Below are 42,779 nucleotides of genomic sequence, written 5' to 3'. Positions count from 1 at the left end.
GCCCCGCGAATTTGGATGATGCAGTCTGCCCGGTTGGGCTCGCTCGCACCTTCGCAAGGACTTGACCGTAGCAACGACGGCCAGGACCACACGGTTTTGCCGTACGCGCGGCCCGCCATTTGGCCGCAGTTTTCCCGGGCCCCGTCGACGAAGCCGGAAACTTACAGACGAGACGAAGCCTGGCAGCGCCGTCGTCCGCACGAAGCCTCGGGCTCACAGGGACAACCCGCCCTGCCCGCGCCTCTCGTGCCGACGCTGCCGCGTCCACCGCAAGCCCGGCTCGCGACAGTGACGACCACATCGTCGCCCCTCTTGGGTGAGCCGGGATGGACGACACATACGCCGAAACCGAATTTCGGTAAAGTGGAATATTTTTAGCGACGTAGATTGACAGCGGGCGACACAGGCACGATCGCGTAGCCCGGATGGAGCGCCAGCGTAATCCGGGACCGTGCTAGATGCCGGGCGAGCGGCCCCGGATTGCGCTTTGCTCCATCCGGCTACGGCCACGATCGGCCGCTCAGGCGGACATCGCTCGCTTGCGTCCGGCCGGATCGACCAGGCGCACGATCTCACAGATGGCAACGAGGCCGGCGAGCCAGACGGCGCTGGTCAGTCCAATGCGCGTCACGATCGCGGCGGTGAAGGCGCCCTCGCCGCCGAGGAACGGCGTCGTGGCGAGCAGCGCGAGCTCGTAAATCCCGTAGGCGGCGACGAGCGTGATCGCCAGCATCAGTGGCGTGCGGCCCTGCGGCAGCAGGCCGAGTACCGTCGACGAGGCCGCGGTCGCCAGAAGCGCAGCCGCGCCGATCAGGAAGCCCCAGGCAATCGTGTTGGCGTCAACGGGATAATGCAGCACGCCGAAACCGATGGTCTGGTTGACGAGCCAGGCGCCGGTGACGACGAGCAGCGCCGGACGCTGCGGCAGCATCGCCGCGGCAACGACGGCGAAGGCCGCGAACGGCGTGGCGCAGGCAAACGCAAAACTTGCGAGCGCGCATGACGCCGTCAGCAGCGCAAAGCAGAATATCGGCGCAAGGCGCGGCGCGACCGGGTGAAGCCGGAAGCGATCGCCACCAGACGGCAGGATGCTGAGAGCCATGGTTGAATCTCCTTCTTTCGAATTCTAGTCCATTTAGGGGCGCGTGACGAAAATCAGAACGTTGCGCCGGCCTTGAGCAGATAGGTGCGGCCGGGCAGCGGATAGGCGCTGAAGCGGCCGTCCGTGAAGGTGCTCGCGATGGCGTAGTCGTAGTAGAGCGCATTCAGCACATTGTTGACGCTGAGGGACCAGAAGTAGCGCTCAACCTGGCCGCTGAGCTTGAGATCGATCGTGCCGTTGGCGGGAATCGGCTTTTGGGTGCCCGCCTGGTCGTTGTCCATGCGTCGCTCGCTCCAGAAGCGCGCGGTGGCATCGAGCACCACGTAATTCTGCCAGATGTTCCAGGTGATGCCCGCACTCGCCGTGTAGCGCGACACCAGCGGCACGTCGTTGCCGGCCCAGATGCCTTCGCGGAAGACCGCGCGGGTATAGGCCACGCCGGAGCGCAGCAGCAGGGCATCGTTGACGCGATAGGACAGGCTGGTCTCCGAGCCGTAGCGGCGGGTCGGATCGAGATTGGTGTTGTAGAACAGGACCGGATTGAAATGGACCTCGTTGGTGAGATCCATCAGATAGAGACTGCTCTGCAGCTGCAACCCGCCGCCCTTGATGCGAACACCGCCCTCAATATCCCAAGAGGTCTGGGTCTTGAGCTGGAACGTTTGCGGGATCGCAGCGAAGGTAAAGGGATCGAAGGAAGGCCCCGAGGACAGGCGCTCGTCGACATCAGGCGTGCGGAACGCGCGCGCAATGCGGCCGAACAGCGAGACCTGGTCGTTGAGGCGATGCTCGGCCCCGAGATGCAGCGCATATTGGGTCTCGTTGCTCGTCAGCGGCAGCGCGCCGATGTCGGCGTTGAAGGGAGCTGCCGGGTCGAAATTGTCGCGTGCCGCAAGTCTGACGTTCTGCACCCGCGCGCCGTAGGAGATGTCGGTCGCGGGCGCGATTCCCAATGTGTGCTGGACATAACCCGCAATCGTCTGCTGCCTGAGGTCGTAATTGTGCCAGGGGGAGAGCCCCTGCCCCGGGCCGCGGTTCTGCTCAAAGCTCGCATCGTAATAGTCGATGCCGGTCAGGAGCTGCGACGGCATGCCGAGGAGCAGGCTCTTCACGCTGAGCCGCGGCGTGATCGACCAATTCGTCAGATGGGAACCGACATAGGTCGACGTGAAGAACGCCGGAACCGGCGTCGGGGTGGAAAAGAACGCACTCTGCTGCTTCTTGTCGCGCACGCCGCCGTCGACAATGAGATCGACGCCGTTGACCAGGGTCTTGGTGAAGCCCGCGGTCGCGCCAAAACCCTGCTGGTTGGCGTGGTTGAACGGCGTGCTGGTCCCTCGCCGGTTGGCCCTGAGCTCGTCGAGGCCGATGGAGGGATCGACGGTGCGGCCGCCCGGCAGTCGCAGCTCCTGATTGTCGCCGGTGACGGTGAGAAAAGCACTCAGGCCCGGCGTCGTGTAATTGAGATTGCCGACGCCGTTCTGCTGCGAATTGCGATTGTTATCGCGGTAGCCATCGGTCCTGACCGTATTGCCGTAGAACGAGGTCGACCACGGACCGGAATTGAGCGAGGTCAAGACATTGCCAAGCCTGGTGTTGAACGAGCCGAAGCCGGCCTCGATGCGCGCGGTTACGGGCGGTCCGCCGGCGCCATTTTTGGTAACGATGTTGATCACACCGCCGACCGCGTTGTCGCCGTAGAGCACCGCCCCGGAATTGCCCCGCGTGACCTCGATGCGTTCGATCGAATTGAGCGGGATGGTGGAGAGGTCCACCTGCGCCATGTCGACGTCGTTCAACCGTCGTCCGTTGACCAGCACCAGCGTGTTGGCGGTGGCAAAGGCGCCGAAGCCACGCAGGTCCACGCTGGTCTTGGCGCCGATCTGGCCGCCATAGAGCGTCGTGATCTGGGCCCCCGGCGTCTGCGTCGCGATGATCTCGGCAAGCGTCTGCGATGGCGAATGCGCGATATCCGCGGCCGTGATGACGGTCGTGGCGGCCCCGACGATGCCGCCGTTGCCGGCGGCAGCCTTACCGCCGGAGCCGGATGAGCCGGCGCCATTGCCTGCCGGCGCGACATTCGTCCTCGCCCGCTGCCGAGTCGCCTCGCCGTCACCGGTCGCCCTCGCCCGCGTGCGGTTGTGATCGTCGGGCTGCGTCACTTCGATCGGCGGCAATTGCTCGGCAAGCGCGTGCTGGGCGAAGGCGGAGGACAGATCGAGCGAATGGAAGGAAACGGATGCGAGCAGGCCGGCGGCAAGGCGCCTGGCGGCAGAGACGAGACGGGACACAATTGTAACCTCGGTATGACGTCAGTGGCACGTCACAGCGAACGAGGTTTCACGGCAGAGCGATGGATTGCTCCGGTGAAGCTAATGTCTGTACTCCCCGACCGACATCTTCGCGTGTGACCACGGCTGACGGCAGGTCTCCTGGCTCGCGGGTCGTGACCTTGCGTCGCCTTCCCAGGACCGAGTTTCCCAGTGGCATGAGACGAAAGATTCACCGCTTACAGTTGCGGGGGCAGCCGTGGCGTTGAGACAGATCCCTGCGTTGGGACAATCCCGCACCACATTCCCTTTTGATCTCCCTGAGGAGAACCGTCGCCGATCATTTACGAGCCGTTGGCCCCGGGAGTCAATCGACCGGTGGATGCCGGGCGCTCAGGTCCGCCCTCGCACACGTTGCGCCTGGGCCCAGGCGACAGCGACGTCGTGCGGCGGAACATCGACGCGCTTGATCGGGGTCAATTCGCCGGAGGCCGAGACGATGGCGGTCTCCTCGCGACGACAGCGCGTGCAGACAAAGCGGACCTCGTGCGGGGACGCCGACCAGCTCGACCGCTTCACATTGGCCGCCATCGGCCAGGCATCACAATGCGAGCACGACACCAGAAATCGACCGGGATCGAGCATACCCATTTCCATCGGACTCCGCGTCCTGCCCACCTGCTTCAATGATTAACCCAAGTGAATCGTTCCGGTGCCCCAGCACCGCCGCTGGGTGCGCCGGAGAAAGCGGTGGTCTCAGCGCGCGCCCTTGAGGGTGCAGGAGGTGGTGCAGGTGACCGTGGTGCCGCGATCGCACGATTTGCACGCACTGACGCACTGGTTCATGTCGCGGGGATTGTAGCTGTAGTTCCGCATCGGGCAGGTCGGCGTCGAGCCGGTGATATCCTGCTCCTGGTCGCAGGCCGCCGTCATGAGCGCGACTATGATCACGGCAACGAGGCGCATGTGATTGCCCTGTCAAGCATGGCAAATGACACTCGCGAGGTGCGCTGCATTGCAGCGAACCCCGGCCTTTCCACCACGAGCGATCGCTCGCGACGTCAAGGATGCGCGCCAAACCTTAAGAACGGATTGCAGCCCGCGTCAGGCCGCAGCCTTGGTCGCGATCGCCTGCCGCATGTCCACCGCCAGCTGACGGTACTGTTCCGAGAGTTTCAGATAGAACTCGCGCTTGGTGCTGTCGGTGGCGAGCTTGGCGATCAGCTCGCATTCGGCGGTGAGCGTCTCGAACCGTTCCAGCCTGTCCTGAAGTTCCGTCATCGGCGTGTCCCCGTCAAACGCCTCAAGGACATCCAACCTAAGCCCGGGAAATAGGTCACGGCGAACATCGTTATCGAGTAGAAACGTTTTTTCCGGACAGCGCGGGCCGGCCCAACAAAACGGCTATTTCTGCTCCAGCCGCCAGGCGCCGTCCCACCCCTGCTCCGGCGGCTTCGCCTCGAATTGCGCGATGCGGCCGAGCATCGTGCGCGAGGGGCCGTCGCCGGGGACGGCTTCGAGCGCGGCGTTGAAGGCGGCGCGCGCCTCGTCGAAGCGGCGGGCCCGATAGGCCGCGAGCGCTTCGGCATAATGCGTGCGCAGGCTGTCCTGCGCGGCGGTGAGCGCGCCCACCCGCGCCATCACCTCGAAGATCGGCTGCGGCGCGCTCTGGCCGGCGACCGCCAGACGATCGATCTCGCGCAGCTCGAGCCGCGCTCCGATCGCATCAGCAGTTGCCTGCGAGATCAGGATGCGGGTGCCGTAGACCTTGTTGACGGCCTCCAGCCGCGACGCCAGGTTCACGGCATCGCCCATCACGGTGAAGCTCATCATCAGCTCGGAGCCGATGCTGCCGGTCAGGACCTCGCCGGTGGCGATGCCGATCCGCAGGTCACACGGCGCCGGCATGGCGCGGATGCCGAGCAGGTCGGGCAGCTGCTTCTGCAGCGCGGGCACCTGGTCGACCATCTCGGTTGCGGCGATACCGGCCAGGAGCGCCTGCTCGTCCTCCTCGATGAAGGGCGGGCCCCAATAGGACATGATGGCGTCGCCGATATATTTGTCGATGATGCCGCGATTGCTCCTGATCGGTCCGGACATCACCGTGAAATAGTGGTTCATCACCCTGACGAGGCCGCGCGGGGTCATGCCCTCGCTCATCGAGGTGAAGCCGCTCATGTCGCAGAACATGATGGTCATGACCCGGCGCTCGCCGTCGATCGCGACCTCGGGCCGGTCGATCAGCCCCTGCACCACCTTGGGATCGATGTAGCGGCCAAAGGTCTCGCGGATGCGCTCGTTGTGCCTGAGCTGCTCGGTCATGCGGTTGAAGGCCGCGGCTAGCTCGCCGATCTCGTCCTGCGTGGACACGGTGATGGTCTTGTCGAAGCGGCCGGCCTCGACCTCGCGGGTGCCGGCGAGCAGCAGCCGCACCGGGCGCGTGATGCCGCTGGACACCAGGAGCGCAAAGGCAAAGCCGACGATCGCCGCGAGCAACGTCACGATGCCCGAGACGATGATCGCCTGGTGCTGATGGCCGATCACCTGCGACGTGCTGGCGAAGACCTGCTTGAGCATGTCGGCCCGGATCGCATCGATCTTCTGGTTGAACTGGTCGCGCAGCGCGTCGATATGCTCGAGGGTGCCGCGCGCTTCCGCCATCTGCTGTGCGTCGATCTGGTTGAGGAGCCTCGCGTGGCTCTCCTTCTGATCGCGGCGCAGCTCGCCGACGGCGGTCTCGATACGGGTCTCGATCCGGGCCAGCGCGGCATTGTCGGACGGCGTGCGAGGGTCGTCTATGATCGCGTTGATCAGCTTGCGCGCGCGCTCGGCCTCCTCCTCGATCTTGCGGTCGGCGTCCTCGAACTCGCGAAGGCGCGCCGCATAGGCCTCCTCGTCCGAGGACGCCTGCATCTTCATCATGATCATCCGCCGCAGCGCCACCGATCGCTCCAGCGAGCGGATGTTGGCGCGCGCGAGATCGCCATAGGCCGGGATGTAGCGGTTGGTGAGCTCGTCGAGCAGGACGCCGACCTGGCTCGACATCACCATCGACAGGATCGAGGTGACCAGCATCAGGACGATCAATCCGAGGGCGATACCGACGATCTTGCGCCTGATCGACTGGTTGAAAATCGGCATAGCTGCAGGGACAAAGGCCAAAGGGACGGAGCAAGGGAACTCCATACACCGGATCTGGCTGCGGGAACACGCGCAATCTGGTTCCTCCTGGCGCCCTGAACCAAGCCTGACCGTCGCAGGCCCGGATCGTTAACAAAGGTTAAAGAAGCTGACCTTTGCTCCCCAGCCGAAGTTCCCTGGTCACATCCGTATTTTGCCGCATTGTTGCGACAGCGTGAGGAATGCGAAACGATGCCGTGGCATCGTTCTCGATGTCGTTGATTCTCAAGCCGCATGTCGTCGCGGACCTTGGTTTGTAGTGGTTTCGCAGGGGGACCATGGGATGAACCAGTGCCTACGCTCGCTCGCGTGTCTCGTTGCCGTGGCCGCAATGGCCCTCCTTCCGACCGAGCTGGCGGCCAAGAGCAGCCACAAATCGTCCGCGCCGAAGAAGTCGCATGAGGCGAAAGCCGGCAAGCAGCGTCATGCCGCGGTGAAATCGCGCCATGGCAAGCATGCCGAGGCCAAGCGCAAGTCGAAGAAGACCGGCGACGATCCGCCCGAGAAGCCGGCCGCCCCGCCGCTCACCGGGGACCTCGCCGCGCTGAAGGATGCGATCGACCTCGCGCGCAAGGGCAAGACGGATGATGCGAGCGCGGCGCGCGACCGCATCGCTGATCCCGCCGGACAGAAGCTCGCCGACTGGTTCATGCTGCGCCATTCCGAGAGCACCGCCAATTTCAAGCGTTATGCCGCCTTCCTCGCCGCCAATCCGGGTTGGCCGAGCAGCGCCCTGCTTCGCCGCCGCGCCGAGGCGCGGCTGTGGCAGGAGAAGGCCGACGCGGCCACCGTGCACAAATTCACCATGGACCGCCCGACCAGCGCCAAGGGCAAGTTCGCCCTCGCCCGCGTGCTGCTCGCTGAAGGCGACGCCGACAGGGCCGCGCGGCTCGTGCGCGAGGCCTGGCGCACCGACGAATTGTCCGAGCGGAGCGAGGAGGATTCCTACGAGGCGTTCCGCGATCTGCTCAACTCCGAGGATCATCGCGCCCGCATGGACAAGCGGCTCGGCGCCAAGGACTATGCGGCTGCGCGGCGCGCCGCGAAACGGCTCGGCGAGGATGAGCTCGCGATCGTCAAGGCCTGCGCCGCCGTCACCGGCAAGGCCAGCAAGGCCAAGGATTATCTCGAGGACGTACCGACTGAAGCGCGCCGCGATCTCGGCTATGTGCTGTGCTGCGCCCAATGGCACCTCCAGAAGGATCGCATCGACGACGCCGCCGAGGTGATCCTGGCCGCCGCGCCCGACACTATGGCCGCGCAGGACACCGACGCCTGGTGGCGCGAGCGTCGCATGCTCGCGCGCAAGCTGCTCGACCAGGGCAAGTTCAAAACGGCGTATGACGTGGTGCGTACCGCCGCGGTGCCCGAGAAGGAAGTCTACCGCGTCGACTATCATTTCATGTGCGGCTGGATCGCTCTGCGCTTCCTGAATGATCCCCAGGCGGCCATGGTGCACTTCGCCGCCATCGATGCAGGCTCGGCCAATCCGATCGCGCTGTCGCGTGCCCATTACTGGCGCGGCCGTGCCGCCGAGGCGATGGGTGCTGTGGCCGATGCTCGCATGAGCTACCGGGCGGCCGCGCGCTATCCGACCGCCTATTACGGCCAGCTTGCGCGCGCAAAGCTCGGCCTCGATCGCATCGAGCTGCGACCGCCCTCGCCCGTGCTGGCCGCGCTCGACACTCCGCCCGCAGACGAGCGCGTGCGCGCTGCCGACATGCTCTACGGCATCGGCGAGCGCGACACGGTGTTCTATTACGCCGAGGATTTCGCCAAGGAGAGCACCGACGTCGCGGCCCTCGAGGGGCTCGGCGAACTCGCCGGACAGCGCCGCGATGCGCGCGTGATGCTGGAGGTCGGCAAGTCGGCGCTGGCGCGCGGGCTCGCGCTCGACCATTACGCTTTTCCGACCATCGGCATCCCCGAGCACCAGCAGGTCGCGCCCGCGATCGAGACCAGCGTGATCTATTCGGTGGCGCGCACCGAAAGCTCGTTCGACCAGCGCGACAAGTCGCCGGCCAATGCGGTCGGGCTGATGCAGGTGACACCTGAAGCCGGCCGCGACACCGCCAAGCGCTTCGGCCTGACCTACGACTGGGACAAGATGGTCTCAGATCCCGTCTACAACACGCAAATGGGCGCGGCCGAGCTCAGCGCGCTCCTGTCGGAATATCGCGGCAACCAGATCATGACGTTTGCCGGCTACAATGCCGGCCGCGGCCGCGTGCGCGAATGGGTGCAGGCCCGCGGCGACCCCAGGGATCCCAAGGTCGATCCGGTCGACTGGGTCGAGCGCATCCCGCTGTCGGAGACGCGCAACTACGTCCAGCGCGTGATGGAGAACGTGCTGGTGTACCGCGCACGGTTCGAGGGTAGCAGCATGGTCGCCGGCAAGTCCGACCAGCGCGTCACGACGCAGGAAGTGAGCGCGGCACCAACGGGATCGGCCGCAGCCCCCTCACCCTAGCCTCGCCGCCGCCGGGGCTGGACGCGGCGCGGGCTGGACGCGGGACTGCGGCCGACTTTTCTGCGCGGCCGTCATCGAGCTAGCCGTCACCTCCTTCCGTGGTCAGAAGGTCGTACTCGCGCAGATACGCCTCGGCCAATGCGCGCGACAGCGCGCCGATCTGAATCATCCAGCTCCAGCTCGAGATCGCCGCCAGCGCCGCGATCGTCTCGAGCGAGCTGCCGGGCCACAGCATGTCCATGGCCGTTTGCTGACGGTAGCAACCGTAGTCGCAATACCGCTCCTGCTTGGACACATGACGGACGTAACTCGCACCCAGCGGCCGGGCGCATGCGCGGCAGACGCCGCCGTGGCAGGGATGTTCCTGATTGACGAGCATGAATCTCAATGCCGTGTCCTCTCCTGCCGAATGCGTTCTGCGGCCCGACTACTCAAGATGCCGCGCGCGTGCGTCCCTCGATCAACGGCGCGGACTCGTGATGAAGTGCGTAGCAGTCGTAGCCGCAGTAGCGCAGCAGCGTCCTGGCGTCGCGCAGATAGCCACCATCGATCTCCTCGCAGCACCAAAGGCACGACGTCTTGCGGAACGGGGTTCTGCCGTTCACCAATATGAATCTCACGTGGCACCTCCCAGCGCGAAACAGTAGACCAGGTCGACCAGAGAGGCGGACGGCGGTCGCGCGCAGATATGGTTGCGGCCGTCGGGATTGTCTCTGTTGCGCTCGACCTTCTGCGACGGGATCAGGATGTATTTGCCGTCTTCCCGGCGCCGCGCGTAGATCCTGCCGTCGACGTAGCGAATCTCGGTCGGGTAGCAATCGGCATTGTTGCAGCAGCTCAGAACCGGATTGTCCGGCATGTGCCAGCTCGAATAGAACTTCTCGTGCAGCAGTTGATCCTGAGGCGGATGGTGACGATGTGAACCATCCGGTCCGGCTTCGTCGGCCTCCACGCCCGTCACCAGCGAAAGTGGCAGCGCGATCGCCAACAGGAGCTTGCAGGTACGGTTCAACGCAGCCTCCCGACGAAGAAATTGCCTGAGGTGGCAGAAGCGGCGGCTGGTCCTCAGGCCGCCTGATATCGGAACAACCAGCGACGGTCGCGCTCACGGCGCGCCCTGAACCGGTCGAGGCATTTCCTCGAGCAGACCGGCGTCCGCCAGGAATAGTATCGGATCAGGCCAAACTTCGCCGCGCAGACAGCACAGCCTTTGGACTCGGGACGGCGCTCGGAGTAGTCGGGGCTATCGCACATCATCCTCTCCTCTTGACCTCTTAGGGGTCCCGGCTTCCTTGTGCGCAAGCACGGGTCGCCACGGTCGTCACGGAAAATGCGGCTTCTCAATCGTGACTGCCAATTCATCCGGCAAGTCAGGGGCGGATGCAGAGCCTGGCTCTTTTGGGGCAACACCCCCGGAGCCTTTCAGCAATTTGTGCTCCGCAATCGTCTCCTCTCGATTGGCTGCCAAACTAGGCCGGCTGCAACGCATCGCTCAATTGTACGGAGGTAAATGCGCGCTAGAACTAGGGTTGTGCGAGCTATACATAGGTTTGGCCGTAGTTTTGCGGACCTCTGCCCGCCCGCGCAACGAGACGGAGCAACGCGCGCAAGCTGCACGGCAACCGGGAGCTTTGCCCGGAATCCGACTTTGGTCGGGGGCAATTGCCCCTGTTCTGGCAAAGTGCTCTACTCGCCTTGACGCTGGCGCGCCGGGACGCTTGCGATGATGCCTGGCCAGATCACGAAAATCGGGACTTCGGCCGCACAATTCCTGCTCGGCGGCCTTGCGGCGCTTCGATCATTCGGCAACGGCGAGAAGGACCGGTCCGCGGTAGCTGAGGCCTCGCGGCAGAACGCCGATCTGCGTGACGCCATGAAGCAATGGCGCGAGGTGTTCGAGCACAACCCGGTCATGTACTTCATGGTCGATCCGGCCGGAACGGTGCTCAACGTGAATACGTTTGGCGCCGCACAACTGGGCTACACGACGGCCGAGCTGATCGGCCAATCCGTGCTGAACGTCTTCTTCGAGGAAGACCACGACTTCGTTCGTCAATGCGTCGCTTTGTGCCTCACGACCGTGGACCAGTCGCATACCTGGGAGATTCGCAAGTTCCGGAAGGACGGATCGGTGCTCTGGGTCCGCGAGAACGCCAAGGCGATGTTGCGCGGCGACGGCACGCCGATCCTGCTGGTCGCCTGCGAGAACATCACCCAGCGCAAGGAGACCGAGGATGCGCTGCGACAGAGCGAGGCCTACCTCGCCCAGGCCCAGGAATTGAGCCACACCGGCAGCTTCGGCTTGAACCTCGCCACCGGCGAGGCGGTCTGGTCGAGGGAGACTTTCCGCATCTTCCAATGCGACCCTGCGACGAAGCCGACCCTGAACTTCGCCTTTCAGCGCATCCATCCGGAAGATCGCGACACAGTCCGCAGCACCCTTGATCGGGCCTACCGGCTGGCGGAGGATTTCGACCACGAATACCGCCTGCTGATGCCCGACGGATCGATCAAATATCTCCATTCCGTGGCGCGCGCCGTGCGGCACCCATCCGGGCGCATCGAGTTCGTCGGAGCGGTGACCGATGTCACGATTGCGAAGGAAGCGGAACAGAGGCTGCGTCGCAGCGAAGCCTATTTGGCCGAAGCCCAACGCCTCAGCCATACGAGCAGCTGGGCTTGGGACGTTCATCGTCAGGAGTTCGCCTACCGCTCGACTGAACTGTACCGACTGTTCGGGTTTGAGCCGGACCAGACCGATGTCCCGGCCCGGGCTTTTCAGCAACGTATCCTGCCGGAGGACTTTCGGCGGATTGTCGAGGTGGAACGTGAAGCTGTCAGGCAAAAGCAGCCCTTCCAGATCGACTTCCGGATTGTGCGCCCCGACGGCTCGATCAGACGCGTCCACAGCGAGGGACATCCCGTGATCGGCCGCGACGGCGAGGTGATGGAAATCATCGGCACGCACGTGGACGTCACCGAGCAGTTCGCGGCGAAAGATGCGCTGCATAAGGCGTTCGACGAGCTCAAGACATCCGAACAGCGATTCCGCGACTATGCCGAAACCGCATCCGACTGGTTCTGGGAGACCGGGCCGGATCACCGCATCACCAGGATATCGGAGCATGCCGAAACCTCCAGCGCGGCGCCGAAGGGCCTGATCGGCCTGACCCGCTGGGACATTCCGCCCGACGCCGAGTTCGAGCCGGAGAAATGGGAGCAGCATCGCGCGGCGCTCGATGCCCACGTTGCGTTCCGCGATCTGATCTACCGCAGCAGGGATGGCAACGGATCTCCAATCTACGTTCGGACCAGCGGCAAGCCTTTCCATGATGCGGCAGGCAATTTTCTCGGCTATCGCGGCGTCAGCAGCGACGTCACGGCGGCAATCCGCGTCGAGCAGGCGGAAGAGGCGCTGCGCAAGGCGCAAGGCGAGCTCGCCCACGTCACCCGCGTCACGACGCTCGGCGAACTGACCACCTCGATTGCCCACGAAATCACCCAGCCCATTGCCGCGGTGATCTCCAATGCGGACGCTTGCATCGCTTGGCTTGACCGCGACCCTGCCGACCTGAAGGCCGCGCGCCGTTCCGCAGAATGGATTGTCGAGGACGCCAACCGGGCAAGCGAGGTGATCCGCCGGATCAGAGCGCTTGCGAAGAAGACCGAGATCGAAATGGCTCCACTCGACATCAACCAGGTCGTCAGGGAGGCAGTGGCGCTGGTTCGGCGCGAGCTCGCGATCCATGCGGTGTCGGTGCGAATGGAGTTGGCGTCCGATCTGCCCAGCATTTGCGGCGACCGGATCCAGCTGCAGCAGGTGCTGATCAACCTGGTGGTGAACGGCATCGAAGCCATGCATGCCAATGTCGACCGCCCGCGCGAGCTGGCGATCCGCTCGAGCCGGACGGACGACGATCGCCTGCTCCTCACCGTGACGGACCGCGGTGTCGGCCTTGGCAACGACGTCAAGGAACGCATCTTCAACCCCTTCTTCACGACGAAATCGGGCGGTCTGGGAATGGGACTCTCGATCTGCCGATCGATCATCGAGGCTCATGCGGGCCGGCTTTCGGCCATTCAAAATGAAGGGAGTGGTGCAACATTCCAGATCGCCCTGCCCTTGCCACACAAGGACACGTCGTGACTGATCATGCCAAGCAGGCCCAGGCGAGCGCCGGTGATCCGATCGTCCTGATCGTCGATGATGATCCGTCGATGCGCCGTGCGCTCACCAATCTCTTTCAATCGGTCGGTCTCAAGGTCGAAGCCTTCAGTTCGGCGGCGGAGATCATGGAAGCCAAACCGCCTGCTGTCCCCAGTTGCCTCGTGCTCGACATCCGCCTGCCAGGCTTGAGTGGCCTCGACCTCCAGGCGGACCTCGCCAAAGCCAATATTCACACGCCCATTATCTTCATCACCGGTCACGGCGATATTCCCATGACCGTAAGAGCCATGAAGAGCGGTGCCGTCGATTTTCTGACCAAGCCGGTGCGCGACCAGGACATGCTGGATGCGGTGCAGGCTGCGATCGAACGCGATCGCAAGCGGCGCGATGCCGAGCAGTCGATCTCGGGCGTGCGATCCCGTTACGAGGGGCTGACGGCGCGCGAACGCGATGTGCTCGCCCTGGTTGCGTCCGGCCTGATGAACAAGCAGGTCGCCGCCGAGCTGGGATTGGCCGAAATCACCGTGAAGATCTATCGCGGCCAGATCATGCGGAAAATGGCAGCGAAGTCGTTGGCGGACCTCGTCAGAATGACCGACGCGCTCGGAATCCCGCGCAACAGGGGTCATCTGCAAACCTAAGTATGCTTTCCAATCTCGCTCCGGTGGCCCACCTTCCCCCAAGCGGCTGAATCGCGGCCGGCGGCTCCCCGTGCAGGAGCGATCATATTGTCAGCGTCTTCGATCATTTCCGTCATTGATGATGATCCCTCCGTTCGTCTTGCGACGAACAACCTCCTGACGTCGCGCGGGTATACGGTCCACACCTTTGGTTCGGCTCACGAATTTCTCCAATCCCCCGAACTTGAGACGACCTGCTGCGTGATCACGGACGTGCAGATGTCGGTCATGAGCGGCGTCGAGCTGTTGACGCATATGCGCGGTCTCGGGCACGTCACGCCTTTCATCTTCATGACGGCTTTTCCGGACGAGTCCGTACGCGACCGCGCACTCAGGGCCGGCGCGACCTGCTTTCTCGCCAAGCCGTTTTCAACGCCGGCCCTGATGCAGTGCCTGGAGACCGCACTGTCGGAGCCCGGTGACGCCACGATGTGATGCGGCGGCGCCGGATTCCCACGGCCAGGACAGGCCCGCGGCCATGCGACGTGCTCAATCCACCTTGATGTTCGCCGCCTTGATCATCGGCCACCATTTGGCGATCTCGGCCTTCTGGCGGGTGCCGAGCGCTTCCGGCGTGAGCTGATCCTTGGGCGTCATCTCCAGCCCCTGGCTTTCGAGCTGCTTCTTCACGGCGGGATCGTTCAGCGCCTCCACCGCCGCAGCATTGAGTTTGGCAACGATTTCCTTGGGAGTGCCCTTCGGCACCCACATGCCCGACCACAGCGTCATGTTGAAGCCTTTGAGCCCCGCCTCCTCCGCTGTCGGAATCTCCGGCGCCGAGGACAGGCGCTTGTCGTCGGTGACGGCATAGGCGCGGATGGTGCCGGCGCGGACCTGGGCAATCGAGTTGGAGGTCTGGTCGACGATGACGTCGATCTGACCGGCGATGAGATCGTTCAGCGCGGGCGCCGTGCCGCGATACGGCACGTATTGCAGCTTGATGCCGGAGACGCTCTCGAAATAGACGCCGGCGATATGGCTGCCGGAGCCGGCGCCGGCGGTGCCCGCTGTCGGCGCCGACGGCCGCGACTTCAGCCATTCGATCAGCTCTTTCAGCGAGGTCGCGGGCACCGCGTTCCTGCTGACGACGATCATCGGATTGCTCGGCAGCAGCACCACCGGCTCGAGGTCGGCCACGAGGTCGTATTTGAGCTTGTAGACGGCGCCATTGGCGACGTGGGTGCCCAGATGGCCGAAGGAGATGGTGTAGCCGTCCGGCGGCGATTGCACGGCACGGCCGACGCCGATCGACCCGCCCGCGCCGGTAACGTTCTCGACCACGAGGGGCTGGCCGAGCGCAGTTCGCATCCGCTCGGCGAGCACACGCGCCATCGCATCCGACGGGCCGCCGGCCGAGAAGGGCACGATGATGGTGATGGGACGGGAGGGATAGTCATCGGCGCGCGCGGCGCCGGTCACAGCGAGAATAGCAAACAGCGCAGCCCAGACGGCCTTCGTCATTGTCTTCTCCCCAGCGATGTCGTTCTTGTTTTTCTTCACCTCGCCCCGCTTGCGGGGAGAGGTCGGAATTCGCGCGTAGCGCGGATTTCGGGTGAGGGGGAGTCTCCGCAAGTTCAGCTGTCACCGCCCCCGCGGAGACTCCCCCTCACCCCAACCCTCCCAGCGCGAGCGAAGCTCGTCGCGCCCCCGCAAGCGGGGCGAGGGAGAAGCAAGCTAGAACTGCGTGTAGTCGATCGGCTTGTGACGGTCGAGCGTGCGGGTGACCGGCGGCAGCGGGTATTTCAGGCCGGTCGCGCAATTGAACAGCATGACGCGGTCATCCTTCGAGACGCGGCCGTCGGCGAGGCTGTCCTTGTAGGCGGCGTAGGTGGCGGCGCCCTCGGGGCAGAGCAGCAGCCCCTCCTCGCGCGCAACCTCGTTCAGCGCCGACGAAATCTTGTCATCGTCGACCGCGATGGCAAAGCCCTTGCTCTCGCGCACCGCGCGCAGGATCAGGAAATCGCCGATCGCCTGCGGCACGCGGATGCCGGACGCGATGGTGTGAGCGTCCTCCCAGCGCGTCGCATGCTCGGTGCCGGCGTCATAGGCCCGCACCATCGGCGCGCAGCCGGAGGCCTGCACCGCGACCATGCGCGGGCGCTTCGAACCGATGAAGCCGATCTTCTCGAGCTCGTCGAACGCCTTCCACATGCCGATCAGGCCGGTGCCGCCGCCGGTCGGATAGAAGATCACGTCGGGCACGTCCCAACCGAGCTGCTCGGCGAGTTCGAGGCCCATCGTCTTCTTGCCCTCGATGCGGTACGGCTCCTTCAAGGTCGAGGTGTCGAACCAGCCGACTTTTGCCTTGCCCTCGCCGACGATCTTGCCGCAATCATCGATATAGCCGTTGACGCGGTAGACGGTCGCGCCCTGCAGCTCGATCTCGCTGACGTTCACCTCCGGCGTATCGGCCGGGCAGAAGATCGTGGTCTTGATGCCGCAGGACGTCGCATAGGCCGCGAGCGCCGCGCCGGCATTGCCGTTGGTCGGCATCGCCATGTGCTTGATGCCCAGCGCCTTGCCCATCGACACCGCCATCACGAGACCGCGCGCCTTGAACGAACCGGTCGGCAAACGGCCCTCGTCCTTGACGATGATCTCGCCGCCGCCGAGCTTCTTGCCGAGCTTCGGCAGCCGGATCAGGGGCGTGGTGACTTCGCCGAGCGAGACGATGTCCTTGCATTTGCGCACGGGCAGCAACTCGCGGTAGCGCCACATGTCGCCGGGGCGTTGCGCGAGCGCGTCCTTGGTCAGCGCCTTCTTCACGCCGGCGAGATCGTAGCGGACGAGCAGCGGCTTGCCGGCCTTGGAGAGATTGTGGACCTGGTCGGCCGCGTAGTGATCGCCCTCCATCGCGCATTCGAGATGGGTGACGAAGGTCGGGCGTTCGATGGTGAGGTTGTCGTTGTCGTGCATGGGTTCATTCCCTCTTCTTGTTTTCGTATTTCTCTATCAAACTCGTCACCCTGAGGCGCCGGAGCGAAGTGGAGGCCTCGAAGGGCGACGAGCCCGGCTGCTGCAGCTCGGCCGTTCATCCTTCGAGGCTCGGCCAGCCGTGCTATGCCCCGCTGGCCTCGCACCTCAGGATGACGGGTCCCACAGACCGCCGGCTCATCCATCAGATATTCAACACCCGCCCATAAGCATCCAGCACGGCTTCCTTCATCATCTCCGACAGGGTCGGATGCGGGAACACCGTGTGCATCAGCTCTTCTTCCGTGGTCTCAAGATTCATGGCGACGACGTAGCCCTGGATCAGCTCGGTCACTTCAGCACCGACCATGTGGGCGCCGAGCAACTGGCCGGTCTTCTTGTCGAAGATGACCTTGACCAGGCCCTGGTCCTCACCGAGCGCGATCGCCTTGCCGTTTCCGACGAAGGGGAAGCGGCCGACGCGAATCTCGCGGCCGCTCTCCTTGGCCTTGGCTTCCGTCAAACCAACGGACGCGACCTGCGGCTGGCAATAGGTGCAGCCCGGGATGAGGTTCTTGTCCATGGGATGCGGATGCAGGCCCTTGATCGCCTCGACGCAGATCACGCCCTCATGCTCGGCCTTGTGGGCGAGCATCGGGGGCCCCGCGACGTCGCCGATCGCGTAGATGCCGGGGACGTTGGTCTTGCCGTAGCCGTCGATCACGATGACGCCACGGTCGGTCTTCACGCCGATTTTTTCCAGGCCGAGATTCTCGATATTGCCGACGACGCCGACGGCCGAGATCACGCGCTCGAACTCGGTCGTGACAGGCTTGCCCTTGCCATCGTCGATGGTGGCGACGACGCTGTCGGCCTTCTTCTCCAGCTTGGTCACCTTGGTCGAGGACATGATCTTGATGCCCTGCTTCTCCAGCCGCTTGCGCGCAAGGCCTGCGATCTCGGCGTCCTCGACGGGGAGGATCTGCGGCAGCACCTCGACCACCGTCACGTCCGAGCCCATGGTGTGGAAGAACGAGGCGAACTCGATGCCGATCGCGCCGGAGCCGACCACGAGCAGCGATTTCGGCATCTTCTCCGGCACCATGGCCTCGAAATAGGTCCAGATCAGCTTCTTGTCGGGCTCGAGCCCGGGCAGCACGCGCGGCCGCGCGCCGGTGGCGAGGATGATGTGCTTGGCCTGGTAGCTCCCCTCGCCCAGCGTGCCCTTCGGCGCCTCGACGTCGGACTTCTTCACGGTGATCTTGCCGGGCGCGTCGATCGAAGCCGCGCCCCAGATCACGCTCACCTTGTTCTTCTTCATCAGGAAGCCGACGCCGTCATTCAGCCGCTTGGAGACGCCGCGCGAGCGCTGTACGACGGCCTTCGGGTCGAACGAGACCTTCTCCGCCGAGAGGCCGTAGTCCTTGGCGTGCTGCATGTAGTGATAGATCTCGGCGGAGCGCAGCAGCGCCTTGGTCGGGATGCAGCCCCAGTTCAGGCAGATGCCGCCGAGATACGACTTCTCGACGATCGCGACCTTGAAGCCGAGCTGAGCGGCGCGGATCGCGGTGACATAGCCGCCGGGACCGGAGCCGATGATGATGATGTCGAAGGATGTGTCGGCCATGGCGGCTCCCGTTCAACTCAAGAGGCGCCGCGGGCGCGGCGCTTGACCAGAAAAGACCTCACCAGCCATTCGAGCATCAGCGCCAGGACCATGACGGCCAGAGCAATGAGCACGATGGGCTGGGCGATGTTCCGTGCCAGCTGCTCGCCGGCAAAGAACGCAGAGTGCAGAAAATCGAGCCCGATCGGGTTGAGCGCGACGACGGCTCCGAGCAGCAGCGATATCCATGGCCAGCGGGTACGGACATGCAAAATTGCGCCCTCTGCCGCCGCGTCAGACCATCATCATGACGGGGTTTTCGATCAGCTGCTTGAACGCGCCGATCAGCTCGGCGCCGAGCGCGCCGTCGATGGCGCGGTGATCACAGGACAGGGTCACGCTCATCATGTGCGCGATCTCGATCTTGCCGCCGCGCACGGCGGGCCGCTCCTCGCTGGTGCCGACCGCCAGGATGGTCGCATGCGGCGGGTTGATCACGGCGGTGAAGTGGCTGATGCCGTACATGCCGAGGTTGGAGACCGCGGTGGTGCCGCCCTGGTACTCCTCGGGCTTCAGCTTGCGCGAACGGGCGCGCGCCGCGAAATCCTTCATCTCGTTCGAGATGGTGGACAGCGTCTTGGTCTCGGCCTTGCGGATGATCGGCGTGATCAGGCCGCCCGGCATCGCCACGGCGACGCCGACGTCGGAATGGTGGTGCTTGACCATGCCGCTTTCGGTCCAGCTGACATTGCAGTTCGGGATCTTCTGCAGCGCCACCGCCATCGCCTTGATGACGAAGTCGTTGACCGAGATCTTGTAGAGCGGCTTCTTCTCCTTGTCCTTCGGCGCAGCCGCATTGATCTCCTCGCGCGCAGCGAGCAGCTTGCCGATGTCGCAGTCGATGGTCAGGTAGAAGTGCGGGACGTTCTGGATCGATGCGGTCAGGCGCTGGGCAATAGTGCGACGCATGCCGTCATGCGGGACGATGTCGTAGGAGCCGGGCTCGAACAGCGACAGGATCTGCTTGTCCGACATGGTGGGCGCGATCGAGGGCGCACCGGACGGTGCCGCGGCGGGCGCCTTCAGGCCCTTGCCCGACTTGGCCTGCTCGACGTCGCGCGCGACGACGCGGCCGTGCGGGCCGGTGCCTGATACCATCGCCACGTCGATGCCGGCGTCCTTGGCGAGACGCCGCGCCAGCGGCGAGGAGAACACGCGACCACCTTGGCCGTTGCTCTGCGCGGCCGGTGCGGCGGCCTGCGGCGCGGGAGCCGCTGCGGGCGGCGGTGCAGCCTTGGGCGCGGCGGGCGCAGGCGCCGGCGCCACAGCGGGAGCCTCCGCAGCTTTCGGAGGTGCGGCCGAAGCACTGGGCTTGGCGGCACCCGCAGCCTTCACGTCCTCACCTTCGCCAGCGAGCACCGCGATCACGTCGTTGACCGGGACGTCCTGCGTGCCCTCGGGCACCAGGATCTTGGCGATCGTGCCCTCGTCGATGGCCTCGACCTCCATCGTCGCCTTGTCGGTCTCGATCTCGGCGATGACATCGCCGGATTTGACCTTGTCGCCTTCCTTCTTCAGCCACTTGGCGAGGTTGCCCTTCTCCATCGTTGGCGAGAGAGCGGGCATCAGGATGTTGATGGGCATGCTGACCTCAAGAAGAACTTTGCAAAACGTCGCCTCCGACAGCGGAGACGAACAGACCAGGTTTAGTTGCCGATGTCGCCCTGCCACAGGCGCTCATTGGCAGGGATGGAACGCCAATTCTTCATCATGCTGATGGAGCGCTCGTCGGCAAGATCGATCCAGGGGATGCCGAACTTGTCGAGGATGTCCTTGGATCCCTCGAAGGTGACGGATTCCCCGATCACCACGAGCTTGACCTTGAACAGCCCCAGCGCGCCGGCGCACATCGAACATGGCGACAGCGTGGTGTACATGACCGTATCGTGAAACGAGATCGCGCCGGCCTCGCGCAGGCAGCTCATCTCGCCGTGCAGGATCGGATTGTTCTCCTGCACGCGGTTATTGTGGCCGCGGGCGATGATTTTGTTGTCGCGCGTCAGCACCGCGCCGATCGGCAGGCCGCCCTGCGCGATCGAAGCCTCCGCCTCGCGGATCGCCTCCAGCATGAAATCGAAATGATGGGATTCGATCGCCACGGTCAGTGTCCCTTGCCGCGCGGCGTCGTGGTGCCGGTGTCGGTGGGACGCTCGATCTCGGCCTGGAACATCTCCAGGATCCGATTCAGCGCGTCCTCTTCGGTATATTCGCTCTCGCGCGCATAGGCGCGCGCGGCGTGGCGAGCAAGATCGACGAGCAGCAGCCCCCACATGTCGGGCTCCTCGAAGGCGCGCTGGAACGCCATCGACAGCCCGCCGTCCAGCACGAACACGCGCAGGATCTCGACCGCGTCGTCGCGGGTCATGACGTCGGGCGGAAGTGGCTGCTCCTTCGGGCCCGCCATGGTCTACCTGTAGCAGACGGCTTTAGCGGCCTCGACGACTTCTGCCGCCGAAGGCAGCGCGAGCTTCTCCAGATTGGCGGCATAGGGCATCGGCACGTCCTTGCCGGAGACGCGCGCGACGGGCGCGTCCAGATAATCGAAGGCGTTCTCCATGATGCGCGCGGCAATCTCGGCGCCGACGCCGCTCTGGGCCCAACCCTCTTCCACCGTGACGGCGCGCCCCGTTTTCTTGACGGAGTTGATGATGGTCTCGGTGTCCATCGGACGCAGCGTGCGCAGGTCGATCACCTCGGCCTCGATGCCCTCCTTGGCGAGTTCGTCGGCCGCCTTCAGCGCATAGGTCATGCCGTTCGACCAGGAGATGATCGAGACATGGCTGCCAGAACGCACGATGCGGGCCTTGCCAATCGGGATCACGAAATCGTCGAGCTTCGGCACCTCGCCGGTGTGGCCGTAGAGCACCTCGTTCTCGAGGAAGATCACCGGATTGGGATCGCGGATCGCGGCCTTGAGCAGGCCCTTGTAGTCGGCGGCCGAGAACGGTGCGACGACCTTGAGGCCCGGGACGTTCGAGTACCAGGCCGAATAATCCTGGCTGTGCTGGGCGGCAACGCGCGCAGCCGCACCGTTCGGCCCGCGGAACACGATCGAGCAGCCCATCTGGCCGCCGGACATATAGAGCGTCTTGGCCGCGGAGTTGATGATCTGGTCGATCGCCTGCATGGCGAAGTTGAAGGTCATGAACTCGACGATCGGCTTGAGGCCCGTCATCGCGGCACCGACGCCGACGCCGGCAAAGCCGTGCTCGGTGATCGGGGTGTCGATGACGCGCTTGGCGCCGAACTCCTGGAGCAGGCCCTGCGTGACCTTGTAGGCGCCCTGATATTCGGCGACCTCTTCGCCCATCACGAAGACGTCGGCGTCGCGGCGCATCTCTTCGGCCATGGCATCGCGCAAGGCCTCGCGGATGGTCTGCGTCACCATCTCGGTGCCCGCGGGCACTTCCGGATCGGGCTCGGCGACGGCCTGCGGCGCAGGAGCGGCCTTGGGTGCTGGCGCCTCGGCCTTCGCCGCGGCGGGCGGTGCGGACTCGGCAGCCTTCTGCGCGGCCGGTGCAGGCGCTTTGGCAAGATCGGCGGCGCTTTCGCCGTCGGCGAGAATGGTCGCGATCGGCGTATTCACCGCGACGTCGGCGGTGCCCTCGGGGATCAGGATCTTGCCGAGCGTCCCCTCGTCGGTCGCTTCGACCTCCATGGTCGCCTTATCGGTCTCGATCTCGGCGATGACATCGCCGGACTTGATCGTCTCGCCCTCTTTCTTCAGCCATTTGGCGAGGTTGCCCTTCTCCATCGTGGGCGACAACGCGGGCATCAGCACTTGAATTGGCATATCGACTCCAAAAGAAAGCTTGCGCGCGTTCAGCGGTAAACGTCGGTCCAGAGCTCGGCGGCATCCGGCTCGGGATCATGTTGGGCGAAATCGGCGGACGCGTTGACGATGTCGCGCACCTCGGCGTCGATCGCCTTGAGATCGGCCTCGCCGACCTTGGCGGCCAGGAGGCGGTTGCGCACCTGCTCGATCGGGTCCTGGTCGTGGCGGACCTTCTCGACCTCCTCGCGTGTGCGATATTTTGCAGGATCGGACATCGAGTGGCCGCGATAGCGATAGGTCTGCATCTCCAGGATGAAGGGACCCTTGCCGGCGCGGCACCAGGCGGCGGCTTCGTCGCCGGCGGCCTTGACGGCGCGGACGTCCATGCCGTCGACCTGCTTGCCGGGAATGTTGAAGGACGCGCCGCGCTTGGAGAAATCCTGCTGCGCCGAGGCGCGCGAGACCGAGGTGCCCATGGCGTAGCGGTTGTTCTCGATGACGAAGATCACCGGCAGCTTCCAGAGCTCCGCCATGTTGAAGCTCTCATAGACCTGGCCCTGGTTGGCCGCGCCGTCGCCGAAATAGGTGACGCTGACATTGTCGTTGCCGCGATAGTGATTGGCGAAGGCCAGACCGGTGCCGAGCGAGACCTGGGCGCCGACGATGCCGTGGCCGCCGTAGAAGTGCTTCTCCTTGCTGAACATGTGCATGGAGCCGCCCTTGCCCTTGGAATAGCCGCCGCGGCGGCCGGTGAGCTCGGCCATGACGCCGTTGGCATCCATCCCGGTGGCAAGCATGTGGCCGTGGTCGCGATAGCCGGTAATGACCTGATCGCCCTGCTTCAGGGCCATCTGCATGCCGACCACCACGGCCTCCTGGCCGATATAGAGGTGGCAGAAGCCGCCGATCGCGCCCATGCCGTAGAGCTGGCCGGCCTTTTCCTCGAACCGCCGGATCAGGAGCATGTCGCGGAGCGCCTTGAGCTCCTGCTCCTTCGTGAATTCCGGGGGCGAACCGCCGTCGGTCTTGTCCTGTGGAGTGCTTGCGGCGGCTTTCTTGGGTGCGGCCATGGGAATTCCGGGTCAGAGAAAACTTTCGTCCTCTCTAACCCAACTCAAACGCCCTTGGAAAGCACCGCAGCGGCATGGCACGACTTTCATTATGCCGCAGTGCAACGTGGCCGAAATATTGGAAAATCTTTGGCGCTGATCGGGCAACAAATCTATGCGCGCCACGTGCGCGTGCAGATTCGTGGCCGGATCAAGAACTATGGACCATGCCGATCCGGGCCTTCGGAGCGGACGGCGCCAAGATGGCGCCGCCCTCTCCGCACCTCGATCAGAAGAAGCCGAGCTTCTTCGGGCTGTAGCTGACCAGGAGATTCTTGGTCTGCTGATAATGATCGAGCATCATCTTGTGGGTCTCGCGACCGACGCCCGACTGCTTGTAGCCGCCAAACGCCGCATGGGCGGGATAGGCGTGGTAGCAATTGGTCCAGACCCGGCCGGCCTGGATGGCCCGGCCGAAGCGGTAGCAGCGGTTGGCATCGCGGCTCCAGACGCCGGCCCCGAGGCCGTAGAGCGTGTCGTTGGCGATCTCGAGCGCCTCCTCGTCGTTCTTGAAGGTCGTGACCGAGACCACGGGGCCAAAGATCTCCTCCTGGAAGATTCGCATCTTGTTGTGGCCCTCGAACACGGTCGGCTTGACGTAGAAGCCGCCGGCGAGATCGCCGCCGAGCTCGGCACGTCCGCCGCCGGCGAGCACCTTGGCGCCCTCCTGCTTGCCGATGTCGATGTAGGACAGGATTTTTGCGAGCTGCTCGCCGGATGCCTGCGCGCCGATCATGGTGGCGGCATCGCGCGGGTCGCCCTGCTTGATCGCCGCGACGCGCTTCAGCGCCCGCTCCATGAAGCGGTCATAGATGTCGGCGTGGACCAGCGCGCGGCTCGGACAGGTGCAGACCTCGCCCTGGTTCAGCGCGAACATGACGAAGCCCTCGATCGCCTTGTCGAAGTAATCGTCGTCCTCGGCGGTGACGTCGTTGAAGAAGATGTTCGGCGATTTGCCGCCGAGCTCCAGCGTGACCGGAATGAGGTTCTGGCTGGCATATTGCATGATCAGCCGGCCCGTCGTGGTCTCGCCGGTGAAGGCGATCTTGGCGATGCGGGGGCTCGATGCCAGCGGCTTGCCGGCTTCGAGGCCAAAGCCGTTGACGATGTTGAGGACGCCTGGCGGCAGGATGTCGGCGATGATCTCGGCCCAGACCATGATCGAGGCCGGGGTCTGCTCGGCGGGCTTGAGCACGACGCAATTGCCGGCGGCGAGCGCGGGGGCGAGCTTCCAGCAGGCCATCAGCAGCGGGAAGTTCCAGGGGATGATCTGGCCGACCACACCGAGCGGCTCGTGGAAATGATAGGCGATGGTGTCGTGGTCGATCTCGCCGATCGAGCCTTCCTGGGCGCGAACGACGCCGGCGAAGTAGCGGAAGTGATCGATGGCGAGCGGGATGTCGGCGGCGCGGGTCTCGCGGATCGGCTTGCCGTTGTCCCAGGTCTCGGCGATGGCGAGACGCTCGAGATTTTCTTCCATGCGATCGGCGATCCGGTTCAGGACCGCGGCGCGCTCGGCGACGCTGGTACGGCCCCAGGCGCCCTTGGCGGCATGCGCCGCGTCGAGGGCCAGCTCGACGTCCTGCGCGTCCGAGCGCGCGATCTTGCAGACGACCTGGCCGTTCACCGGCGAGGCGTTGTCGAAATATTTGCCGGAGATCGGCGCGACGAATTTGCCGCCGATGAAGTTGTCATAGCGTTCGGCAAAGGGAACTTTGGTGACGCTGAGGAATTCCACCTTGTTCATTGATCACTCCCGATGTTTGCTGTTTGCGCAATTCGTCGCGTGACTCGCGACTTGCGCGGACGATGTCGCGGAAGGTGTTTTCTGTCAGCCCCGATGGGAGCGATGGCGGGGCCGACCTGTCGCAGTTCTGCGACAGTCGCGGGCCGCGTCACTCTCGCACCACGTCGCAAAAAGAGCGACGCGCTGCGTCCGGGCACGAGCCTGGAGTGCCGAGCGCGCGGCATCAACACCGCAATGATGATTGAGGTAGCAGCGCGGCTCAGTGGTTCAGTTCGAACCGCTTGAGCTTTCTGTGCAGCGTGGCGCGGCTGACGCCGAGGGCCTTGGCGGCCGCCGAGACATTGCCGCCGGCGCGAAGCAGCGCCCGCTGCACCACCGCGCGCTGCCCGCCGGCGAGATGATCGCGCGCGGTATCGCCGCCGAGCAGATCGGCCGCGGGCACCGGCTGCAAGGCCCGGCCCGGCGCGATTCCGAGCGCAGCCCGGGCGGAGCGGGTTGCGCCGATCACGAGATCGTCCGCATCGACCGCAATGAGGCCTCCGCATTGACCGTCCGCAGCTTGGGTCAAGACGATGCGGGCATGGCTGAACGCCGTGCGGAACAGATCGGCCTCGATACGCCTGGCCGCCTCGCCCGTCGCAAGCGCGATCAGACTGGAAAACGCGTCGGTGCGATCGGCGCGGCAGGAGGAGACGTCGAGCACGCCCGCAAGCGCCGCTTCATGGTCGTAGATCGGAACGGCGGTGCAGCTCAAAAGCGTGTTGCGGGTGAAGAAATGCTGGTCGCGGTCGATCGTCAGCGGACGCTGCTCGACGAGGCAGGTGCCGATGCCGTTGGTGCCTTCGTGCTCCTCGCTCCAGAGCGCACCGGTCCACAGCCCCCAGGATTGAAACGTGGCGTCATCCGCCGCCGTGCCGCGACGATCGACCGGCACGCCCTCGCCGTCGGCGAGCAGCACGCAGCAGCCGCTCGCGCCGACGGCCTGATAGAGCCGGTCCATCGCGCCTTGCGCTGCGGCCAGCAGCGGCGCGATGCGCTCGCGCGCCTGATGCAATTCGGCTTCGGTCAGCCGCATCGGCGAGGTGCGGCCGCCGGGATCGAGATGATGCAATCTGGACGAACGGCGCCACGAGGCCACAAGCGCGGATCGTGCCGCCTGGCCTGACGCGATGGCGGCCTCGACACGGGCCGCGTGATGCCGGGGCATTGACCCATTCATCACTGTTTCCTCCGGATGACAGACTAGAACGCGCCGGCCCTGCCCGCTTGATCTGCGTCAACTTCGGAAGAGTGCCACCAGAAGCCATGGGCCCGCCGCGGCACTGCCGTCAAGGCGGAGACCAGGTTCCGGACTTACGACCTTCGCAGGAGGAAAGGCACTGTGGTCGGATTTCGGCAGCGGCTTTCGTTGTCGGTTTCGAAAGCTGCGGAAAGCGCTAATGCGCCGGGATCATCCGGACGAGATCGCGCGGATTAACGTAGTCGAGCTGGAAGCGCGCCCGCTCGTCCAGCATGTCGGGGTCGATCCGCTCGGACCGCAGCAGCGACACCCGCTGCTCGCTCCTGGCGCGCTCACGCTTGAGCTGGGCCAGTTCGCTGGTCAGCGCGATGATCTCCTGGTCGAGCTCCTGGCGGGCGTTGAGGCCGTATTTGCCAGTATAGGCGTTGACGCCGAAATAGCCGACGATGGCGGCCGCCATCGCGTAGAGGGCAAGACCGGTCAGGATCGATTTCAGGCGCGCGCGGGAGACCATCTTGGGAAGATGGGACAGGTTGGTTAAGGCGGTATTAATTGCCGCTGCCGCCGATCGTCATGCCCGGGCTTTGCCCGCCTGCGCGGCCGAAGCCGCTTCGGCGCGGCGAAGGCCCGAGCATCGACGTTCTTGGTGTCCGCAAGGACGTGGATGGCCGGGACGAGCCCGGCCATGACGGAGCGTGTTTCGCCTCAGCCGTGGTGCTTGGTCACATGCGCGGCGAAGGCGTCGATATAGGCCTGGAGCACGGGCTTCAGCGAGTCCTTGGTGAGGTTACCTCCGGCGTCGAAGGCATCGCCGACCGCGTTCAGATAGATCTCCGGCTGCTGCATGATCGGGCCCGCAATGCCCGGCAGGATGTTCTGTAGAGTCTTTGCGGCGCTGACGCCGCCGAGCGGGCCCGGCGAGTTCGAGACGATGCCGACCGGCTTGCCGTTGAACGAGCTCTTGCCGTAGGGCCGCGAGGCAACGTCGATGGCATTCTTCAGCACGCCCGGGATGGCGCGATTGTATTCGGGGGTGACGAAGATGACGCCGTCCGACTTCTGGAGCTTGTCGCGGAAGGCCAGCCAGTCCGCGGGCGGCGCGCCCTCGAGGTCCTGGTTGAAGAACGAGATGCCGGCCGGCGTGACGACTTCGAGCTTGAGCGAGGCTGGCGCAAGCTTGGCCAGCGCATTGGCGATCTTCAGCGAGAAGCTGTCCTTGCGCAGGCTGCCGGCGATCGTGACGATGTTGTAGGCCATGGATTGTCCTTGAGGGCTCGAGCTGGAGTGCCGGGCGGCACTTAAGCGATCCGGATCATTTAATGCAAGTGCATGAACCGGCCCGATTTGGAAACGCTGTGTTTCGCGAAAGCAGATGTTTGGGACGTAGCCTGGATGGAGCGCGGCGCAATCCAGGACCCTGCCCAAGCTACGCTGGTCGCGGATTACGCTGCGCTCCATCCGGGCTACGATTGATCCGCGACATTCGTTCCAAACAAATCAGGCCGCCAAGCGGCGGCCCGATCTTTCGCACGAACGGCTAACCCCGATCAGATCGTCGGATTCCACGCCGACGGGACCAGGCGGTATTTGGCGCCGTCCTTCACGACATGACCGACCGCCGGGAACGTGAAGTGGAAGCCGACCACGGTCGCTTTCTCCGCCGCCGCCATGTCGTAGAACTTGTGGCGCGTCGCCTGCGCCATCGCTGCATCCATGTCGAAAATCACGTGCCAGTCTGGATTGCGCAGGAAGAATTCCGGGATGTTGGTGACGTCGGATTGGATCAGCACCTTGGCATCGCCCGATGCGACCGCGAACGAGGTGTGGCCCGGCGTGTGACCCGGAGTTGCGATCGAGGTGATGCCCGGCGCGACCTCCTTGCCCCACTCGTACTTCGTCACCTTGGCCTCGAGGCCAGCGAAGATCTTCTTCACGTTGGCGAAATTGTTCTTCAGCGCCTGATTGGACTCGGCCTTGGCAGCGTTCTCCTCACTGGCCCAGAACTCCCACTCCTTGCCGGGCACCATGATCTCCGCATTCGGAAAGGCCAACGCGCCGTCGGCCAGGCGAATGCCGTTGATGTGGTCGCCATGCATATGCGACAGCAGCACAACGTCGACGTTCTTGGGGTCGACGCCAGCAGCCTGGAGGTTCTGCAATGTGCGGCCGACAGCGCCCTTGCTCGCCTCGAGATTGGCAATGCCGTTTCCCGTGTCGATCAGGACGAGCTTCGAGCCGGTATTGATGAGCTGCGGGTTGAACGGAATCGTGACCATGCCCTTCGGCATGTAAGCCGCCTCACCCGCCGCCAGCGCCTCGTCCTTCGGTATGTTGGCGACGAACTTATCCGGCATCGGGAAGGTGCGCGCACCGTCATTGATCGAGGTGCACTCGTAGCTGCCGACCTTGTAGCGATAGAAGCCCGGCGCTTGCGTGCCGGTCGGCGGCACTGAGGCATTGGCCGCGGTCGGCCCGAAGCCGGATACGGCAGCCGCACCGAGTGCAGCGGCGCCCGTGAGCAAATGACGGCGATTGAGATCAGTCATGGAGAGGTCCCCTTCTGAGCGCCCCGCGGTTTTTTCCGCGTTCAAATGGCGGCGGAATAATCTCCGGCTTCGCTCAGAAGGCAAGACCTTCCTTCGGTGACCTGCGGTCGCAGATCACGATTATTTATTTGGGTTGATGAGGAATTTTTCGCCGGTGGCGCGTTTGGCGTACACCGCGATGTTGGCGGGATCGAGCACCTCGGTCAGCGACACCACCTTGGTGTAGTGACTGGCGAAGGTGGTCTTGAGCTCGGACGCGACGCGCTGGCGCAGGCGACCGATCTCGGCCGGACCGATGTTCTGGAGGAACGGCGTCAGCAGCCAGCCGCCGACGCCCCAGGTCAGTCCGAACGACCGGCTCAATTCGGTCGGACGGTTGTCGAGGCTGCCGTAAATGTAGATCTGCTTGTACACGTTGGAGCCGTAGCGGCTGTATTCCTTCGCGGTCTTGTTGGCGGCGACTTCCATGGCGGTCAGGATCTGGCTGGCCAGCTTGCCGCCACCGATGGCATCGAAGGCGATCGTGGCGCCGGTCTCGACCAGCGCATTGGTGAGATCCTCGGTGAAGCTCGCCGCGCTGGAATCCACGACGTGCTTGGCGCCGATCTTGTACAGGATATCGGCCTGCTCCTTGCTCCGGACGATGTTGACGAGGCCGATGCCGTCCTTGATGCAGATCTTGTTGAGCATCTGGCCGAGATTGGAGGCGGCGGCGGTGTGCACGAGCGCCTTGTGGTTCTCCCGCCGCATCGTCTCGGTCATGCCGAGCGCGGTCAGCGGATTGACGAACCAGGACGCGCCGTCCGCGGCCGTGGTGCCCGCCGGCAGCTCCATGACGTCGCGGACCTTCAGCACGCGGTACTGCGTGTACATCGCGCCACCGATCATCGATACGGTCTTGCCCATCAGCGCCTTCGCAGCATCCGACGATCCGGCCCCGATCACCGTGCCGGCGCCCTCGTTGCCGACCGGCAGCGACTGATCGAGCCGGGCTCCCATCATCCGCATCGCAGCCTCCGGCATCGTCGCGGTGATGACCGGCATCTCCTTCGTGCCGGAGGCCTTGGCGGCCGACATGTCGGCGGGCCCGATCAGGAGTCCAAGGTCCGACGGGTTGATCGGTGTCGCCTCGACGCGAACCACGACCTCATCGTCGGCCGGCTCCGGGGTCGGGACATTCACGAGGGACAATTCCAGCTCGCCGCTCTTCTTCAGCAGCGACCGCAGTTGCAGTCCGGTCTTGCCGTCGCTCATGTCGATCCTCCCCTGTCCGTCTTTTCTCGAGTCGAAGCGCTGGCTTATGCCAGCGCTTTCAGTGCGGCCTTGCCACCATACAGCGCCTGCTTGCCGAGCTGCTGCTCGATGCGCAGGAGCTGATTATATTTGGCGGTGCGGTCGGAACGAGCAAGGGAGCCGGTCTTGATCTGACCGCAATTGGTGGCGACCGCGAGGTCGGCGATGGTGGAATCCTCGGTCTCGCCGGAGCGGTGCGACATCACCGAGGTGTAGCCGGCCTTGTGCGCCATCTCGACGGCGGCGAGCGTCTCGGTCAGCGTGCCGATCTGGTTGACCTTGATCAGGATCGAGTTGGCGCGGCCGGTCTTGATGCCGTCGGCGAGGCGCTTGACGTTGGTGACGAACAGGTCGTCGCCAACCAGCTGGCACTTCTTGCCGATGAGGTCGGTGAGCTCCTTCCAGCCGTCCATGTCGTCTTCCGACATGCCATCCTCGATCGTGACGATCGGATAGCGCGAGACGAGGTCGCCGAGGTACTTGGCCTGCTCGGAGATCGAGCGGGTCTTGCCCTCGCCTTCATAGACGTATTTGCCGTCCTTGAAAAACTCGGTCGAGGCGCAGTCGAGGCCGAGCACGATGTCGGTCCCTGCCTTGAAGCCGGCCTTGCCGATCGCGTTCATGACGAATTCCAGCGCGGCATCGGCGGACGGCAGGTTCGGGGCAAAGCCGCCCTCGTCGCCGACATTGGTGTTGTGGCCGGCCTTCTTCAGCTCCGACTTCAGCGTTTGGAAGACCTCAGCGCCGTAGCGCAGGCCTTCGGCGAAGGACGAGGCGCCGACGGGCAGGATCATGAACTCCTGGAAGTCGATCGGGTTGTCGGCGTGCACGCCGCCATTGATGATGTTCATCATCGGCACCGGCAAGAGGCGCGCGGAGGTGCCGCCGACATACCGATAGAGCGGCATGTCGAGCGAATTCGCGGCCGCCTTGGCGCAGGCGAGCGAGACGCCGAGGATGGCGTTGGCGCCGAGCCGGCTCTTGTTCGCCGTGCCGTCGAGGTCGATCATGATCTGGTCGATCTGGGCCTGCTGCTCGGCATCGAGACCGCTCAAGGCCTCGAAGATCTCGCCGTTGACGGCACCGACCGCCTTGCTGACACCCTTGCCGAGATAGCGCGCCTTGTCGCCGTCGCGCAGCTCCACCGCCTCATGGGCACCGGTGGAGGCGCCCGACGGCACCGCGGCCCGGCCGAGCGCGCCATCCTCCAGCACGACATCGACCTCGACGGTGGGATTGCCCCGGCTATCGAGGATTTCGCGGCCGATGATGTCAATGATGGCGGTCATGATGTGCACTTCCGTTCGTTGGAGCTGATCGGTTCGCCGCGGGTCTTACACGGGCCGCAAGCAAATGTGAACGCTTGAGGGTGGCACTTCGACTGACGCGTGAAGGCGCCAGGATTAAGGTCGAGGGCATCGGTCTGCGCGTGCATCCTCAATCCCAAGCAGTCGGGGTAACGCCATGAATCGCCGCCAGTTTCTTGCTTCCAGCACCGCCCTGTTCGTGGCTCGCCCAAGTTTTGCCCAGGAGGGCCCGTTCCGGACAAAATACTTCCCGATCAGTGCCGGTATCGGCCTGCACGATCTGACGCCTGCCCCTGACGGTTCGGTCTGGTTCACGGCGCAGGGCAAGGGCTTGCTCGGCAGGCTCGATCCCCGGGATGGCAGTTTCAAGACGGTCGGCCTCGGTCAGGGCGCCGCGCCGCATGGTGTGACCGTCGGCCCCGATGGCGCGCCCTGGATCACCGAGGGCGGCCAGAACGCGATCGCACGGGTCGATCCCGGCGATCTCAAGGTCACGCTGTTCCGCCTGCCGGAAAAGTTCGCCTCGGCCAATCTCAACACCGGCGTGTTCGACAAGGAAGGCACCTACTGGTTCACCGGCCAGTCCGGCTATTACGGCCGCCTCGCGCCGAAGTCCGGCGAAATGAATGTGTTCAAGGCGCCCAAGGGCGTCGGCCCCTATGGCATCACGGTGACGCCCAAGGGCGAGGTCTGGTACGCCTCGCTTGCCGGCAGCTATATCGCCAAGATCGATCTGGCGAGCGGCAATGCCGGCGTCGTGCAGCCGCCGATACCGAATGCGGGTTCACGGCGCGTCTGGTCGGATTCGAAGAGCCGGATCTGGGTCAGCGAATGGAACAGCGGCCATGTCTCGGTGCACGATCCCGCCGATGGCTCGTGGAAGAGCTGGAAGCTGCCGGGCGAGCGTCCTCGCGCCTACGCTGTCTTTGTCGACGACAAGGACAAGGTCTGGCTGACCGATTTTTCGGCCAACGCCATCGTGCGCTTCGATCCGGCCACTGAGAAATTCAACGTCTTCGCGAGCGACAAGGCCAATGCCAATGTGCGCCAGCTCGACGGCCGACCGGGCGAGCTCTGGGGCTGCGAGTCCGGCAACGATCGCATCGTGCTGATCCAGACGATCGCGGCCGGTTGACGGCAGCGGCATTTGCGTCCATCCCGGCATCCTCTGGAGCGCGATCTTATCGCGCTCCGATTTCTAAGTTGAGCATGATCTTTCGGAAAACCGGTGCCACTTTTCCGGATCATGCTCCAAAGGATGTGACGACGATGGCGAAGAAATCCCTCCAGCTCGGCCGCGCAGTCGAATGGCCGCACACACCGGAAGACGCCCAGCTCGACCGCGTGCCCAATCCGCAAAAGGGTACCGACTATCTGGTGCGCTTCACCGTGCCGGAATTCACCTCGCTCTGCCCGGTCACGGGCCAGCCGGATTTCGCGCATCTGATGATCGATTACGCGCCCGACGCGTGGCTGCTGGAATCGAAATCGCTCAAACTCTACATCGCGAGCTTCCGCAATCACGGCGCCTTCCACGAGGACTGCACCGTGATGATCGGCAAGCGCATTGCCAGCGAGATCAAGCCGAAATGGCTGCGCATCGGCGGCTACTGGTATCCGCGCGGCGGCATCCCGATCGACGTGTTCTGGCAGACCGGCCGCGTACCCAAGGGCCTGTGGGTGCCGGAGCAAGGCGTCGCGCCCTATCGCGGGCGGGGGTGAGCCTCAGCGCGCGTCGGACGGCGCCCGCGCCTTGAGCAATTGAGCGCAGACGAAGCCAAGCACGACCATGATCGCGGCGCTCGCGAACAGGGTCGGCATCTTGCCGGCATGCTGGAGCCCAAAGCCATAGGCGAGCGGTCCCACCGTCTGCCCCATGAAGAAAAAGAACGAATGCAGCGACAGCGCGGTGGCGCGCGCCTCGACCGAGAGCTCGCTGGCGAAGACCTGGAGACAGCCATGGGCGATGTAGAAGCCCCATCCCATCACGATGAGATTCAGCGCCTGCACTTCCCAGCGCGGACCGAACGCAACGGCGACGAGTTGCGAGGCGACCAGCGTCATGCCTGCGATCATCATGCCCCTGACGCCGAGCCACGGCAGCAGACGCGACACCGTCAGCGTGTAGAACAGGCCGCCGACCGCAAAGCCGGCGATGACCATGCCGGCGATCGACAGCGAGGTCTGCCCCAGCTCGAACAGGAACGAGGCGATGTAGGGAAACAGGCCGAGCACGCAGCAGCCTTCGATGAACACCGCTGAATAGCAGACATAGGCATTCGGATTGGTGAAGATGGTGCGATAGCCGGCCTTCAGCGCCGACAGGCTCGTCTTCGGCGGGTGCTTGACCTTGGCGCCGCGAAAGCCGGCGGCAACCGCGATCGACGCCACGATCACAAGCGCGCCGAGCACCGCGAGCACGCCGCGCCAGCCGAGGAAATCGCCGATCAGGCCGGAGGCCGAGGCACCGAGCAGATTGCCGGTCATGGCGCCGGCAAGCGTGCGGCTGATCGCGACCTGACGTTTCTCGGGCCCGACCAGATCGCTGGTCAGGCTGAGCGCCACCGGAAACACGCCGCCGGAGCCGATGCCGGCGAGGATGCGGGTCGCAAACAGAACCGAGAACGAGGACGAGAGCGCGCCCAGGATGTTGGCAAGGCCGAGCAGCGCGAGGCAGCCGATCATCAGCCGCGTCTTGCCGAACAGATCGGCGGCGGCGCCGACAATGGGCTGGATGATCGAGAAGGTGAAGGCGAACACCGCGGCAAAGCCCGCGGCGGTGGCAATGCTGACGCCAAAATCCTCGGCGACATGCGGCAGCACCGGATCGAGTGCGCGCGCCGAAAGCGCCGCGGCGAAGCTCGCACCTGATATGACGTAGAGGGCGGCCGGCAGGCCCTGATCGTGCGGCCGCGCCTCGCCTTGCTGCATCAGCGCGGGTTCTTTGCCAGCGCGTCGAACGCCATCAGCCTGGCGATCAGCGCCTCGAACTCGCGCAGCGGCACCATGTTGGGGCCGTCGGAGGGCGCGCGATCAGGATCGGGATGGGTCTCGATGAAGACGCCGGCGACGCCGACCGCCACGGCCGCGCGCGCCAGCACCGGCACGAATTCGCGCTCGCCGCCCGACGAGGTCCCCTTCCCGCCCGGCTGCTGCACCGAATGGGTGGCGTCGAAGATGACGGGCGCGCCGGTGGTGCGCGCCAGGATCGGCAGCGCACGCATGTCGGAGACCAGCGTGTTGTAGCCGAAGGAAGCGCCGCGCTCGGTGACGAGCACGTTGGGATTATCCGCGCTGGTGATCTTCGTGACGACATTCGCCATGTCCCACGGAGCGAGGAATTGCCCCTTCTTGACGTTGACGACCTTGCCGGTCGCGGCGGCAGCCAGCAACAGATCGGTCTGCCGACAGAGGAAGGCTGGGATCTGGAGGATGTCCACGGCCTGCGCCACCTCGGCGCATTGCGTGGCCTCGTGCACGTCGGTCAGGACAGGCAGGCCGAGCGAGGAGCGGATTTCGGCGAAGATCGGCAGCGACTGCGCCAGCCCAAGGCCGCGCGCCCCCGACGCGCTGGTGCGGTTGGCCTTGTCGAAAGAGGTCTTGTAGACGAGGCCGATGTTCAGCCGCGCAGCGATCTCCTTCAGCGCGGAGGCGACCTCCAGCGCATGCTGACGGCTTTCGAGCTGACAGGGTCCTGCAATGATCGAGATCGGCAGATCATTGCCGAACTTGACCTTTCCGATGGTGACGACCGGCGCCGCTGAATGCGAAGAGCTCAAGGCAAATCCCTCGTTTCGGCGCGACCATAGCCGCGATGAGGGTCGGATCAACCCTATTCGGGCCGGGCTGCTTGAATAACAGGGTTGCGCCGGGGCTCCCCGGCGCCTCCCTTGCAGGAGCTGCTACTTGACCGAGGAGAAGGCGGTCGGCGCCAGGATCTGGCTGTCGATGTTGGCGACGATCTGGCCGTCGGCTTCGCTCTCGGTGCGCGCTTTCATCCAGTCCGGATCGGCGATGAACTTGCCCCACTTCGTCTCGCGCTCGGCGAGCGACTCCCAGGCGAGGAAATAGGTCAGATCCTGGTTGGATTCACCGATCACGGTCGTAAAGAACCCGGCCTGCTTGATGCCGTGCTTCTCCCAGATCTTCAGCGTTGCGGTCTCGAACCGCTTCAACAGCGCGGGCAGCCGGCCGGGGACACAGCGATAGACGCGCATTTCGTAGATCATTGGAGTTCACTCCTGCATTGTTGTTCTTGCAGGGAGCTTGTCGCAACAAAACGCGCAATCGTCAAAGGGAGAGCGTGCGCTACACCAGCCGGCTCTGCACCATCGCCGCCCGAATGAACGACGCGAACAGCGGATGCGGCTCGAACGGCCGCGACTTCAGCTCGGGATGGAACTGGACGCCGATGAACCAGGGGTGATCCTCGTACTCGACGATTTCAGGCAGCACGCCGTCCGGAGACAAGCCTGAGAATTTCAGGCCGTGCTGCTCGAGGCGGTCCTTGTAGGCGGTGTTGACCTCGTAGCGATGGCGGTGGCGCTCGGAAATCTCGGTCGCGCCGCCATAGACCTGCGAGACGCGGCTGCCGCGGTTGAGCGCGGCGGGATAGGCGCCAAGCCGCATCGTGCCGCCGAGATCGCCGGCCTGCGAGCGCTTCTCGAGCTCGTTGCCGCGCAGCCACTCCGTCATCAAGCCGACCAGCGGCTCCTTGGTCGGGCCGAACTCGGTGGAGTTGGCGTCCTCGATGCCGACGAGATTTCGCGCTGCCTCGATCACCGCCATCTGCATGCCGAAGCAGATGCCGAAATACGGCACGTCGCGTTCGCGCGCGAACTGCGCCGCGCGGATCTTGCCTTCCGCACCGCGCTGACCGAATCCGCCGGGCACCAGGATGCCGTTGACGTGCTCGAGGAACGGCGCGGGATCTTCCTTCTCGAAGATCTCGCTTTCGATCCAGTCGAGGTTGACCTTGACCTTGTTGGCGATGCCGCCATGCGAGAGCGCCTCGATCAGCGACTTATACGCATCCTTCATGCCGGTATATTTGCCGACGATGGCGATGGTGACGTCGCCCTCGGGATTGCGGATTCGTTCGTTGATCTGGTGCCAGCTCTTGAGCACCGGCGGGATGCGCGATTCGATGCCGAAGGCGGCAAGCACTTCGTCGTCGAGGCCCGCCGCGTGGTAGGCTTCGGGCACGGCGTAGATGCTGTCGGCGTCGCGCGCCTCGATCACGGCGCTTTCACGCACGTTGCAGAACAGCCCCAGCTTGCGCCGCTCTTCCTTGGGAATCTCGCGGTCGGTGCGGCAGAGCAGGATGTCCGGCTGAATGCCGATCGAACGCAGCTCCTTCACCGAGTGCTGCGTCGGCTTGGTCTTCAACTCACCGGCGCTCGGAATGTACGGCAGCAGCGTGAGGTGGATGTAGATGGCGTGATCGCGCGGCAGCTCGTTCTTGAGCTGGCGGATCGCCTCGAAGAACGGCAGGCCCTCGATGTCGCCGACGGTGCCGCCGATCTCGACCAGCACGAAGTCGTAATCGTCATTGCCGGAGAGGACGAATTCCTTGATCGCGTTGGTGACGTGCGGAACCACCTGGATGGTCGCGCCGAGATAATCGCCGCGGCGCTCCTTGGAGATGATGTCCTGATAGATGCGCCCCGTGGTGATGTTGTCCTGCTTGGTCGCAGGACGGCCGGTGAAGCGCTCGTAGTGACCGAGATCGAGATCGGTCTCCGCGCCGTCATCGGTGACGAACACTTCGCCGTGCTGATACGGCGACATCGTTCCGGGATCGAGGTTGAGATAGGGGTCGAGCTTGCGGAGGCGGACCTTGTAGCCCCGGGCTTGCAACAGCGCACCGAGTGCCGCTGAAGCCAGACCCTTGCCGAGCGAAGAAACCACGCCGCCGGTGATGAATATGTACCGCGCCATGGGACTTAACCTCTAATCCCTCGAATACGATTCGCCAAAGCGATTCGTATTCCGCCCCAAAGATTTTGCGGGCCTGTGGGTGAGCCAAAACTAAGAGTGGTGACAGTGCCTTGATGGGGATTGTTGATGCAGGACGGTAGCCACCGCCCTGCATGGCCCCCCTGCTTTATTGCGAACGAGGCACCTGCGGGCCGCTCGGAGCCGGCGCCTGCTGCTGCTCGTCGGCCTTCTTCAGCGAATCCAGGATGCCGCCCGACGTCGGCGGCGCGATCGGCGATCCGCCGGCCGGCTGGCCCTGCGAGGCCGGGGTGCCGATGATCGACGACGGCGCGCGGCTGTAGCCCGCATGCCAGGACAGGAACATGCTGGTGAGGAAGAAGCCGGCGGCGAGGATCGCGGTGGTCCGCGTCAAGAGGTTCGCGGTGCCGCGGCTCGACATGAAGCCTGCGCCCCCGCCCATGCCGAGGCCGCCGCCTTCCGACTTCTGGAGCAGGACGGCGCCGATCATGACGGCGACGATCATGAGGTGGATGACGATGACAACGGTCTGCATAGTATCCTTCCGTCACAAGCGGGCGGCGCCTGACGGCGGCCGATCGCGCTTCGCGGGTTTTCCTGAAGTTGCGCGGTGTTACACGATCAGAGGGGGCATTGCCACCCCCGATCGGGACCGGATCAGCCGCTTTGAGGTTAGCTAGGGGCAGCCCTTGGCGATCGCAAGGAAATCGGCCGCCTTCAGGCTGGCGCCGCCGACCAGGGCGCCGTTGACGTTCTTGACCGCCATCAGCTCGGCCGCATTCGAGGGCTTGACCGAGCCGCCGTAGAGGATGCGCATCTTCCCCCCGTCGGTCTTGAACCGGGAGGTCAGGACCTCCCGGATAAACCCATGAATCTGCTCGACATCCTTGGCCGTGGGGGTGAGCCCGGTGCCGATCGCCCAGACCGGCTCATAGGCCACGATGAGATTCGCGGCCGTCGAGCCATCAGGCAGGGAGCCGGCGAGCTGCCCGCGCAGGATGTCCAGGGTCTGGCCGGCGTCGCGCTGGCCTTGCGTCTCGCCGATGCAGACGATCGCCGTCGCACCGGCGCGCCAGACGGCCTCGGCCTTCTGCCGGATCAGGGCATCGCCCTCGCCGTGGTCGGCGCGGCGCTCGGAATGGCCGACGATGACGGCGGTCGCCCCGGCATCAGCCAGCATTTCGGCGGCGATATCGCCGGTATGGGCACCGGAGGCCTTGGGGTGGCAATCCTGGGCGCCTACCGCGACTTTCTTGCCGCGCGCCTTGTCGGCGAAGGCCGCAATCAGGGTCGCAGGCGGGCAGACCAGCAGATCGGCCTTGCCGGTCACCTCGGCCGCACCATTGAGCATGGCGTCGAACTCGGCGGCCTGGGCCTTCAGGCCGTTCATTTTCCAATTGCCGGCGATCAGGGGGCGGATGGCGTCGGTCATGTCAATTTCCAGCAAAATGAGGTTTGTGCATGCGCTAGCAGAGGACCTGCTGCAGTTCCAGAGACCAGAGGCTTTTAACCGCAGCCGCAAACGGTCGCCGGACCCGAGGTTGCGGGGGGAAAGCCACCACTTTATGATGATTGATCAATTTGGTGACGCGCTTTTGCTGAATCTGCATTAAGACGCGCTCCCGTTCCCCTCCTGCTCAAACAAGTTGGACCAAATGCTTCGAGGAATGCGCAAGGCCTCATCAAACTGGCTCGGCAAGACGATTATGGCCGTGGTGATGGGCGTGTTGATCGTCAGTTTCGGCATTTGGGGCATCGCCGACATCTTCAAGGGCTTCGGGCAGTCCACGGTGGCCAAGGTCGGCAGCACCGAGATTTCGCTGAACGAGTTCCGCCAGATCTACACGGACCGCCTGCAACAGATCAGCCGCCAGTTCGGCCGTCCGCTGACGCCCGACCAGGCGCGTGCCTTCGGCCTCGACCGCCAGGTGCTGCAGCAGACGATCGCGGAAGCCGCCCTCGACGAAGAGGCGCGCCGGCTCGGGCTCGGCCAGTCCGACGACCAGATCCGCCAGCTCATCATGAACGACCCCAACTTCAAGGGCGTCGGCGGCAGCTTCGATGCGAACCGGTTCCAGGCCGTGATCCGCAATTTCGGCTATACCGAGCAGCGCTACGTCGCCGAGCAGCGCAAGGTGTCGCTGCGCCGGCAGATCACCGGCACGATCGGCGCCGGCCTCGAGCCGCCGAAAGCCATGATCGACGTGCTGACGCGCTTCCAGAACGAGCAGCGCGCCATCGAGTTCGTCAGGCTCGACGCCGCCCAGGCCGGCCAGATCGACGCGCCCTCGCCCGAGGCGCTCGCCGCCTATTTCGAGGATCACAAGGTTCAGTTCCGCGCGCCCGAATACCGCAAGATCTCCTTCGTCGTGGTCTCGCCGGAAGAAATCGGCAAGTGGAGCGAGGTCTCCGACGAGGACGCCAAGAAGATGTTCGAGCAGCGCAAGGACCGGCTCGGCACGCCGGAGAAGCGCCAGATCCAGCAGATCGTGTTTCCCAACGTGACCGACGCGCAGGCCGCACGCGAGCGCCTCGTCGGCGGAATGTCGTTCGAGGATCTCGGCAAGGAGCGCGGGCTGAGCGCCTCCGATGTCGACCTCGGCCTCGTGACCAAGTCTTCGCTCGCTGCCGCCGTCGGCGATGCCGCCTTCGCGCTTCCCGTCGGCGAGATCAGCCAGCCGATCCAGGGCGGGCTCGGCGTCGCGATCGTCAGGGTCGACAAGATCGAGCCGGGCAAGGAGGCGGACTACGCCAGCCTTGCCGGCGACATCAAGCGCGAGATCGCCACCGAGCGCGCGCGCGTCAAGGTTGCCGATCTCCGCGACAAGATGGAAGACGAGCGCGGCGGCGGCGCCAGCGTGATCGACGCTGCGCAGAAGCTCGGCCTCACCGCCGTGACCATCGACGCGGTCGATCGCTCCGGCCGCGCCCCGAACGGCCAGCCGGTCGCCAACATTCCGCAGGGCCTCGACGTGGTGTCGCAGGCCTTCAACACCGATGTCGGCGTCGACAACGACTCGATCTCGTTCAAGGGCGGCTATGTCTGGTACGACGTGCTCGCCATCACGCCTTCGCGCGACCGCAATCTCGACGAGGTCCGCGACCAGGTCGAGGCGCGCTGGCGCCAGGACCAGATCGCCACCAAGCTCAAGGCCAAGGCGACCGAGATGGTGCAGAAGCTCGAAGCAGGCGGCAAGCTTGCCGATGAAGCCGCAGCGATCGGCGCCAAGGTCGAGACAGCAACCGGCTTCAAGCGCGACGATACGCCCGCCGGCGTGCCCGCGGCCGTCGTATCGGCCGCCTTCCGCACCGCCAAGGACGGCGTCGGACAGACGCCGGTGACCGGCGGCACCGAGGTGATCGTGTTCCGCGTCACCGACATCGTCGAACCCGCGGTCGACGCCGCCTCCGACGCGATCAAGAAGCTGAAGGAAAGCCTCGACCGTGCCCAGACCGAGGAGCAGGTCGCCTCTTACGTCAACAAGCTTGAAACCGACATCGGGACCACCATTAATCAGGCCGCCTTCGCGCAGGTGACCGGCGCGAACCAGTGAGTTGAAAGCACGCGATGGACGACCTGAAATCGATCATTGGAAAAGTGGCGACCGGCGCCAGCCTGTCGCGTGAGGAAGCGGCTTCCGCCTTCGACGCCATGATGTCGGGCGAAGCCACGCCCTCGCAGATGGGCGGCCTGTTGATGGCGCTGCGGGTGCGCGGCGAAACGGTGGACGAGATCACCGGCGCCGTTACGGCGATGCGCTCCAAGATGCTGAGCGTGACGGCACCGCCGGAAGCCGTCGACATCGTCGGCACCGGCGGCGACGGCTCTGGCTCGGTCAACGTCTCGACCTGCGCCTCCTTCATCGTCTCCGGCGCCGGCGTGCCGGTGGCCAAGCACGGCAACCGCGCGCTGTCGTCGCGCTCGGGCGCCGCCGACGTGCTGGCCTCGCTCGGGGTGAAGATCGACCTCAGGCCCGAGCAGGTCGGCCATTGCGTGCGCGAATGCGGCATCGGCTTCATGTTCGCCCCCGCTCATCACCCGGCCATGAAGAATGTCGGCCCGACGCGGGTCGAGCTCGCGACACGCACGATCTTCAATCTGCTCGGCCCCCTGTCCAACCCGGCGGGCGTGAAGCGGCAGATGGTCGGCGTGTTCTCGCGGCAATGGGTGCAGCCGCTGGCGCAGGTGCTGAAGAACCTCGGCTCTGAATCCGCCTGGGTGGTGCACGGCTCCGACGGCCTCGACGAGATCACCCTCACCGGCCCGACCTTCGTCTCCGCGCTCCACAACGGCGAGATCCGCAATTTCGAGGTGACGCCGGAGGACGCCGGCCTGCCGCGCTGCGAGGCCGGCGCGCTGAAAGGCGGTGACGCCGACGCCAATGCAATCGCCCTGCAGAGCGTGCTCGACGGCAAGCCGAGCGCCTACCGCGACGTCGCGTTGATGAACGCCGCCGCCGCGCTGGTGGTGGCCGGACGCGCCAAGGACCTCAAGGAGGGCGTCGCGCTCGGCATGAAGTCGATCGACAGCGGCGCGGCCAAGGCGAAGCTGAAGCACCTGATCGCGATCTCGAACGGCCAAGCCTGACATGTCGGACATCCTGACCAAGATCGAAGCCTATAAGCGCGAAGAGATCGCAGCCGCCAAGCGCGCGGAGCCACTCTCGGCGGTCGAGGCGAAGGCCAAGGCGCAAGCCGCACCGCGCGGCTTCGTGCGCGCGATCAAGGCCAAGCACGCCAATGGCGACTACGCGCTGATCGCGGAGGTGAAGAAGGCTTCGCCGTCGAAGGGGCTGATCCGCGCCGATTTCGACCCGCCCCAGCTCGCCAAGGCCTATGAGGCCGGCGGCGCGGCCTGCCTGTCCGTACTGACCGACACGCCCTCGTTCCAGGGCCATCTCGACTTCATGGTGGCGGCGCGTGCAGCGACGGCACTGCCGGTGCTGCGCAAGGATTTCATGTTCGACACCTACCAGGTGGCGGAAGCGCGCGCGCACGGCGCCGATTGCATCCTGATCATCATGGCCGCGCTCGATGATACCACCGCCAAAGACCTCGAAGACGCCGCGCTCGCCTACGGCATGGACGTGCTGATCGAGATCCACGACCGCGCCGAGCTCGACCGCGCGCTCAAGCTCCGCTCGCCGATGATCGGGGTCAACAACCGCAATCTTCGCACCTTCGAGACCACGCTCGCGACCAGCGAAACGCTGGCGCCGCTGATCCCGGGGGATCGACTGATGGTCGGCGAGAGCGGCATCTTCACGCCCGCCGATCTTGCCCGGCTCGAGCGCGTCGGCATGTCGACCTTCCTGGTCGGCGAGAGCCTGATGCGGCAGGCCGACGTCACCGCCG

40 protein-coding genes and 1 riboswitch (1 of these 41 only partly in view) are annotated in these 42,779 nt (G+C 64.9%); of the genes, 9 read left to right on the top strand and 31 right to left on the bottom strand.

Annotated elements, in window-relative coordinates; translation table 11 throughout:
- Positions 1–520: 520 nt before the first annotated feature.
- The 6 genes from A3AS_RS0125070 to A3AS_RS0125045 form a co-directional block, all read right to left on the bottom strand.
- On the bottom strand, positions 521–1,102 hold the full coding sequence (locus tag A3AS_RS0125070; protein ID WP_018320309.1) for a hypothetical protein: 582 nt from the start codon (positions 1,100–1,102) through the stop codon (positions 521–523).
- Positions 1,103–1,155: 53 nt separating this feature from the next.
- The gene (locus A3AS_RS0125065; RefSeq protein WP_018320308.1) at positions 1,156–3,393 is read right to left on the bottom strand and encodes a TonB-dependent receptor; all 2,238 of its coding nucleotides are present in this window, start codon (positions 3,391–3,393) and stop codon (positions 1,156–1,158) included.
- 113 nt (positions 3,394–3,506) lie between these two features.
- Positions 3,507–3,722: riboswitch (cobalamin riboswitch) on the bottom strand.
- A 43-nt stretch (positions 3,723–3,765) separates the two neighbouring features.
- Entirely contained in the window at positions 3,766–4,029 is a 264-nt protein-coding gene (locus A3AS_RS0125060; RefSeq protein ID WP_245283272.1) for a hypothetical protein, read from the bottom strand.
- Between the two features lie 99 nt (positions 4,030–4,128).
- Positions 4,129–4,338, bottom strand: coding sequence for a hypothetical protein (locus A3AS_RS0125055; protein ID WP_018320306.1), 210 nt, complete (start codon positions 4,336–4,338; stop codon positions 4,129–4,131).
- A 138-nt stretch (positions 4,339–4,476) separates the two neighbouring features.
- Positions 4,477–4,653, bottom strand: a complete 177-nt coding sequence (locus A3AS_RS48490) for a hypothetical protein (RefSeq protein ID WP_018320305.1) — start codon at positions 4,651–4,653, stop codon at positions 4,477–4,479.
- Between the two features lie 123 nt (positions 4,654–4,776).
- Positions 4,777–6,513: an adenylate/guanylate cyclase domain-containing protein gene (locus A3AS_RS0125045; protein ID WP_018320304.1), complete on the bottom strand. Its 1,737-nt coding sequence runs from the start codon at positions 6,511–6,513 to the stop codon at positions 4,777–4,779.
- A gap of 322 nt (positions 6,514–6,835) precedes the next feature.
- Here A3AS_RS0125045 and A3AS_RS0125040 point away from each other — a divergent pair, with 322 nt between their 5' ends.
- Entirely contained in the window at positions 6,836–9,022 is a 2,187-nt protein-coding gene (locus tag A3AS_RS0125040; protein WP_018320303.1) for a transglycosylase SLT domain-containing protein, read from the top strand.
- Between the two features lie 79 nt (positions 9,023–9,101).
- Here the strand turns inward: A3AS_RS0125040 and A3AS_RS48485 are convergent, their stop codons facing one another.
- From A3AS_RS48485 to A3AS_RS0125025, 3 genes are read right to left on the bottom strand one after another with little or no spacing between them, the layout of a single operon-like run.
- On the bottom strand, positions 9,102–9,410 hold the full coding sequence (locus A3AS_RS48485) for a hypothetical protein (RefSeq protein ID WP_245283271.1): 309 nt from the start codon (positions 9,408–9,410) through the stop codon (positions 9,102–9,104).
- A gap of 43 nt (positions 9,411–9,453) precedes the next feature.
- Positions 9,454–9,642, bottom strand: coding sequence for a hypothetical protein (locus A3AS_RS48480; RefSeq protein WP_177237119.1), 189 nt, complete (start codon positions 9,640–9,642; stop codon positions 9,454–9,456).
- Entirely contained in the window at positions 9,639–10,034 is a 396-nt protein-coding gene (locus A3AS_RS0125025) for a hypothetical protein (protein WP_018320301.1), read from the bottom strand. Before A3AS_RS0125025 ends, A3AS_RS48480 begins: the two co-directional genes overlap by 4 nt.
- Positions 10,035–10,745: 711 nt before the next feature.
- Between A3AS_RS0125025 and A3AS_RS0125020 the strand changes: the two genes are divergently transcribed.
- The 3 genes from A3AS_RS0125020 to A3AS_RS0125010 all read left to right on the top strand — a co-directional run bounded on the left by A3AS_RS0125020 (position 10,746) and on the right by A3AS_RS0125010 (position 14,305).
- On the top strand, positions 10,746–13,169 hold the full coding sequence (locus A3AS_RS0125020) for a PAS domain S-box protein (protein ID WP_018320300.1): 2,424 nt from the start codon (positions 10,746–10,748) through the stop codon (positions 13,167–13,169).
- Positions 13,166–13,831 (top strand): response regulator transcription factor, encoded by a 666-nt coding sequence (locus A3AS_RS0125015; protein WP_018320299.1) that lies wholly within the window; start codon positions 13,166–13,168, stop codon positions 13,829–13,831. Before A3AS_RS0125020 ends, A3AS_RS0125015 begins: the two co-directional genes overlap by 4 nt.
- A gap of 87 nt (positions 13,832–13,918) precedes the next feature.
- A complete protein-coding gene (locus A3AS_RS0125010; protein ID WP_018320298.1) occupies positions 13,919–14,305 on the top strand; it encodes a response regulator transcription factor in 387 nt (128 codons plus the stop codon).
- Between the two features lie 54 nt (positions 14,306–14,359).
- On the opposite strand, the gene A3AS_RS0125005 is transcribed toward A3AS_RS0125010, so the two are convergent.
- From A3AS_RS0125005 to eno, 16 genes are all read right to left on the bottom strand, one after another.
- The gene (locus A3AS_RS0125005) at positions 14,360–15,331 is read right to left on the bottom strand and encodes a tripartite tricarboxylate transporter substrate binding protein BugD (protein WP_026202328.1); all 972 of its coding nucleotides are present in this window, start codon (positions 15,329–15,331) and stop codon (positions 14,360–14,362) included.
- 213 nt (positions 15,332–15,544) lie between these two features.
- Positions 15,545–16,786 carry a threonine synthase gene (locus A3AS_RS0125000; RefSeq protein WP_018320296.1) on the bottom strand — a complete coding sequence of 414 codons (1,242 nt, stop codon included), beginning with the start codon at positions 16,784–16,786 and terminating at the stop codon, positions 15,545–15,547.
- A 202-nt stretch (positions 16,787–16,988) separates the two neighbouring features.
- Positions 16,989–18,410, bottom strand: a complete 1,422-nt coding sequence (gene lpdA / locus A3AS_RS0124995; protein ID WP_018320295.1) for a dihydrolipoyl dehydrogenase — start codon at positions 18,408–18,410, stop codon at positions 16,989–16,991.
- 17 nt (positions 18,411–18,427) lie between these two features.
- The gene (locus A3AS_RS0124990; protein ID WP_018320294.1) at positions 18,428–18,661 is read right to left on the bottom strand and encodes a hypothetical protein; all 234 of its coding nucleotides are present in this window, start codon (positions 18,659–18,661) and stop codon (positions 18,428–18,430) included.
- 22 nt (positions 18,662–18,683) lie between these two features.
- Positions 18,684–20,033 (bottom strand): pyruvate dehydrogenase complex dihydrolipoamide acetyltransferase, encoded by a 1,350-nt coding sequence (locus A3AS_RS0124985; protein WP_018320293.1) that lies wholly within the window; start codon positions 20,031–20,033, stop codon positions 18,684–18,686.
- Positions 20,034–20,095: 62 nt separating this feature from the next.
- The gene (locus A3AS_RS0124980) at positions 20,096–20,548 is read right to left on the bottom strand and encodes a nucleoside deaminase (protein WP_018320292.1); all 453 of its coding nucleotides are present in this window, start codon (positions 20,546–20,548) and stop codon (positions 20,096–20,098) included.
- A 2-nt stretch (positions 20,549–20,550) separates the two neighbouring features.
- On the bottom strand, positions 20,551–20,853 hold the full coding sequence (locus tag A3AS_RS0124975; protein WP_018320291.1) for a DUF5076 domain-containing protein: 303 nt from the start codon (positions 20,851–20,853) through the stop codon (positions 20,551–20,553).
- Between the two features lie 3 nt (positions 20,854–20,856).
- Positions 20,857–22,242, bottom strand: coding sequence for a pyruvate dehydrogenase complex E1 component subunit beta (locus A3AS_RS0124970; protein ID WP_018320290.1), 1,386 nt, complete (start codon positions 22,240–22,242; stop codon positions 20,857–20,859).
- 29 nt (positions 22,243–22,271) lie between these two features.
- On the bottom strand, positions 22,272–23,294 hold the full coding sequence (gene pdhA / locus A3AS_RS0124965; RefSeq protein ID WP_018320289.1) for a pyruvate dehydrogenase (acetyl-transferring) E1 component subunit alpha: 1,023 nt from the start codon (positions 23,292–23,294) through the stop codon (positions 22,272–22,274).
- A gap of 268 nt (positions 23,295–23,562) precedes the next feature.
- The gene (gene adh, locus A3AS_RS0124960; RefSeq protein ID WP_018320288.1) at positions 23,563–25,080 is read right to left on the bottom strand and encodes an aldehyde dehydrogenase; all 1,518 of its coding nucleotides are present in this window, start codon (positions 25,078–25,080) and stop codon (positions 23,563–23,565) included.
- A 259-nt stretch (positions 25,081–25,339) separates the two neighbouring features.
- Positions 25,340–26,299 (bottom strand): GAF domain-containing protein, encoded by a 960-nt coding sequence (locus A3AS_RS0124955; protein ID WP_026202326.1) that lies wholly within the window; start codon positions 26,297–26,299, stop codon positions 25,340–25,342.
- 217 nt (positions 26,300–26,516) lie between these two features.
- The gene (locus A3AS_RS0124950) at positions 26,517–26,834 is read right to left on the bottom strand and encodes a septum formation initiator family protein (RefSeq protein WP_018320286.1); all 318 of its coding nucleotides are present in this window, start codon (positions 26,832–26,834) and stop codon (positions 26,517–26,519) included.
- A 191-nt stretch (positions 26,835–27,025) separates the two neighbouring features.
- Complete coding sequence (locus A3AS_RS0124940) at positions 27,026–27,577, bottom strand: NADPH-dependent FMN reductase (protein WP_018320285.1); 552 nt, start codon at positions 27,575–27,577, stop codon at positions 27,026–27,028.
- Between the two features lie 290 nt (positions 27,578–27,867).
- Positions 27,868–28,866, bottom strand: coding sequence for an MBL fold metallo-hydrolase (locus A3AS_RS0124930; protein WP_018320283.1), 999 nt, complete (start codon positions 28,864–28,866; stop codon positions 27,868–27,870).
- Positions 28,867–28,986: 120 nt separating this feature from the next.
- A complete protein-coding gene (locus tag A3AS_RS0124925) occupies positions 28,987–30,120 on the bottom strand; it encodes a zinc-binding dehydrogenase (protein ID WP_018320282.1) in 1,134 nt (377 codons plus the stop codon).
- A gap of 44 nt (positions 30,121–30,164) precedes the next feature.
- Complete coding sequence (gene eno, locus A3AS_RS0124920; protein WP_026202325.1) at positions 30,165–31,448, bottom strand: phosphopyruvate hydratase; 1,284 nt, start codon at positions 31,446–31,448, stop codon at positions 30,165–30,167.
- Between the two features lie 175 nt (positions 31,449–31,623).
- Here eno and A3AS_RS0124915 point away from each other — a divergent pair, with 175 nt between their 5' ends.
- Entirely contained in the window at positions 31,624–32,601 is a 978-nt protein-coding gene (locus A3AS_RS0124915) for a membrane protein (RefSeq protein ID WP_018320280.1), read from the top strand.
- A gap of 134 nt (positions 32,602–32,735) precedes the next feature.
- The gene (gene queF, locus A3AS_RS0124910; RefSeq protein ID WP_049814977.1) at positions 32,736–33,188 is read left to right on the top strand and encodes a preQ(1) synthase; all 453 of its coding nucleotides are present in this window, start codon (positions 32,736–32,738) and stop codon (positions 33,186–33,188) included.
- Between the two features lie 3 nt (positions 33,189–33,191).
- On the opposite strand, the gene A3AS_RS0124905 is transcribed toward queF, so the two are convergent.
- From A3AS_RS0124905 to tpiA, 6 genes are all read right to left on the bottom strand, one after another.
- Entirely contained in the window at positions 33,192–34,397 is a 1,206-nt protein-coding gene (locus A3AS_RS0124905) for an MFS transporter (RefSeq protein ID WP_018320278.1), read from the bottom strand.
- Positions 34,397–35,245: a 3-deoxy-8-phosphooctulonate synthase gene (gene kdsA, locus A3AS_RS0124900; protein WP_018320277.1), complete on the bottom strand. Its 849-nt coding sequence runs from the start codon at positions 35,243–35,245 to the stop codon at positions 34,397–34,399. The genes A3AS_RS0124905 and kdsA overlap by 1 nt, the downstream gene beginning before the upstream one ends.
- 123 nt (positions 35,246–35,368) lie before the next feature.
- Positions 35,369–35,695 carry an NIPSNAP family protein gene (locus A3AS_RS0124895; protein ID WP_018320276.1) on the bottom strand — a complete coding sequence of 109 codons (327 nt, stop codon included), beginning with the start codon at positions 35,693–35,695 and terminating at the stop codon, positions 35,369–35,371.
- Positions 35,696–35,774: 79 nt separating this feature from the next.
- Positions 35,775–37,406 carry a CTP synthase gene (locus A3AS_RS0124890; RefSeq protein WP_018320275.1) on the bottom strand — a complete coding sequence of 544 codons (1,632 nt, stop codon included), beginning with the start codon at positions 37,404–37,406 and terminating at the stop codon, positions 35,775–35,777.
- Between the two features lie 166 nt (positions 37,407–37,572).
- A complete protein-coding gene (secG, locus tag A3AS_RS0124885; RefSeq protein WP_018320274.1) occupies positions 37,573–37,959 on the bottom strand; it encodes a preprotein translocase subunit SecG in 387 nt (128 codons plus the stop codon).
- A gap of 141 nt (positions 37,960–38,100) precedes the next feature.
- Complete coding sequence (gene tpiA / locus A3AS_RS0124880) at positions 38,101–38,856, bottom strand: triose-phosphate isomerase (RefSeq protein WP_018320273.1); 756 nt, start codon at positions 38,854–38,856, stop codon at positions 38,101–38,103.
- 223 nt (positions 38,857–39,079) lie between these two features.
- Between tpiA and A3AS_RS0124870 the strand changes: the two genes are divergently transcribed.
- The 3 genes in view from A3AS_RS0124870 to trpC are tightly spaced (at most 14 nt apart) and all read left to right on the top strand, a layout consistent with a single transcriptional unit that may run on beyond the window.
- Positions 39,080–40,978 carry a SurA N-terminal domain-containing protein gene (locus A3AS_RS0124870; RefSeq protein ID WP_018320271.1) on the top strand — a complete coding sequence of 633 codons (1,899 nt, stop codon included), beginning with the start codon at positions 39,080–39,082 and terminating at the stop codon, positions 40,976–40,978.
- A 14-nt stretch (positions 40,979–40,992) separates the two neighbouring features.
- A complete protein-coding gene (trpD, locus tag A3AS_RS0124865; RefSeq protein ID WP_018320270.1) occupies positions 40,993–42,012 on the top strand; it encodes an anthranilate phosphoribosyltransferase in 1,020 nt (339 codons plus the stop codon).
- Position 42,013: 1 nt separating this feature from the next.
- Positions 42,014–42,779, top strand: partial view of an indole-3-glycerol phosphate synthase TrpC gene (gene trpC, locus A3AS_RS0124860; RefSeq protein ID WP_018320269.1) — the 5' portion only. It continues 56 nt past the right edge of the window; the window shows 766 of its 822 coding nt (coding positions 1–766); its start codon is at positions 42,014–42,016; its stop codon lies off the right edge, out of view.

The organism is Bradyrhizobium sp. WSM2793, from assembly GCF_000379585.1.
GTDB lineage: Bacteria > Pseudomonadota > Alphaproteobacteria > Rhizobiales > Xanthobacteraceae > Bradyrhizobium.
Note: the sequence above shows the minus strand (reverse complement) of the source record. Positions and strands in the feature narration are given on the sequence as shown.

What these genes read in the sequence shown, in the direction of transcription:
- A3AS_RS0124950 (WP_018320286.1), bottom strand. Translation starts at nt 26,834, where the DNA reads ATGGTCTCCCGCGCGCGCCTGAAATCGATCCTGACCGGTCTTGCCCTC.
- adh (WP_018320288.1), bottom strand. Translation starts at nt 25,080, where the DNA reads ATGAACAAGGTGGAATTCCTCAGCGTCACCAAAGTTCCCTTTGCCGAA.
- A3AS_RS0124930 (WP_018320283.1), bottom strand. Translation starts at nt 28,866, where the DNA reads ATGACTGATCTCAATCGCCGTCATTTGCTCACGGGCGCCGCTGCACTC.
- A3AS_RS0124940 (WP_018320285.1), bottom strand. Translation starts at nt 27,577, where the DNA reads ATGGCCTACAACATCGTCACGATCGCCGGCAGCCTGCGCAAGGACAGC.
- A3AS_RS0124890 (WP_018320275.1), bottom strand. Translation starts at nt 37,406, where the DNA reads ATGGCGCGGTACATATTCATCACCGGCGGCGTGGTTTCTTCGCTCGGC.
- queF (WP_049814977.1), top strand. Translation starts at nt 32,736, where the DNA reads ATGGCGAAGAAATCCCTCCAGCTCGGCCGCGCAGTCGAATGGCCGCAC.
- secG (WP_018320274.1), bottom strand. Translation starts at nt 37,959, where the DNA reads ATGCAGACCGTTGTCATCGTCATCCACCTCATGATCGTCGCCGTCATG.
- A3AS_RS0124985 (WP_018320293.1), bottom strand. Translation starts at nt 20,033, where the DNA reads ATGCCCATCAACATCCTGATGCCCGCTCTCTCGCCAACGATGGAGAAG.
- A3AS_RS0124970 (WP_018320290.1), bottom strand. Translation starts at nt 22,242, where the DNA reads ATGCCAATTCAAGTGCTGATGCCCGCGTTGTCGCCCACGATGGAGAAG.
- A3AS_RS0124925 (WP_018320282.1), bottom strand. Translation starts at nt 30,120, where the DNA reads ATGAGCGACGGCAAGACCGGACTGCAACTGCGGTCGCTGCTGAAGAAG.
- trpD (WP_018320270.1), top strand. Translation starts at nt 40,993, where the DNA reads ATGGACGACCTGAAATCGATCATTGGAAAAGTGGCGACCGGCGCCAGC.
- A3AS_RS0125070 (WP_018320309.1), bottom strand. Translation starts at nt 1,102, where the DNA reads ATGGCTCTCAGCATCCTGCCGTCTGGTGGCGATCGCTTCCGGCTTCAC.
- eno (WP_026202325.1), bottom strand. Translation starts at nt 31,448, where the DNA reads ATGACCGCCATCATTGACATCATCGGCCGCGAAATCCTCGATAGCCGG.
- A3AS_RS0125060 (WP_245283272.1), bottom strand. Translation starts at nt 4,029, where the DNA reads ATGGAAATGGGTATGCTCGATCCCGGTCGATTTCTGGTGTCGTGCTCG.
- A3AS_RS0125040 (WP_018320303.1), top strand. Translation starts at nt 6,836, where the DNA reads ATGAACCAGTGCCTACGCTCGCTCGCGTGTCTCGTTGCCGTGGCCGCA.
- A3AS_RS0124915 (WP_018320280.1), top strand. Translation starts at nt 31,624, where the DNA reads ATGAATCGCCGCCAGTTTCTTGCTTCCAGCACCGCCCTGTTCGTGGCT.
- A3AS_RS0125020 (WP_018320300.1), top strand. Translation starts at nt 10,746, where the DNA reads ATGATGCCTGGCCAGATCACGAAAATCGGGACTTCGGCCGCACAATTC.
- A3AS_RS0124895 (WP_018320276.1), bottom strand. Translation starts at nt 35,695, where the DNA reads ATGATCTACGAAATGCGCGTCTATCGCTGTGTCCCCGGCCGGCTGCCC.
- A3AS_RS0125055 (WP_018320306.1), bottom strand. Translation starts at nt 4,338, where the DNA reads ATGCGCCTCGTTGCCGTGATCATAGTCGCGCTCATGACGGCGGCCTGC.
- A3AS_RS48490 (WP_018320305.1), bottom strand. Translation starts at nt 4,653, where the DNA reads ATGACGGAACTTCAGGACAGGCTGGAACGGTTCGAGACGCTCACCGCC.
- lpdA (WP_018320295.1), bottom strand. Translation starts at nt 18,410, where the DNA reads ATGGCCGACACATCCTTCGACATCATCATCATCGGCTCCGGTCCCGGC.
- A3AS_RS0125005 (WP_026202328.1), bottom strand. Translation starts at nt 15,331, where the DNA reads ATGACGAAGGCCGTCTGGGCTGCGCTGTTTGCTATTCTCGCTGTGACC.
- A3AS_RS0124905 (WP_018320278.1), bottom strand. Translation starts at nt 34,397, where the DNA reads ATGCAGCAAGGCGAGGCGCGGCCGCACGATCAGGGCCTGCCGGCCGCC.
- A3AS_RS0124955 (WP_026202326.1), bottom strand. Translation starts at nt 26,299, where the DNA reads ATGAATGGGTCAATGCCCCGGCATCACGCGGCCCGTGTCGAGGCCGCC.
- tpiA (WP_018320273.1), bottom strand. Translation starts at nt 38,856, where the DNA reads ATGACCGACGCCATCCGCCCCCTGATCGCCGGCAATTGGAAAATGAAC.
- A3AS_RS0125000 (WP_018320296.1), bottom strand. Translation starts at nt 16,786, where the DNA reads ATGCACGACAACGACAACCTCACCATCGAACGCCCGACCTTCGTCACC.
- A3AS_RS0124870 (WP_018320271.1), top strand. Translation starts at nt 39,080, where the DNA reads ATGCTTCGAGGAATGCGCAAGGCCTCATCAAACTGGCTCGGCAAGACG.
- A3AS_RS0124975 (WP_018320291.1), bottom strand. Translation starts at nt 20,853, where the DNA reads ATGGCGGGCCCGAAGGAGCAGCCACTTCCGCCCGACGTCATGACCCGC.
- A3AS_RS0125045 (WP_018320304.1), bottom strand. Translation starts at nt 6,513, where the DNA reads ATGCCGATTTTCAACCAGTCGATCAGGCGCAAGATCGTCGGTATCGCC.
- pdhA (WP_018320289.1), bottom strand. Translation starts at nt 23,294, where the DNA reads ATGGCCGCACCCAAGAAAGCCGCCGCAAGCACTCCACAGGACAAGACC.